The sequence below is a fragment of the Janthinobacterium sp. SUN118 genome (genome assembly GCF_030397695.1).
Lineage (GTDB): Bacteria > Pseudomonadota > Gammaproteobacteria > Burkholderiales > Burkholderiaceae_D > Janthinobacterium.
Window position 1 is genome coordinate 2,010,352 of the sequence record NZ_JAPUBV010000001.1, and the last position, 57,671, is coordinate 2,068,022.

General features: G+C 66.7%; 37 protein-coding genes (2 of these 37 only partly in view). 24 read left to right on the plus strand and 13 right to left on the minus strand.

Going from position 1 to position 57,671, the window contains the following annotated elements; translation table 11 throughout:
- Positions 1-290, plus strand: partial view of an acylase gene (locus tag O0880_RS09195; RefSeq protein ID WP_289886114.1) — the final stretch only. It extends 1,930 nt beyond the left edge of the window; only the last 290 of its 2,220 coding nucleotides appear in the window; its start codon lies beyond the left edge, outside the window; it ends in the stop codon at positions 288-290.
- 117 nt (positions 291-407) lie between these two features.
- On the opposite strand, the gene O0880_RS09200 is transcribed toward O0880_RS09195, so the two are convergent.
- The gene (locus O0880_RS09200; RefSeq protein WP_289886115.1) at positions 408-1,589 is read right to left on the minus strand and encodes a PLP-dependent aspartate aminotransferase family protein; all 1,182 of its coding nucleotides are present in this window, start codon (positions 1,587-1,589) and stop codon (positions 408-410) included.
- Complete coding sequence (locus O0880_RS09205; protein ID WP_289887329.1) at positions 1,586-2,965, minus strand: cystathionine beta-synthase; 1,380 nt, start codon at positions 2,963-2,965, stop codon at positions 1,586-1,588. The genes O0880_RS09200 and O0880_RS09205 overlap by 4 nt, the downstream gene beginning before the upstream one ends.
- A 307-nt stretch (positions 2,966-3,272) precedes the next feature.
- Between O0880_RS09205 and O0880_RS09210 the strand changes: the two genes are divergently transcribed.
- Positions 3,273-3,821 (plus strand): thymidine kinase, encoded by a 549-nt coding sequence (locus O0880_RS09210; RefSeq protein ID WP_071323135.1) that lies wholly within the window; start codon positions 3,273-3,275, stop codon positions 3,819-3,821.
- A 16-nt stretch (positions 3,822-3,837) separates the two neighbouring features.
- Here O0880_RS09210 and O0880_RS09215 read toward each other — a convergent pair whose 3' ends face one another.
- Together O0880_RS09215 and O0880_RS09220 are read right to left on the minus strand one after the other, a co-directional pair.
- On the minus strand, positions 3,838-4,110 hold the full coding sequence (locus tag O0880_RS09215; RefSeq protein WP_071323136.1) for a DUF2007 domain-containing protein: 273 nt from the start codon (positions 4,108-4,110) through the stop codon (positions 3,838-3,840).
- Between the two features lie 57 nt (positions 4,111-4,167).
- On the minus strand, positions 4,168-6,138 hold the full coding sequence (locus tag O0880_RS09220) for a Cache 3/Cache 2 fusion domain-containing protein (protein WP_289886116.1): 1,971 nt from the start codon (positions 6,136-6,138) through the stop codon (positions 4,168-4,170).
- A gap of 549 nt (positions 6,139-6,687) precedes the next feature.
- Here O0880_RS09220 and O0880_RS09225 point away from each other — a divergent pair.
- Positions 6,688-8,967, plus strand: a complete 2,280-nt coding sequence (locus O0880_RS09225) for a carboxy terminal-processing peptidase (protein WP_071323138.1) — start codon at positions 6,688-6,690, stop codon at positions 8,965-8,967.
- 204 nt (positions 8,968-9,171) lie between these two features.
- Here the strand turns inward: O0880_RS09225 and O0880_RS09230 are convergent, their stop codons facing one another.
- Positions 9,172-10,098 carry a LysR family transcriptional regulator gene (locus O0880_RS09230; RefSeq protein ID WP_289886117.1) on the minus strand — a complete coding sequence of 309 codons (927 nt, stop codon included), beginning with the start codon at positions 10,096-10,098 and terminating at the stop codon, positions 9,172-9,174.
- A gap of 106 nt (positions 10,099-10,204) precedes the next feature.
- Between O0880_RS09230 and O0880_RS09235 the strand changes: the two genes are divergently transcribed.
- The gene (locus tag O0880_RS09235; RefSeq protein WP_289886118.1) at positions 10,205-11,422 is read left to right on the plus strand and encodes an MFS transporter; all 1,218 of its coding nucleotides are present in this window, start codon (positions 10,205-10,207) and stop codon (positions 11,420-11,422) included.
- Positions 11,423-11,587: 165 nt separating this feature from the next.
- Here the strand turns inward: O0880_RS09235 and O0880_RS09240 are convergent, their stop codons facing one another.
- Complete coding sequence (locus O0880_RS09240) at positions 11,588-12,271, minus strand: pentapeptide repeat-containing protein (protein WP_289886119.1); 684 nt, start codon at positions 12,269-12,271, stop codon at positions 11,588-11,590.
- A gap of 309 nt (positions 12,272-12,580) precedes the next feature.
- Here O0880_RS09240 and alaC point away from each other — a divergent pair, with 309 nt between their 5' ends.
- Complete coding sequence (gene alaC / locus O0880_RS09245; protein ID WP_289886120.1) at positions 12,581-13,798, plus strand: alanine transaminase; 1,218 nt, start codon at positions 12,581-12,583, stop codon at positions 13,796-13,798.
- 168 nt (positions 13,799-13,966) lie between these two features.
- Here the strand turns inward: alaC and O0880_RS09250 are convergent, their stop codons facing one another.
- Positions 13,967-14,710: an epoxyqueuosine reductase QueH gene (locus O0880_RS09250; protein WP_289886121.1), complete on the minus strand. Its 744-nt coding sequence runs from the start codon at positions 14,708-14,710 to the stop codon at positions 13,967-13,969.
- Positions 14,711-14,834: 124 nt separating this feature from the next.
- Here O0880_RS09250 and metE point away from each other — a divergent pair, with 124 nt between their 5' ends.
- The gene (metE, locus tag O0880_RS09255; RefSeq protein ID WP_289886122.1) at positions 14,835-17,123 is read left to right on the plus strand and encodes a 5-methyltetrahydropteroyltriglutamate--homocysteine S-methyltransferase; all 2,289 of its coding nucleotides are present in this window, start codon (positions 14,835-14,837) and stop codon (positions 17,121-17,123) included.
- A gap of 185 nt (positions 17,124-17,308) precedes the next feature.
- Here metE and O0880_RS09260 read toward each other — a convergent pair whose 3' ends face one another.
- Positions 17,309-17,497, minus strand: a complete 189-nt coding sequence (locus O0880_RS09260) for a hypothetical protein (RefSeq protein ID WP_071323145.1) — start codon at positions 17,495-17,497, stop codon at positions 17,309-17,311.
- A 143-nt stretch (positions 17,498-17,640) separates the two neighbouring features.
- On the opposite strand from O0880_RS09260, the gene O0880_RS09265 reads away from it, so the two are divergent.
- Positions 17,641-18,744 (plus strand): pyruvate dehydrogenase, encoded by a 1,104-nt coding sequence (locus O0880_RS09265; RefSeq protein ID WP_289886123.1) that lies wholly within the window; start codon positions 17,641-17,643, stop codon positions 18,742-18,744.
- On the opposite strand, the gene O0880_RS09270 is transcribed toward O0880_RS09265, so the two are convergent.
- Entirely contained in the window at positions 18,729-19,220 is a 492-nt protein-coding gene (locus O0880_RS09270) for a MarR family transcriptional regulator (RefSeq protein ID WP_071323146.1), read from the minus strand. The two genes, O0880_RS09265 and O0880_RS09270, sit on opposite strands and share 16 nt — an antisense overlap.
- A gap of 135 nt (positions 19,221-19,355) precedes the next feature.
- Between O0880_RS09270 and aceE the strand changes: the two genes are divergently transcribed.
- The 8 genes from aceE to O0880_RS09310 all read left to right on the plus strand — a co-directional run bounded on the left by aceE (position 19,356) and on the right by O0880_RS09310 (position 29,056).
- The gene (aceE, locus tag O0880_RS09275) at positions 19,356-22,022 is read left to right on the plus strand and encodes a pyruvate dehydrogenase (acetyl-transferring), homodimeric type (RefSeq protein WP_289886125.1); all 2,667 of its coding nucleotides are present in this window, start codon (positions 19,356-19,358) and stop codon (positions 22,020-22,022) included.
- Positions 22,023-22,041: 19 nt separating this feature from the next.
- Positions 22,042-22,668 carry a glutathione transferase GstA gene (gene gstA, locus O0880_RS09280; protein ID WP_289886126.1) on the plus strand — a complete coding sequence of 209 codons (627 nt, stop codon included), beginning with the start codon at positions 22,042-22,044 and terminating at the stop codon, positions 22,666-22,668.
- Positions 22,669-22,935: 267 nt separating this feature from the next.
- Positions 22,936-24,525, plus strand: coding sequence for a TrkA C-terminal domain-containing protein (locus O0880_RS09285; RefSeq protein WP_289886127.1), 1,590 nt, complete (start codon positions 22,936-22,938; stop codon positions 24,523-24,525).
- A gap of 198 nt (positions 24,526-24,723) precedes the next feature.
- Positions 24,724-25,536: an APH(3')-I family aminoglycoside O-phosphotransferase gene (locus O0880_RS09290; protein ID WP_289886128.1), complete on the plus strand. Its 813-nt coding sequence runs from the start codon at positions 24,724-24,726 to the stop codon at positions 25,534-25,536.
- Positions 25,537-25,769: 233 nt separating this feature from the next.
- Complete coding sequence (locus O0880_RS09295) at positions 25,770-26,960, plus strand: acyl-CoA dehydrogenase family protein (RefSeq protein WP_289886129.1); 1,191 nt, start codon at positions 25,770-25,772, stop codon at positions 26,958-26,960.
- 17 nt (positions 26,961-26,977) lie between these two features.
- Positions 26,978-28,123 (plus strand): acyl-CoA dehydrogenase family protein, encoded by a 1,146-nt coding sequence (locus tag O0880_RS09300; RefSeq protein WP_289886130.1) that lies wholly within the window; start codon positions 26,978-26,980, stop codon positions 28,121-28,123.
- Positions 28,120-28,608, plus strand: a complete 489-nt coding sequence (locus O0880_RS09305) for a MaoC family dehydratase (RefSeq protein ID WP_289886131.1) — start codon at positions 28,120-28,122, stop codon at positions 28,606-28,608. Before O0880_RS09300 ends, O0880_RS09305 begins: the two co-directional genes overlap by 4 nt.
- Positions 28,601-29,056, plus strand: a complete 456-nt coding sequence (locus O0880_RS09310) for a MaoC family dehydratase (protein ID WP_289886132.1) — start codon at positions 28,601-28,603, stop codon at positions 29,054-29,056. Before O0880_RS09305 ends, O0880_RS09310 begins: the two co-directional genes overlap by 8 nt.
- Here the strand turns inward: O0880_RS09310 and O0880_RS09315 are convergent.
- Genes O0880_RS09315 through O0880_RS09325 form a run of 3 tightly spaced genes read right to left on the minus strand, consistent with a single transcriptional unit; the run spans position 29,047 to position 30,800 of the window.
- Positions 29,047-29,811 carry a 4'-phosphopantetheinyl transferase superfamily protein gene (locus tag O0880_RS09315; protein WP_289886133.1) on the minus strand — a complete coding sequence of 255 codons (765 nt, stop codon included), beginning with the start codon at positions 29,809-29,811 and terminating at the stop codon, positions 29,047-29,049. The genes O0880_RS09310 and O0880_RS09315 overlap by 10 nt on opposite strands.
- Positions 29,812-29,814: 3 nt before the next feature.
- Complete coding sequence (locus O0880_RS09320) at positions 29,815-30,576, minus strand: alpha/beta fold hydrolase (RefSeq protein ID WP_289886134.1); 762 nt, start codon at positions 30,574-30,576, stop codon at positions 29,815-29,817.
- On the minus strand, positions 30,573-30,800 hold the full coding sequence (locus O0880_RS09325; protein ID WP_289886135.1) for an MbtH family NRPS accessory protein: 228 nt from the start codon (positions 30,798-30,800) through the stop codon (positions 30,573-30,575). The genes O0880_RS09320 and O0880_RS09325 overlap by 4 nt, the downstream gene beginning before the upstream one ends.
- Before the next feature lie 421 nt (positions 30,801-31,221).
- Between O0880_RS09325 and O0880_RS09330 the strand changes: the two genes are divergently transcribed.
- Genes O0880_RS09330 through O0880_RS09340 form a run of 3 tightly spaced genes read left to right on the plus strand, consistent with a single transcriptional unit; the run spans position 31,222 to position 43,980 of the window.
- Positions 31,222-32,094 carry a TauD/TfdA family dioxygenase gene (locus O0880_RS09330; RefSeq protein ID WP_289887331.1) on the plus strand — a complete coding sequence of 291 codons (873 nt, stop codon included), beginning with the start codon at positions 31,222-31,224 and terminating at the stop codon, positions 32,092-32,094.
- On the plus strand, positions 32,087-40,960 hold the full coding sequence (locus O0880_RS09335) for a non-ribosomal peptide synthetase (RefSeq protein ID WP_289886136.1): 8,874 nt from the start codon (positions 32,087-32,089) through the stop codon (positions 40,958-40,960). Before O0880_RS09330 ends, O0880_RS09335 begins: the two co-directional genes overlap by 8 nt.
- Positions 40,957-43,980 (plus strand): non-ribosomal peptide synthetase, encoded by a 3,024-nt coding sequence (locus tag O0880_RS09340; protein WP_289886137.1) that lies wholly within the window; start codon positions 40,957-40,959, stop codon positions 43,978-43,980. Before O0880_RS09335 ends, O0880_RS09340 begins: the two co-directional genes overlap by 4 nt.
- 5 nt (positions 43,981-43,985) lie before the next feature.
- Here O0880_RS09340 and fhuF read toward each other — a convergent pair whose 3' ends face one another.
- Positions 43,986-44,756, minus strand: coding sequence for a siderophore-iron reductase FhuF (fhuF, locus tag O0880_RS09345; protein ID WP_289886138.1), 771 nt, complete (start codon positions 44,754-44,756; stop codon positions 43,986-43,988).
- Between the two features lie 189 nt (positions 44,757-44,945).
- Between fhuF and O0880_RS09350 the strand changes: the two genes are divergently transcribed.
- The 6 genes from O0880_RS09350 to O0880_RS09375 form a co-directional block, all read left to right on the plus strand.
- On the plus strand, positions 44,946-46,604 hold the full coding sequence (locus O0880_RS09350) for a cyclic peptide export ABC transporter (RefSeq protein ID WP_289886139.1): 1,659 nt from the start codon (positions 44,946-44,948) through the stop codon (positions 46,602-46,604).
- Between the two features lie 69 nt (positions 46,605-46,673).
- A complete protein-coding gene (locus tag O0880_RS09355) occupies positions 46,674-47,765 on the plus strand; it encodes a GNAT family N-acetyltransferase (protein ID WP_289886140.1) in 1,092 nt (363 codons plus the stop codon).
- Positions 47,766-47,767: 2 nt separating this feature from the next.
- Positions 47,768-49,099, plus strand: a complete 1,332-nt coding sequence (locus O0880_RS09360; protein WP_289886141.1) for a lysine N(6)-hydroxylase/L-ornithine N(5)-oxygenase family protein — start codon at positions 47,768-47,770, stop codon at positions 49,097-49,099.
- A gap of 36 nt (positions 49,100-49,135) precedes the next feature.
- Positions 49,136-51,292: a TonB-dependent siderophore receptor gene (locus O0880_RS09365; RefSeq protein ID WP_289886142.1), complete on the plus strand. Its 2,157-nt coding sequence runs from the start codon at positions 49,136-49,138 to the stop codon at positions 51,290-51,292.
- Between the two features lie 62 nt (positions 51,293-51,354).
- Positions 51,355-54,630, plus strand: a complete 3,276-nt coding sequence (locus tag O0880_RS09370) for an amino acid adenylation domain-containing protein (RefSeq protein WP_289886143.1) — start codon at positions 51,355-51,357, stop codon at positions 54,628-54,630.
- 2 nt (positions 54,631-54,632) lie between these two features.
- Positions 54,633-57,671, plus strand: partial view of a non-ribosomal peptide synthase/polyketide synthase gene (locus O0880_RS09375; protein WP_289886144.1) — the 5' portion only. The gene runs 10,032 nt beyond the window's last position; the window shows 3,039 of its 13,071 coding nt (coding positions 1-3,039); it begins with the start codon at positions 54,633-54,635; its stop codon lies off the right edge, out of view.

The window sequence follows — 57,671 nt, forward strand, 5'->3', positions numbered from 1 at the left end:
TACCCTACGCCTCGGGCAACTGGGGCGCGCTGGCCGCGTATGGCCAGAGCAGCAAGAGCACGACGCGCAGGATTTACGGCGAACGCGGCAACAGCTTCGTGGCGGCCGTGGAATTCGGCCCACGCATCAGGGCGAAAAGCATACTCGCCGGCGGCCAGAGCGGCGACCCGGCATCGCCGCACTTCAGCGACCAGGCGGCCATGTACGCGCGCGGCGAATTCAAGGACGTGCTGTTTTATCCCGAAGACGTGACCCGGCACCTGGAGCGCAGGTACCGGCCGGGGGAGTGACGTTTGCTGTTCATGGCAACAATGTGTCGGATTACGCTTCGCTAATCCGACCTACGGTATCGCCTGGCATGTAGGTCGGATTAGCGGCGGCACGCCGCGTAATCCGACACTGCTCACTTAAATCGCGTCCAGCGCCGTGCGCAGGTCGTGGCGCAGGTCCTCGATGTCCTCGATGCCCGCCGAGAGGCGGATCAAGCCGTCGCCGATGCCCAGCCTGGCCCGCTGCTCGGGCGGAATGCTGGCATGCGTCATCAGGGCGGGGTGCTCGATCAGGCTTTCCACGCCGCCCAGGCTTTCGGCCAGGGCAAACACTTCGCAGCGCTCGAGGAAGCGGCGCGCGCCCGCCAGGTCCGTATCGAGGTCGATCGAGATGATGCCGCCGAAACCATCCATCTGGCGCCGCGCCAGCGCGTGCTGCGGGTGCGACTCCAGCCCCGGATAAAACACGGTGCGCACTTCCTTCTGCTGTTCCAGCCACTGCGCCAGCGCCAGGGCGCTCTGGCAATGGCGCTGCATGCGGATGGCCAGGGTTTTCACGCCGCGCAGGGCGAGGAAGCTGTCGAACGGCCCCGCGATCGCGCCCACGGAATTTTGCAAGAAGCCCAGCTGCTCGCGCCATTCCGCCTGGCGTTCTTCCGCGCCGACGATGGCGATGCCGCCGATGATGTCCGAGTGGCCGTTCAAATACTTGGTAGTCGAGTGCACGACGATGTCGAAGCCGTGTTCCAGCGGGCGCTGCACGAGCGGGCTGGCAAACGTATTGTCGGCCACGGCGATGATGCCCCGTTCGCGGCAGATGTCGGCGATCGCGCGCAGGTCGGCCAGTTTCAGCATCGGGTTGGTCGGCGTTTCGACCCACACCATCTTCGTTTCGGGACGCAGCGCGGCCAGCAGGTTTTCCGGCTTCGTCAAGTCCACGTAGCTAAAGTCATGGCCGGCCGAGCGGCGGCGCACGCGCTCGAACAATCGATAGGTGCCGCCGTACATGTCGTCGCCGGCGACGATATGGCTGCCCGCGTCCAGCAATTCCAGCACGGACGAGATGGCGGCCAGGCCCGAGGCGAATGCGAAGGCGGCGCTGCCGCCTTCGAGGTCGGCGACGCAGCGCTCGAGCGCCCAGCGCGTGGGATTGTGCGAGCGGCCGTAATCGAGGCCCTTGTGCACGCCGGGGCTGTCCTGCACGAAGGTGGAGGTGGCGTAAATGGGCGGCATGATGGCGCCCGTCGACGGGTCGGGCGACTGGCCGGCGTGGATGACGCGCGTGGCGAGATGGCTCTTGCGGGGTGTTTGCTGGCTCAAGATAGTGTCCTGCGTAAGTGGTTGAGAAGGTCGAAGCGGGTGATCAGGCCATAGAATGCGGCATCGTCGGCGACGACGGCCGTCAGGCCCCGGTCCAGGGTGGCGCGCAGGGCGGGCAGGCCGCTAGACGGCGCCAGGGTTTCGATCTGCGTCGTCATGGTGGCGCCCACGAGGCCCGCGAAATGCGCGGCGTCGCCGGAGACGTGCAGCAGCAGGTCCGATTCGTCGATGATGCCCACCAGCTGGCCCGCCTCGATGACGGGCAGCTGCGCCAGGTCGCTCGAGCGCATGCGGTTGAAAGCCGTCAGCAGGGTGTCGCCCGGCGCCACGCTGACGACGTCGCCTTCGTCGTAGCGGCGCCCGATCAGGTCGCGCAAGTCGCCCGAGCGCGCCCGCTGCAGCAGGCCCTGGTCGCGCATCCAGCCGTCGTTGTAGACTTTCGACAGGTAGCGCGTGCCCGTGTCGCAGACAAAGGTGACGACGCGCTTCGGGCTCGTCTGTTCGCGGCAGTACTTGAGGGCGGCGGCCAGCAGGGTGCCGGTGGACGAGCCGCCTAAAATGCCTTCGGCGCGCAGGAGGGCGCGCGCGCTGTCGAAGCTTTCCTGGTCCGTGATCGTATAGGCCTTCGTCACGCTGTCCATGTCGGCGATCGATGGAATGAAGTCTTCGCCGATGCCTTCCACGGCCCACGAGCCGCTCGTGTCGCTGACCTTGCCCGTGTCGATGTATTCGGTGAGGATGGAGCCTTGCGGGTCGGCCAGCACGAATTCCAGCTTCGGCTGCGCCTTGCGGAAGTAGCGCGTCAGGCCCGTCAGGGTGCCGGACGAGCCGACGCCGACGACGATGGCGTCCACGTCATGCCCGCTCTGCTCCCAGATTTCCGGGCCCGTCGTCGTTTCGTGCGCCAGCGGATTGGCCGGATTGTTGAACTGGTCGGCGAAGAAGGCGCCCGGCAGTTCGCGCGCCAGGCGCGCCGCGTAATCCTGGTAGTACTCGGGATGGCCCTTGCCCACGTCCGAGCGCGTGGTATGCACTTCGGCGACCAGCGCCTTCAGATGCAGCACTTTTTCCGTCGACATCTTGTCGGGCACGACTAAAATCACGCGGTAACCCTTGATGCGTCCGACGAGGGCCAGGCCGATGCCCGTATTGCCGGCCGTCGCTTCGACGATGATGCCGCCCGGCTGCAGGCGGCCGTCGGCTTCGGCCGCCTCGATGATGGACAGGCCGATGCGGTCCTTGATGGAGCCGCCGGGATTTTGCGATTCCAGTTTCAGGAACAGCTGGCACAGGCCCGTGTCGAGCCTGGTCACTTCGACCAGCGGGGTATTGCCGATCAGCTTGTATAACGCTGGCGGCTGGGGTGGGGATGGCATTCGATCATTCATGGTGGCTCCTGTCAGCGAAACAGCCGCTCCGGATTGTGTCCCGAGCCGCCTTCCGTGCAAAAGGGCGGAGTGTAGGCGCGGGACGGGGTGCTGCGAACGAATGTTTATCTGCTTGCATATGCGGCTTTCGCATATGGGCAGCGGCTTTCACCATGCGAGTATGCGCCGTTTTTTTGCGCCATGCAGCGCTGACGGCGCATGTATTAAGCTGCCGCAAGCTTGCCATTGCGATTTATAATCACGCCTCGAAAAGATACTAAATAGTATTGAAATTACTCAGACAGGGCAGGCGGCAGTGGCAAAACTTTATTTCCGGTATTCCGCGATGAACGCGGGCAAGTCGACGGCCTTGTTGCAAGTCGCACACAACTATGAAGAGCAGGGCCAGCAGGTGCGCCTGTACACGGCCGCCATCGACAGCCGCTACGGCGTGGGCCGCGTCACGTCACGCCTGGGACCGCAGCGCCAGGTCGATATTTTCCATGCCGACACGAATTTCCTCGACGATATCCCGCAAGTGGCTTGCCTGCTGGTTGACGAAGCGCAATTTCTCAGCACGGCGCAAGTGCAACAACTGCACCAGCTGGCGCAAGTGAAGGGCGTCCCCGTCATCTGCTATGGCTTGCGCACGGATTTCAAGGGCGCACCGTTCCCCGGCTCGGCCTATCTGCTGGCGCTGGCCGACGATATCGAGGAGCTCAAGAATATTTGTACCTGCGGCAAGAAAGCCACGATGAACATCCGCGTGGACGAGCAGGGCCGCCGCATCAAGGAAGGCGAGCAGATCAGTATTGGCGGCAACGAAGCGTACCGCCAGGCGTGCGGGCGCTGTTTCTACGCGTAAGTTTCTACTCGCACACTTACTCGGCCACGGGCAATCCCACGTCGGCGTCGTCCGATAGCGCCAGGTCGCCGCGCTCGAAGGCGGCCAGGATGTCGTTGGCGCGCGCCAGGTCTTTTTCGCGCACCAGCACGCGCGCGCCGCCGATGGCGGGCGCCAGCAGCAGGTTGGCCTGCATGTGCTGGTCATCCGTGAGGATGACGTCGATGCCGGCCGCTTCCAGGCAACCGCGGATGACGTGCGCATCCGTGGGGATCATCAGCCGGGCAATCAAAACATAGTCGTTGTGCATCGCGTCTCCTGGTGCATGGATACTGCATCTTAGCACCAGGCGGCTGCGGGCCGCCGCTTACAGCTTGAACACGCCCACCACCTGCGTCAGGTCCTGCGCCTGTTCCTGCAGCGCTTCCGCGGCCGCGGCCGCTTCTTCCACGAGGGCCGCGTTCTGCTGGGTCACCTGGTCCATCTGGGCGATCGCCTGGTTGACCTGCTCGATGCCGCTGCGCTGTTCTTCGCTCGCCTGCGCGATGTCGGCCATGATGGCGCTGACCTTGCGCACGCTGGCCACCACGGTATCCATGGTGGCGCTGGCCTGATTTACTTGCGTGTGGCCCAGGTCCACCGTGCTGGCGGAGGCCTGGATCAGGTCCTTGATGTCCTTCGCCGCCGCCGCCGAGCGCTGCGCGAGCGTGCGCACTTCCGTGGCCACGACGGCAAAGCCGCGTCCCTGTTCGCCGGCGCGTGCCGCTTCCACGGCCGCGTTCAGGGCCAGGATATTCGTCTGGAAGGCGATGCCGTCGATGACGCCGATGATGTCGGCGATCTTGCCCGATGAGCTGCGGATCGCTTGCATGGTGCTGCTCACCTGCGCCACGGCCGCGCCGCCTTCGGCAGCCAGGCTCGACGATTCGCGCGCCAGGCTGCTCGCCTGTTGCGCGTGCTCCACGTTCTGCTTGACGGTCGAGCTCAGCTCTTCCATCGAGGCGGCCGTTTCTTCCAGCGAACTGGCTTGCTGTTCCGTGCGGCTCGACAGGTCCAGGTTGCCGCTGGCGATCTCGCCCGAGGCCGTGGCGATCTGCCCGGCGCTGCCGCGCACCTTGCCCACCACTTGCGACAGCTTGTCGCTGATGCGGTTCATGGCGCGCAGCAGGCGGCCGATCTCGTCTTCGCTGCGCGTGTGCAGCTGCACCGTCAGGTCGCCGTCGGCGATCTGCGCGGCGGCCGCTTCGGCCTGCGCCAGCGGACGCGAGACGAGCACGCGCACCAGCCAGTACAGCAGCAGGGCGAAGACGAGCAGGGCGATGAAGCCGGCAATGGCCAACTGGTTGCGCAACTGGCGCGCCTCGAGCGTGATTTCGTCCGTGAAGGTGCCGCCGGCGATGATCCACTGCCAATCCTTGAACTGGCGGTAATACAGCTGCTTTTCGCGCGCGCTGGCAGCCGTTTCGCCCGGCGCCGTCCACGTGTAGCGCATGGCGCCATTCTTTTTCGCCAGCATGTCCTGGATGAACGGGCGGCCGTCGCTGGCCTTGAAGTCGAGCGCGCTCTTGCCCTCGCTGTTCGGGTGCAGCACCATATGGCCGTAATTGGCGCCCGGCGCCGTATCGACGATATAGATGTAGCCGGTCTGGCCGATCTTGACCTGGCGAATCTTGTCTTTCAGCATGGCCAAGTTCTTGCTGATGTCGAGGCCGATGAACAGCACGCCCACCACCTTGCCGCCCGCATCGCGCACGGGATCGTACTGGGTGATGTATTGCTTGCCAAACAGGGTAGCCATGCCGATGAAGCGCTGGCCCGCGCGCAGCGGCGCATAGCTGGGGTGGTTATGGTCGAGCTGGGTGCCGATGGCGCGCGTGCCATCCTGTTTCTTCAGCGACGTGCTGATGCGCACGAACTCGTCGCCGTCGGCGGCGAAGATGGTGGCGATGGCGCCGGTCTGCGCCGTATAGCGGTCGACCAGGGCCGTGTCGAGGTTCAGGACCTTGGCGCCATTGCTGAGCGCGGGCGTAGCCTTGCCGGCCACGGCCACCAGGGCGCCCGTGTCGACGGCAAACGGGCCGGGAAACTCGGCCGCGAACAGGCGCGCGAAGCTGGCCGCTTCGTTGACCATGGCTGTATGGAACACTTCGGTGGTGGTCATCACGCTATCGAGTTCGCTGGTGACGGCCGCTTCGGCCCGCTGTTCCAGCACCGTGGACGTGCTGATGCTGATCAATGCCGTCAGGCTGGCCAGGATCAGGCTGACGAGGCAGAACGTGAAGACGGTGATCTTGCCGCCGACGCTCCAATGGCGCGGATGAAGGGAAAATGTTTGCATAAGGATGGTCGTATCAAGTCTTGGGTGGGCTAAGCAGCGCGCACACGCCATGCGCATCGCCGCGGGCAAGCAGGCAATGGGGGAAGGGCAATCTGCGGAAGCTGGTACGGCTGGAAAGGGGCAAGGCTGGGCTGTGGCGATGTCAACAGCCGGTCAAGCAGGGGGTGATGATAGCATGGCGCTTGCGTTTTGTTACTAAGTGTTTCCCGTAAGAATGATTAAATGCGCAGAAAACGTCACCTGGATCAAGAAAGGCAAAGATGGCGTCTTGACTTTTTGGTGATTTGCTGGGTATTTTTTTGCGGTGGCTTGCGTGCCGCTTGCAGGCGGCGGCCTCATCACGGATGTTTCACTTTGTAATTAATGGAACGGGGCCTTTAATCCGCGCTTAAGCTTCCGGGAAGAAACTGATATTCCATGGGAGACTGGTTGTTGGTATCCTGTAGAATAACTCCAGACCAGTCGTGTATTCCCCTTACTGTCTTGCTGGCTGGCGCATGCATATCAGCGCCGCCTGGAATTGATTTAAACTAATTTTCGGAGAAGCCGATGAAGAAGCAAATGATGCTGGTCACCCTGGCGCTTGCCCTGTCAGCCCACGCTGGCGCAGCCCAGACGGACAAGAGCGCCGCTCCTCCGCCCCCCTTGAAGCCGCTGGCACAGCAAACCCAGGCCGCCCTGTGGGCATCGCGCGTCTTGACGCGCGTCCACTACAAGGCCATGCCGCTCGACGACGCCATGTCGGAAAAGATCTTCGACCGCTACTTCAAGTCGCTCGACGCGGAAAAGCTGTTCTTCGTGCAGGCCGACATCGACCGTTTCGCGCCGCTGCGCACCAAGCTCGACGACGCCATCATCAACGAGGACTTGACGGCGCCGTTCGCCATCTACAATCTGTACCAGCAGCGTTTCGACGAGCGCATGGCGTATGCGCGGGAACTGCTGAAAACCAAATTCGACTTCACGGCCGATGAAAGCTACCAGTACGACCGTGAAAAAGCGGCCTGGCCGAAGAACGACGAGGAAGTGCGCGACCTGTGGCGCAAGCGCGTCAAGAACGACTGGCTGCGCCTGAAGCTGGCGGGCAAGGAAGACAAGGCCATCCGCGACACGCTGGACAAGCGCTACGAGAGCTACACCAGCCGCTCGCGCAAGCTCAATAGTGAAGACGTGTTCCAGATCTTCATGAACGCGTATGCGATGTCGATCGAGCCGCATACCAATTACCTGGGCCCGCGTGCCTCGGAAAACTTCGACATCGCCATGCGCTTGTCGCTGGAAGGCATCGGCGCCGTGCTGCAGACGCGCGACGAATACACGGTGGTGCGCGAAGTCGTGCCGGGCAGCCCGGCCGGCCTGTCGGGCAAGCTGAAAGTGGGCGACCGCATCGTCGGCGTGGGGCAGGGCGAAAGCGGCCCCATCACCGAAGTGCTGGGCATGCGCATCGACGACGTCGTGCAGCTGATCCGTGGCGCCAAGGATTCCGTCGTGCGCCTCGACATCCTGCCGGCCGATGCCGGCCCCGACGCCAAGCACGTGGTCTTGCCGCTGGTGCGCAAGAAAATCAGCATGGAAGAGCAGGCGGCGAAGAAATCGATCATCGAAGTGCGCGACAACGGCGTCAAGCGCCGCATCGGCGTCATTGCCCTGCCGACCTTCTACCAGGACTTCGAGGCGCGCCGCCGTGGCGACAAGGACTTCAAGAGCGCCACGCGCGACGTCAACCGCCTGTTGGGCGAGTTGAAAAAGGACAAGGTCGACAACGTCCTGATCGACTTGCGCAACAACGGCGGCGGTTCGCTGAACGAGGCCGTCGAACTGACGGGCCTGTTCATCGACAAGGGCCCCGTCGTGATGCAGCGCAATACCGAAGGCAAGGTCGACGTGGAAAGCGACACCAACGCCGGCCTGGCGTGGGATGGCCCGATGGGCGTGCTGATCAACCGTGGTTCCGCCTCCGCTTCCGAGATTTTCGCCGCCGCCATCCAGGACTACGGCCGTGGCCTCGTCATCGGCGAAGGCAGCTTCGGCAAGGGCACCGTGCAGACCCTGTTCAACCTCGACCGTTTCGGCGGCAGCGAGAAGGCCCGTTTCGGCGAGCTGAAAATGACCATCGCGCAATTTTTCCGCATCAATGGCGGCACCACGCAGTTGCGCGGCGTCACGCCCGACATCAAGCTGCCCGCCATGTCGGACACGGAAAACTTCGGCGAATCGAGCTACGACAATGCCTTGCCGTGGGTGGCCATCAAACCGGCGCAATACATGCCGACGGGCGACCTGAAGGATATCGTGCCGCTGCTGGACAAGAAGCACGAAGCGCGCGTGGCCAAGGACAAGGATTTCCAGTACTTGCAGGATGACATCGCCCTGGTCCTCAAGCAGCGCAAGGAAAACCAGATCTCGCTGAACGAAGCCGTGCGCCGCAAGGAGCGCGATACCCAGGAAGCGCGCGCCAAGGCCCGCGAAAAACGCCTGATCGCGCAAATTTCGAATCCTGCCGACGACCTGGTGGTGATTCCCGATCCGAAGGACGTGCTGAAGGGCGCGAAAGCGGCCAGCAAGACGGCCAAGCAGATCGCCGCCGTGAAGGGCGCCTTGCGCACGGATGATGGCTTGCAGGGCGACGAGCGCGCCCTCAGTGCCGAACTCGACGCCGAGACGGCCGCGAAGAGCGCCAAGGACGTGCTGCTGAACGAATCGGCGCGCATCCTGGCCGATGAAGTGGCGCTGATCAAGGCCGATACGCGCCTGGCTGCGAAAGTCTTGCCATACGGCGCAGGTGCCGATGCCAAGTCGGCGCCGGTGGCGGCCGCCAACGCCAAGTAAGACGGCGCACGCCGCGAAAAGCCGGTTCCTTGCGGAGCCGGCTTTTTTTTCGCCGAAAATGAGCAGTTATATTCCCGGCGTATTTCTATTATTCCAACAATCAATTGGCATGATATGCCGCGATGCAGCATAATTCACTCGTCTCCTCTATTCTCCTCCAAGAAAATAGATTCAGCCCGCTCCCGTAGCGGGCTTTTTTTTGCCTCAGATTCTGCGCGCGGGCAGCCGCACATCCGCATTTTGCGCCAGCAAATCAGTGAGCCAGCCGGCAAACGCCTGCAGCTTGGGCGTGGCCAGGCGGCCTTGCGGCGTCAGCAGCGACATCGGCATCGGCGTTGGCGGGCAAGCGGGCAGTACGGCCACCAACGCGCCGCTGTCGAGGTGCGGGCGCACCTGGTACAGGGCCGCCTGCGCCAGTCCCAGCCCCTGCAAGGCGCAATCGACGCTGGCGTCGGCATCGTTGACGGCGATGGGGCCGGCCATCTGCACGCGCACCACTTCGCCGCCCTGCAGGAAATCCCAGTCGAAGGCGCGCCCCGTGCGGCCCGAGTAATGCATGATGCCCTGGTGCACGGCCAGGTCGGCCAGGGTCTGCGGCGTGCCGTGCTGCGCCAGGTAGGCGGGTGAGGCGCACGTGATGAAGCGCATCAGGCCGACCTGCCTGCCGATGAAGGCGGAATCCTGCAAGGTGCCCACGCGCAAGGCGCAATCGATGCCTTCCTGGGTCAGGTCGACCAGGCGGTCCGTCAGGCTCAGCTGCAATTGCACGTCCGGCCAGGCGGCGTGGAAGTGCGCGAGATGCGGCACGACCAGCCTGCGGCCCACCGTATTGGGCAGGTTGATGCGCAGCAAGCCGCGCGGCTTTTTCGCGTCGGGACCGCGAAACGCCAGTTCCGCCGTGTCGACGGCCTTCAGGATGTCGATGCAGTGGCGAAAGTACTCGGCGCCTTCCGGCGTCAGGGACAAACGGCGTGTGCTTCGCTGGAGCAATTGCGTGCCCAGGTAGGCTTCCAGTTTTTGCAGGGTGGCCGTCAGCGCGGCGCGTGGCAAATTTAATGTTTCGGCCGCCTTGGAAAAGCTGTTGGCCTCGACGATGCGCACAAACGTTTGCATGGCCTTGATCTTGTCCATCGTGATTGTTCATTTAATGTGAAAAGTGTAGGGTGATTATGCCCTAATTATCTTAGTCCCGGCTTTGCCTAAAATAGCCACATCCCTAACGAACCGAGGAAATAATATGCACAAGGCCTCTTCCCACGCTGGCGCAGCCGATATTTCACCAGGCATGGTGCTGCTGCTGGCCATCGCTTCCGGCCTCATCGTCGCCAACCTGTATTACGCGCAAACCCTCGTCGGGCCCATCAGCGCATCGACGGGCCTGTCGGCCAAGGCGGCGGGGCTGATTGTTACCCTGACGCAAGTGGGTTACACGCTGGGCCTGCTGTTTGTCGTGCCGCTGGGCGACTTGCTGGAAAACCGCCGCCTGATCGTCACGGCCTTGCTGGTGACGGCCGTGGCCCTGGCCGTGGCGGCCCTCTCCACGGGTGCCGTCGTGTTCCTGGCCGCCGCGCTGGCCATCGGCCTCGGTTCCGTGGCGGCGCAGGTGATCGTGCCGTTTGCCGCCCACTTGTCGCAGGAAGCGACGCGGGGGCAAACCGTGGGCAAGGTGGTCAGCGGCTTGTTGCTGGGCATCATGCTGGCCCGCCCCGTGGCGTCGCTGGTGGCGGCCCATGCCAGCTGGCACGTGGTGTTTGGCGGTGCCGCCGTGCTCATGCTGGCGCTGGCTGCCGTGCTGCGCCGCGCCTTGCCCGTGCGCCAGCCCGTGTCCAGCATGCGCTATCCGGCCTTGATGGCCTCGCTGTGGCATTTGCTGCTGGGCACACCCGTGCTGCGCCGCCGCGCCGCCTACCATGCGGGCCTGTTTGGCGCCTTCAGCCTGTTCTGGACCGTCACGCCGCTGGTGCTGGCCAGCCCCGCGTTCGGCCTGTCGCAAACGGGCATCGCCATCTTCGCCCTGGTCGGCATGGCGGGCGCCATCGCCTCTCCGATCGCCGGCCGCCTGGCCGATGCCGGCCATACCTTGCCGGCCACGGCCGCCGCGCTGGCGCTGGGCATCGTCGCGTTTGCCTTGCCGATGTTCGCGCCAGAGTCGAAGCACGTGGCGCTGGGCTTGCTGGTCGTCGCCTCCATCGTGCTCGACATGGGCGTGGCGGCGAATCTCGTGCTGGGCCAGCGCGCCATCTTCAGCCTGGGCGCGGAAGTGCGGGGCCGCCTGAACGGCCTGTATTTCGCGCTGTTCTTCGCCGGCGGCGCAGCAGGCTCGGCCATCGGCGCCTGGGTATATGCCAGCTATGGCTGGCCGGCGACCTTGCTGGCTGGCATGGCGTTTCCGGGACTGGCCCTGCTGGTGTGGCTGGGTGAATTTCTGGTGCCGGCCGCACGCCGCACGGCCTGAAGAGCCTGATGGCGCCTCATTATCACTGAGGCGAATTTCCATCATCATGAATATAAAGTGGCGTGATATGCCGCGATGCCGCATCATGCACCTGTCTCCTCTATCTCCTCCAAGGAAATAGATTCAGCCCGCTTCCGTAGCGGGCTTTTTTTTTGCTTGCCTGGATCAGATCACCACCAGATCCAGCGCGCGCATGAAATTGGCCGCCTGCGCATGCGTGATGACGGCGCCTTTCAGCAAGGACGCTTCGCTCAATTTGAAGCCATCGATATCGGCGCCGCGCAAGTCGGCGCCCTGGAACTTCGCCAGCTTGATCGTGGCGTTGCGCAGGCTGCCGCCTTCGAAGACGGCGTCGCGGAAATCGCAGCCGGCCAGGTAGGCATCGGAAAAATCGAGCTGTTTCAATATCGCCTTGCGGAATGAGAAGCCGCGCAAATCGGCGCCCACCAGCAGGCTGTCCTCGAACGTCAGGCCCAGGTGGGCCACTTCCTCGAACGAGGCGCCCGTCAGCTTGCAGCCGCGGTAGGTGGCCGAAGCCAGCTTGGCGCGCCGCCATTTGCTGTTGTTCAAGTCGCAGCCTTCGAAGCTGGCGTCGACGGCGTCGACGGATTCGAAATCGGCACTGCCGGCGCGGCAGCGGCGCCACGTGCTGCGCGCCAGCTTGCTGGCGAACAAGGTTGTCTCTGCAAACGTGCAGCGTTCGAAGGTGCAGCCCTGCAGATCGAGGCGCGACAGGTCTTCGCCATCGAACGCGCAATCGATGAAATGACGCACTGATTGCGCCAGTTGCTGTTCCATGCCGGCGCGGTCCAGGGTCATGCCGGTTGCTGCCGTGTCGTGTGTTGCCATCCGTTTTTATTCCTAATCAAAGCAGGGGAGGGATGGCGCGGCGGGAAAGATGCACGAACCAGACCATCTCCCCGGCTGGTGTAACAGCCAAGGGTCAGCGCCGTGGGTCCGCGTGGGCGGGAGCATGCCGGACGGTGCCGGGCACTTACCGGGTTACCAACCGGTGCGCTCATTTTCGATCAGCGCGTATTGTAGCGCGTCCGAATCGCGCTTGCCAGTGTGCGCAAGCCCGGGTTAGTATCGTTGCAGGCGCAGCCACTGCGCCAACGTCGCTCGGACGGATCCGGGCGCTTACGTACAGAGATAACCATGACCGACAGCCAAGCTCCGCGCAGCTTTTCGCGCATCAATCGCCTTCCCCCCTACGTTTTCAACATCACCGCCGAACTCAAGATGGCCGCGCGCCGCCGTGGCGAGGACATCATCGATATGTCGATGGGCAATCCCGATGGCGCCACCCCGGCCCACATCGTGGATAAGCTGATCGACACGGTGAAACGCCCCGACACGCACGGCTATTCCGCCTCGAAAGGCATCCCCCGTTTGCGCCGCGCCATTGCGCACTGGTACAAGAAACGCTACGACGTCGAGATCGACCCGGACAGCGAGGCCATCGTCACCATCGGCTCGAAAGAGGGGCTGGCCCATTTGATGCTGGCGACACTAGACCGTGGCGACACGGTGCTGGTGCCCAACCCCAGCTACCCGATCCATATCTGGGGCGCCGTCATCGCGGGCGCCGATATCCGCTCCGTGCGCATGGGGCCGGGCGTGGATTTCTTTGCCGAACTGGAACGGGCGATACGCGAAAGCTACCCGAAGCCGAAGATGATGGTGCTGGGCTTCCCGTCGAACCCGACGGCGCAATGCGTGGAACTGGAATTCTTTGAACGTGTCGTCGCGCTGGCGAAACAGCACGATATCCTGGTGGTGCATGACCTCGCGTATGCCGACATCACCTTCGATGGCTGGAAGGCGCCGTCCATCATGCAGGTACCGGGCGCGCGCGACGTGGCCGTGGAATTTTTCACCATGTCTAAAAGCTACAACATGGCGGGCTGGCGCATCGGCTTCATGGTGGGCAACGCGGAACTGGTGGCGGCGCTGGCGCGCATCAAGAGCTACCACGATTACGGCAGTTTTACCCCGGTGCAAGTGGCGGCGATTGCCGCGCTGGAAGGCGACCAAAGCTGCGTGACGGAGATCTGCGCCCAGTACCAGCGTCGCCGCGACGTGCTGGTGAAAGGCTTGCATGAAGCGGGCTGGATGGTGGAAAAGCCGAAGGCGTCGATGTATATCTGGGCGCATATCCCCGAGGCTTACCGCCACCTGGGTTCGCTGGAGTTTGCCAAGCTGTTGTTGCAAAAAGCCAGGGTGAGCGTGTCGCCCGGCATCGGCTTCGGCGAATATGGCGATGAATACGTGCGCTTCGCCCTGATCGAAAACGAGGCCCGCGTGCGGCAAGCGTTGCGCGGCATAAAGAATATGTTGCGTTCTGGCGACGGAAAAACCGGGGCGGCAGCATAAAAGTTTCCGTGTGGAATGATCTGTTGCCCCTAATATCACTGCTGCGTATTTCTGACATCACGAATATAAAGTGGTTTTATATGCTGCAACGCGGCATCATTCAACTGTCTCCTCTATCTCCTCCAAGGAAATAGATTCAGCCCGCTCCCGCAGCGGGCTTTTTTTTGCCTATTTTTCCGTGCCGTCCTTGTCCTCTTTGTCTTCCGTGCCGTCGTTGAGACCGTAGAACTTGACGCCCAGGTGGATGCGCTCGCGGCCCATGGCGACGCGGTGCTCGTTGCTGTCGCGCAGGGAATAGATGCAGCCGCAATACTCTTGCTGGTAGAAGTTCTCGCGCTTGCTGATCTCGATCATGCGGGCCGAGCCGCCACCCTTGCGCCAGTTGTATTCCCAGTACAGCAGATCCGGATAATGGGCGGCCGCGCGCACGCCGCTGCCGTTGATCTGTTTCATGTCTTTCCAGCGCGAAATACCCAGCGAGCTGGTGATGACGGGGAAGCCGTGCTCGTGCGCATACAGGGCCGTGCGCTCGAAGCGCATGTCGAAGCACATGGTGCAGCGGATGCCCCGTTCCGGCTCGTTTTCCATGCCCTTGGCGCGCGCGAACCAGTTGTCGCGGTCGTAATCGGCATCGATGAAGGGGATGCCGAATTTTTCCGCGAAACGGATGTTCTCGTCCTTGCGCAGCTCGTATTCCTTCAGCGGGTGGATGTTCGGGTTGTAAAAGAAGATCGTGAAGTCGATGCCGGACGCCAGCATCGCTTCCATCACCTCGCCCGAGCAGGGCGCGCAGCACGAGTGCAGCAGTACCTTGTTCTTGCCTTCCGGCCAGGCCAGCCTGGCGCGTTTGAAATCATCGTGCAGGGTGGCCAGGTCGGCCGGTGCCAAGGTGGTGTCGCTCAGGTCAGTCATGTCGGGTGTGCCCATGGATGCGTTCACATGAGTATTAATAATGGATGGATGAAATTTTACCATTATTTTTCATGGATGGAAGCTTCTATGATGTCTCCATACTTCACCAGGAGGAACTGCCATCATGACCGTCACGACACACAATCTGGGCTACCCGCGCATTGGCGCCAAACGCGAACTGAAATTCGCTCTGGAAGATTACTGGAAGGGCAACAGCACGCTGGATGCGCTGGAAGGCCATGGCGCCGAGTTGCGCCAGCGCCACTGGCAAGACCAGAACGCGCTGGACCTGGCGCCCGTCGGCGATTTTTCCTTTTATGACCAGGTGCTGGACCTGAGTTTTACCCTGGGCAACCTGCCGCAGCGCGTGCGCGGTCTTGGCGGTGCGGCCCTCGATAACTATTTCCGCGTGGCCCGTGGCCGCTCGGCCAGCGACAGCGATTGCAGCTGCGTGCACGCCGGCGAAATGACGAAATGGTTCGACACCAATTATCACTACATCGTGCCGGAATTCGCGGCCGACACGCAGTTCAAGCTCGACACCAGTCGCCTGTTGCAGCAACTGGCGCAAGCGCGCCAGCTGAGCGTGAAAGCCAAGCCCGTGCTGATCGGCCCCGTCACCTACTTGTGGCTGGGCAAGGCGAAGGACGACTCCGACAAGCTGGCGCTGCTGCAAGGCTTGCTGCCCGTCTACGTGCAACTGTTGCAGGAACTGGCGGCCCAGGGCGTCGAGTGGGTGCAGATCGACGAGCCCATACTCGTCACGGAGCTCGACACTGCCTGGCAGCAGGCGCTCGTCACGGCCTACGGTGCCTTGAGCAAGGTCAACAATGTCAAATTGCTGCTGGCCACGTATTTCGGCAAGCTGCAAGACAACCTGGCGCTGGCGTGCGCGCTGCCCGTGCAAGGCCTGCACCTGGATGCCATCAACGCCCGTGACGAAGTGGGGCAGCTCATCGCGCAATTGCCTGGCACCAGCGTCTTGTCGCTGGGCGTGGTGAATGGCCGCAATATCTGGAAGACGGACTTGACGGCAGTGCTGGACTGGCTGGAACCCGTGCACGGCAGCCTGCAGTCACGCCTGTGGATCGCGCCGTCGTGCTCCTTGCTGCATGTGCCGGTCGACCTGGACAGTGAGCAAAAGCTCGACGCCGATATCCGGTCCTGGCTGGCTTTTGCCCGCCAAAAACTGGACGAAGTGCACACCATCGCTGGCGCCCTGAATCATGGCCGCGCTTCCGTGCAAGCGGCGCTGGACGCCAACCAGGCGGCCGTGCAGGCGCGCCGCCAGTCGCCGCGCGTGCACAATCCGGACGTGAAAGCGGCCGTGGCCCGCATCGACGCCAGCCTGGGCCAGCGCGCCAGCGGCTATGCGGAACGGGCCGCCAAGCAGGCTGCGCTGCTGAAGCTGCCGCTGTATCCGACGACGACCATCGGCTCCTTCCCGCAAACGGCGGAAATCCGCCAGGCGCGCAGCCAGTTCCGCAGCGGCCAGCTGGACGAGGCCAGTTATAAAAAGCTGATGCGGGCGGAAATCGCCCATTGCGTGCAGGAACAGGAAACCCTGGGCCTGGACGTCTTCGTGCACGGCGAAGCGGAACGCAACGACATGGTCGAGTATTTCGGCGAACAGCTCGATGGCTACACCTTCAGCCAGTTCGGCTGGGTGCAATCGTACGGCTCGCGCTGCGTGAAGCCGCCCATCCTGTTCGGCGACATCAGCCGCCCGCGCGCCATGACGGTCGAGTGGAGCACCTACGCCCAGTCGCTGACGGACAAGCCGATGAAAGGCATGCTGACGGGCCCCGTCACCATCCTGAACTGGTCCTTCGTGCGCGACGATCAGCCCCGCTCCGTGTCGTGCCACCAGCTGGCGCTGGCCATGCGCGCCGAAGTGCAGGACCTGGAACAGGCCGGCATCCGCGTGATCCAGATCGACGAGGCGGCGCTGCGCGAAGGCTTGCCATTGCGTAAGTCGCAATGGACCGAGTACCTGCGCTGGGCCGTGGAATCGTTCCGCATCACGGCCAATGGCGTGGCTGACGAGACGCAGATCCACACGCATATGTGTTATTCGGAATTCAACGACATCATCGCGCAGATCGCCGACATGGATGCCGACGTGATCACGATCGAAACTTCGCGCTCCGACATGGAATTGCTGGATGCCTTCGACGACTTCAAGTATCCGAATGAGATCGGCCCTGGCGTCTACGATATCCACTCGCCCAACATCCCGAGCCAGGAACAGATGGTCAAGCTGATGCGCAAGGCGGCCGAGCGCATTCCCGCGCAGCGCCTGTGGGTCAACCCCGATTGCGGGCTGAAGACGCGGGGATGGAAAGAGGTCATCCCTGCGTTGGCGAATATGGTGGCGGCCGCGAAAACCCTGCGCGGCGACAGCGTCGCATAGGCTTGTCAAGGGGCAGGGGAGGTCGGCATGGCTGAGATATAGAACAAGCGTATTTCTGTCATCACAACATACCATTGGATAATGATGCTGCGATGCGGCATCATTCTCTTGTCTCCTCTATCTCCTCCAAGGATGTAGATTCAGCCCGCTCCCGTAGCGGGCTTTTTTTTGCCTGTCTGCATAGACTACAGCACATTCGCCGCCACGGCCGAGCTGTAATTGCGCGCCAGCGCCGTGATGATGGCCGCGATCGCCTGCGGGTTGTCGGCGCCGCCGAAGTGCGCGGCATACAGCTTCTTCGCCGCTTCGATCTGCGCATTCGTCAGTTTCACGGCGTAAGCCATGCGCACGGTTTCAGGATTGTTCAGCGTCATTTTTTTACCTTGAGGACAGGGGGTTTCGTTGGCGTCGCGAGCCTTGCTCGCGCAAAGAATTGCAATTACAATCGTTGCATTTGCAATCGTATAGGCAATGTCTGCCTTGCGCAAGCGATACCGATACCAATACAGGAGCTGCCATGCATACGCCCCCTTCATTTTCCCCTCCGCCACCGCCAGGCGGCGAGACGCGCCGTGCCGCCCAAGCCTGTCTGGCCGCGCTCGCGCCGACGCCAGGCTTGCCGCCAGCACACGCTTCGCCACGCCGCGCGCTGGGCGCCATGGCGGGCCGCCTGAAGCAGGGCGGCGCCATGGTCGCGCGCATGTGCCTGGGGGAGTCGCCATCAGCGGACGGCGACGCCTGGGCACTGGGCGCGTCCGCAGGCGCATGGTCCTTGCGCTACCGCCATGGAGCGATGCAGGAGGAAAAGCCGTTGCTGTACCTGTGCAGTCCCGCCTCGCTCCCGGCATTGCGCGGCGTGCTGGCCGAGTCGGGTGAGCGTGGCATCGTCTGTAACGATGCGGAAACGCAAGCCTCGCACTGGCACAAGGGCGTGCAGCCCGCGCTGCCCGCCTGGCTGGTTGCGCAGCATAATTGCACGCCGTTCGACCCGGCTAACGGCGAGGAAGTGCGCGCCATCCTGCGCGCGGCCCTGGAAACCCTGTATGTGGCACGGCAGCCCGGCTATTTCTACCTGGCCACGCATGATGAGGATGCGGACGATTCGACGGTGGCGGCGCCCTTGTCGGCCGCCGATGCGGCAGCGGCCGGCCTGGGCATGTACCGCGTGTCGCCGCTGGGTGCGGCGCCATGCCGGGTGCGCCTGTGCGGGGCGGGACGGATGCTGGCCGTCGTTGCCGATGCCGCCCGCCTGCTGGAGGAAGACTGGGGCATTGTCGCGCAAGTGTGGAGTTGCCCCAGCTACACGCGCCTGGCGCGCGATGCACAGGCGGCGGAGCAATGGAACTGCCGCCATCTGCGCGCCGTCCCCAGGCTGGCCCATGTGCAGCGCTGCCTCGACGGCAGCGCCGCGCCCGTCATCGCCGTCACCGCTTATGGGCAGCATATCGCGGGCCAGATCGGCGCTTACGTGCGCGGACGCTTCCTCGCCGTCGGCGCCGATGCCGCGATGGAAACGAGCGCGCCCTGGCTGGCCGTCACGGCGCTCAAGGCCCTGGCCGACGACGGCGCGCTGCCCGTGCGGCTCGTCGAGGACGCGCTGCGGCGTTACGCCTTGCTCTGAGCGGCGCTGCGGGCCGCCTCGGCGGCGCGGGCCAGGGCGGCGCTGAAGTCCTGCTGCTCGCCGCTGTCAAATTGCGCCAGGAACAGGTCCGCCACCGTGGCCTGGTAGACGGCCCACATCTTCTTGCGCAAGACCTTGCCATCTTCCGTGATGGAGACGAAGGCGGCGCGCCCGTCGTCCATCGAGCGCGTGCGCGTCACCAGCCGGTCCGTTTCCAGCTTGTCCACCAGGCGCGTCAGGTTATAGCGCTCGATGGCCAGCGCATCGGCCAGCTCATGCATGCGGCGCGAGCCGTCCTGGCCACTTTCCAGGCCCCACAGCACGTCATACCACGCATACACGGGCAAGTCGGCCGCGGCGAGGCGGCGCTCGATTTCGCGGATCATCAATCGGTGCGTGCGCACGAACGAGAACCACAGGTCGGGCGCCTGCGCCGATGTAGTGGCGGGCGCGGTTGCGGACTCAGTTGCAGACATAAGTATTCCTCTCATTCGCTCACAGTTGCAAATGCAATTATAGCGCTATACAATGGCCGGCATAGCGATTGCAAATGCAATGATTGCATCGGCAATTATTCGTGTAGCTGAAATGCCCTTACCCAGGAGACCGCCATGCCCACATCCCTTGCTGTGCCCGATATCGATCCGCAGGAAACCCAAGAATGGCTGGAGGCGATGCAGGCCGTCGTCGCCGTGGAAGGGCGCCCGCGCGCCCATTATTTGCTCGACCAGCTCGTCGATTCCGATGCCGCGCAGCACGGCGGCCTGCATGGCCGCGTCACCACGGCCTATACCAACAGCATCGCTGCCGAACGCCAAGGCGCCTATCCGGGCGACCTGGCCATCGAGCGCCGCCTGAATGCCTACATCCGCTGGAACGCCATGGTAATGGTCTTGCGCGCGGCGAAACACTCGAACGTGGGCGGCCACATCGCCACCTACCAGTCGGCGGCCGTGCTGTACGACGTGGGCTTCGACCACTTCTTCCGTGGCCGCACGGACCAGTTCGCCGGTGACCTGGTCTACATCCAGGGCCACTCCGCGCCCGGCATCTATGGCCGCGCCTACCTGGAAGGCCGCATCACGGAAGCGCAACTGGACAATTACCGCCGCGAAGCGGGCCGCGAGGGCCTGTCCTCGTACCCGCATCCGCGCCTGATGCCCGACTTCTGGCAATTTCCCACCGTCTCCATGGGCCTGGGCCCGCTGACGGCCGCCTACCAGGCCCGCTTCATGCGCTACCTCGAGTACCGTGGCTTGAAGCAGCACCAGGGCCGCAAGGTGTGGGCCTTTCTCGGCGATGGCGAGATGGACCAGCCCGAATCCCTGGCCGCCATTTCGCTGGGCGGACGCGAGCGCCTGGATAACCTGATCTTCGTGGTGAACTGCAACCTGCAGCGCCTCGATGGTCCCGTGCGCGGCAACAGCAAGGTCATCCAGGAGCTGGAAGGCACGTTCCGCGCGAACGGCTGGCATGTCATCAAGGTCATCTGGGGCAGCGGCTGGGATGCCTTGCTGGCGCGCGATACGAGCGGCTTGTTGCGCCAGCGCATGATGGAATGCGTGGATGGCGATTATCAGACCTTCAAGTCGCAGAATGGCGCGTATGTGCGCGAACATTTCTTCGGCAAGTATCCGGCACTGCTGGCGCTGGTGGCGCACCTGTCGGACGACGATATCTGGCAGCTGACGCGGGGCGGACACGACCCCGAGAAAGTCCACGCCGCATATGCCGAGGCCATGCGCACGCCTGGCCGTCCCACCGTGATTCTGGCGAAGACCGTCAAGGGCTTCGGCATGGGCGAGGCGGGCGAGGGGCAGAACATCAACCACCAGCTGAAAAAGATGAGCGCCGACGCCGTGCGCGCGTTCCGTGACCGCTTCGCCTTGCCCGTCAGCGATGCCCAGCTGGAAGAGATGCCGTATCTGAAACCGGCGCCGGACAGCGCGGAAGCGCGCTACTTTGCCGCCCGCCGGGCGCAGCTGGGCGGGCATATCCCGGCCCGCATCGGCAAGGCTGATGCCTTGCCCGTGCCGCCGCTGTCCACGTTCGCCACCCAGCTCAAGGATAGCGGCGAGCGGGGCGCGTCGACCACCATGGCCTTCGTGCGCATCCTCGGCACCCTGCTGAAAGACCCCGCCTTGAGCAAGATCATCGTGCCCATCGTGCCCGACGAATCGCGCACCTTCGGCATGGAAGGCCTGTTCCGCCAGATCGGCATCCATTCCTACCTGGGCCAGCTGTATACGCCGCAGGACGCCGGGCAGCTCAGCTATTACAAGGAAGCCAAGGATGGGCAGATCTTGCAGGAGGGGATCAACGAATCGGGCGCCATTTCGTCCTGGATCGCCGCCGGCACCTCGTACAGCAACCATGGCCTGGCCACCATCCCGTTCTACATTTTTTATTCGATGTTCGGCTTGCAGCGCGTGGGCGACCTGGCCTGGGCGGCGGCCGATGCCCGCACGCGTGGCTTCCTGCTGGGCGCCACGTCGGGACGCACGACGTTGATGGGCGAAGGCCTCCAGCATGACGATGGCCACAGCCATGTGCTGTCGTCCGTGATTCCCAACTGCATCTCCTACGATCCCACCTATGCCTACGAGCTGGCCGTGATCATCCACGACGGCATGCGCCGCATGTTTGCCGAGCAGGAAGACATTTTTTACTACATCACCTTGCTCAACGAAAACTATCCGCACCCGGCCATGCCGGCCGGGGCCGAGGCGGGCATCCTGCGGGGCCTGTACCTGCTGGAGGAAAGCCAGGACGCGGCCGCACCGCGCGTGCAGCTGATGGGCAGCGGCTCCATCCTGCGCGAAGTGCTGGCCGCCGCCGCGCTGCTGCAGCAGGATTTCGGCGTGGCGGCCGATGTGTGGAGCGCCACCAGCCTGACGCAAGTGCGGCGCGACGGCCTGGCCGTGCAGCGCTGGAACATGCTGCACCCGGACAGTGCGCCGCGCGTGCCGTATGTCGCGCAATGCCTGGCCGGCCGGCAAGGCCCCGTCGTGGTGGCCACCGACTACATGAAGATCGTCGGCGACCAGGTGCGCCCGTTTGTCACCGACCGGCATTTCGTCACGCTGGGCACGGATGGCTTTGGCCGCTCCGATACGCGCGAATCGCTGCGCACCTTCTTTGAAGTGGACCGCCATTTCATCGTGCTGGCCGCGCTGACGGCGCTGGCCGATGAGGGGAGGGTGGCGCGCAGCCTGGTGGGCGACGCCATCCGCAAGTACGGCATCGACGTGGAAAAGCTCGATCCCGCATCCGTGTAACCTTTTCAGGAGACTGATCATGAAGCTGTATTACGCAACGGGCACGTGCTCGCTGTCGCCGCACATCGTCGCCATCGAGGCGGGCATCGCGCTGGAACTGGAGCGCGTCGACATCAAGGCCATTCCCCGCATCACGGAAACGGGCGCCGATTATGCGCGCATCAACCCGAACCTGTACGTGCCGGCGCTGGCGCTCGACGATGGCACCATCTTGCTGGAGGGAACGGCCATCGTGCAATACCTGGCCGACCTGGCGCCGGCCAGCGGCCTGGCGCCGCCGCCGGGCACGCTGGCGCGCGTGCAACTGCAGTCGTGGCTGGGCTTTATCGCCACCGAGCTGCACAAGGCCTACAGCCCCTGGCTGTTTCACCCGGAATACGGCACGCAGGCGCAGGACGTGGCCCGCTCGCGCATCGCCGCGCGGCTTGACTATGTGGAGCGGCAACTGGCGGCCGGCGGGCCGTATCTGCTGGGCGAGCACTATTCGATCGCGGATGCCTATCTTTATACCATCCTCGGCTGGTCGGCATATGCCAGGGTGGATCTGTCGGCCTTTTCGCGGGTCGAACACCTCATCGCGCGCGTGGGCGAGCGTCCCGCCGTACGGGAAGCGCAGCGCGTGGAGGCCGGACGGCAAGCGGCGTGAGACGGGGAGCCGCGAGGGCAGGGGCGCAGATATTGATAAATCATATTTCTATCATCACAACATACAATTGGATCAATATGCTGCAATGCGGCATCATGCACCTGTCTCCTCTACTTCCTCACAGGAAATAGATTCAGCCCGCTCCCGCAGCGGGCTTTTTTTTGCCCGTTTTTTACTGCCGCCCACGGCGCACGCTTGCTTGTCATACGGGCATCGTGTTGCTTTTGTGCATGCTAAACTGGGCGCTCCCCAGAATAAGGCTGCCCCATGCTCGAACTCTTCCGCCATACCCTGGAATCGTCGCCGATCCTGGCCCTGTTTCTCGTCATCGGCGCCGGTTATGCGCTGGGGCGCGTCAGCGTGTTCGGTTTTTCGCTGGGCGTGGGCGGCGTGCTGTTTGCCGGCCTGGCGCTGGGCGCCTTTGCTCCCGGCTCCGTGCCGCCGCCGCTGGTCGGTTCCATCGGCTTGCTGCTGTTTCTGTATGGCATAGGCGTACAGTACGGCACGCAGTTCTTCGCCGGCTTGCGCGGCGCGGGCCAGAAACACAACCTGATCGCTTTCGTCGCCGTCATGGGCGGCCTGGCCGTGTCCGTCTGGGGCGGGCAGTGGATCGACATTTCGCTGCGCATGGCCAGCGGCGTGTTTGCCGGCGCCATGACCAGCACGGCGGCCCTGCAGGCGGCGCTGGAAGCATCGCATGGCAATGGCGACGCGGCCGTCGGTTATGCCGTCGCCTATCCGTTCGGCGTCGTCGGTCCCATGCTGGGCCTGTACCTGGCCGGGCGCATATTAAAACCCGTGCTGACGCCGCCGCCCGCGCCCATCATCGTGTCGGAAATCACCATCGACGAAGCGCGCTTGGCGGGCGCCGCCCTGTCCGAACTGGCCGATGGCCCGCTGGCGGGCGTGCAGGTGATCGGCGTGCGCCAGGGGCACCAGAACCGCTTGCCCGATCCGTCCATGGTGATCGGCGTGGGCGATGCGCTGATGGTGTCGGGCACGGTCGAGGGCGTGGAAGCGGCGCGCACGGCGCTGGGCCACCTGGACCCGGGCCGTTTGATGAAGGACCGCAGCGATTTCGATGGCAATGAAGTGTTCGTCTCGGACGCGGAAATCGTCGGCGTGCCGCTGGGCGAGCTGGACCTGGGCAAGGACTTCCCCCTGCAAATCGCGTTCATACGTCGCGGCGACGCCATGATCTTGCCGCACCCGTTCCTGACCTTGGAATTCGGCGACAGGGTGATGGCCATTGCACCGGCGAAACATGCGGCCGACGTGCGCAAGCTGTTCGGCAATTCCATCACGGCCACGGCCGAGTTCAGCTATGTCTCGCTGGGCATGGGCATGGTGCTGGGCGTGCTGCTGGGGCTGGTACCGATACCGTTGCCATGGATAGGCTCGTTCAGCCTGGGCCTGGCCGGCGGGCCGCTGGTGATGGCGCTGATCCTGGGCCGCCTGGGGCGCGTGGGCAAGGTCAGCTGGCGCTTGCCGCTATCGGCCAACCTGGTCATGCGCAACTATGGCTTGACGATCTTCCTCGCCTCCGTCGGCATGGCCTCCGGCTTGCCGTTCGTGCAGCAGGTGGGCGCCGATGGCTTGCCCATGCTGGCGCTGGGGGCCGTGACGGTGCTGGTGGTGGTGGCCCTCGTCGTGATTTTGGGCAAGGTCTTCCTGCGCCTGCCCTTTCCCGAGTTGCTGGGCATCGCGGCCGGCGCCACGGGCAACCCGGCCGTGCTGGTGTTCGCCAACCGCCTGGCCAGGTCGGACCGCCCGAACCTCGGCTACGCCATGATTTTCCCCAGCATGACCATCGTCAAGATCGTCGCCGTGCAAGTGCTGCTGCATTTGTATGGGTGATGGCGGACAGGAGCGGATATTTGAACGGTAATCCGGAATATCGCATCCCTCAACCTGTTTCGCGAGGCGGGCGTCTTGAACCCAAAGAGCCGTCACCGTGGTGCCAGGGGTTCGAAAGACAGTTGAGGGGGCGGAAGCCGCCAAGGACTGAAAACGAAGAGGACGCTGTATGAAGGACGGAATTCCAGGCCAAACCGGATGCATGATATGAATCGCGAGAAAGCATGCGCAGCCGTGCAGATGCCAGCCAGCCTGTCGGCCGAGCTGGCCGGATACGAGTGGGGGCGCGACACGGTAGGCGCATCGGGCGGAGCCGTGTACCGGCTCCACAGCAAGGCGCATCGTCCCGAACTGTTTTTGAAACACGGCAAAGATGCCATTGCCGATGACATCGCCGATGAAATGGTCAGGCTGCGCTGGCTGCGGGGATATGTCCCCGTGCCTGCCGTCGTGCATTTCACCCGCGCGGATGACGAGGCATGGTTGCTCATGACGCCGGTACCCGGGAAAACTGCTTACCAGATACTGGAAGCCTATCCCGAACGCAGAACCGCTGTCGTGGACGCTATCGCGGCTTTCCTGCGACAGATACATGCAATCCCCATTAGCGACTGCCCTTTTACGAGCGAGCATGGATACCGCCTGGTTCGTGCGCGTACGCGCATCGATGCAGGTCTGGTGGACGAAGACGACTTCGATGACGAGCGTGAAGGCTGGACGGCGGAGCAGGTATGGGACGCCATGCAAGCCCTGTTGCCACTCGCGCCCGATCCGGTGGTCACCCACGGCGACTTTTCGCTCGATAATATGCTCATCGACGGGGAGGCGTTTGCCTGCATCGATGTGGGTCGAGCTGGCATTGCCGATCGCTACCAGGACCTCGCCATCGCCTGGAATTGCCTTGCAGAGTTCGGCGCACCGCTTCAGCAGAGATTCCTGGAGCAATATGGCGTCCTCGAGCCTGATCGGCACAAGCTGCACTTCCACTTGATGCTCGACGAGTTATTTTAAGGTCGCCCCATTGGCACCCGCTTTGGGGCGAAAGCCGCCAATGACGGCAGCCGGCCACTGCCGGCCACTTCCAGCGGATTTCAGCCGATTCCCCTTGCCGCGCCGCCCCGTGTAAAAGCACTGGCGCTGCGCCGATTCTGTTGTACAATCCTTGAGAACGGTCGTGCTTTTTTGTGCGCTGAGCTTCCTTGCGTGCAGTCATCACGGCATATCATAAGAACAAGGAGACAGACATGGACTTGCATTACACGGCCGGGGAGACGGCGTTCCGCGACACGGTGCGCGCCTTCCTCGACAGCCATCTGCCGGCAGACCTGCAGCGCAAGGTGCGCCAGCACCTGCGCCTGGCCAAGGATGATTACGTGCGCTGGCACAAGATTGTTGCGCAGCAAGGCTGGGCCGCGCCGGCCTGGCCCGTCGAATACGGCGGCACGGGCTGGACCTCCGTGCAGCGCCATATCTGGGAAGACGAGTGCGCGCGCGCCGCCACGCCGCCCATCCTGCCGTTCGGCGTCAACATGGTGGCGCCCGTCATCATGGCCTTCGCCAACGCCGAGCAAAAAGCCTATTACTTGCCGCGCATCCTGAACTGCGACGACTGGTGGTGCCAGGGGTATTCGGAACCGGGCGCCGGCTCCGACCTGGCCTCCCTGAAAACCACGGCCGAGCGCGATGGCGACCATTACATCGTCAATGGCCAGAAAACCTGGACCACCTTGGGCCAGCATGCGGACATGATCTTTTGCCTGGTGCGCACGGACAGCACGGTGCGCAAGCAGGAAGGCATCAGTTTCCTGTTGATCGACATGAAAACGCCGGGCATCACCGTGCGCCCCATCATCATGCTCGATGAAGAGCATGAAGTGAACGAAGTCTTCTTCGACAATGTGCGCGTGCCCGTCAGCAACCTGGTGGGCCAGGAAAACAAGGGCTGGACCTACGCCAAGTACCTGCTGGGCCACGAGCGCACGGGCATCGCCGCCGTCGGACGTTCGCAGCGCGAATTGACCTTCCTCAAGCAGCTGGCCATGCGGCAGAACAAGCGCGGCGCGCCCTTGCTGCACGACCCCGCGTTCGCCGCCAAGGTGGCGCACCTGGAAATCGAATTGATGGCGCTGGAAATGACGGTCTTGCGCGTCATCAGCGAAGAGGGCAAGGGGCCGGGACCGCAGGCGTCGATGCTGAAGGTGCGCGGCTCGGAATTGCAGCAGCAGCTGACGGAACTGATGGTCGAAGCCATCGGCCCGCAAGCCTTGCCCTTCGACCCCGATTTTCTTGACGGCAGCGCGCCGCACAGCAGCGCAGGCGACGACCTGGCTGCGCCGCTGGCCGCGTATTACTTTAATTACCGCAAGACATCGATCTATGGCGGCTCGAATGAAATCCAGAAAAACATCATCACGCAGATGATCCTGGGCCTGTGAGGCGAGAGGGAGACGACATGGACTTCAATTTTAATCAGGAACAGCAGCAATTCGCCGATGCGCTCAGGCGCTGGGTCGACAAGGATTACCGTTTCGAGACGCGCCAGGCCATCATCCATTCGGCAACGGGCACGTCGGATGCGGCCTGGGCCACCCTGGCCGAGCTGGGCATGACGGCCTTGCCGCTGCCGGCCGGCGCGGGCGGTTTCGACGGCACGGCCGTCGACATGCTGCTGGTGATGCAGGAACTGGGACGCGGCCTCGTGGTCGAACCCTACCTGGCTACCGTGCTGGGGGCGCGTTTCCTCACGTTGGCCGGCGGCCACGATGGCGTGCTCGAGCAGGTTGCCGGCGGCAGCCTGAAACTGGCGTGCGCGCTCGGAGAACAGCAATCGCGCCACGACTTGCACGATATCGCCACCACGGCCACGGCCAGCGGCGACGGCTTCGTGCTGGACGGCGTGAAAACCGTCGTCCTCCACGGTGCGCAGGCGGGCGCCTTGATCGTCTCGGCGCGTAGCGGCGGCAGTCAGGATGATACGGATGGCATTTCCTTATTCCTCGTGCCGGCCGACGCGCCCGGCGTGACCGTGCGCGACTACCGCACCATCGACGGCCAGCGGGCCGCCGCCGTGACCCTCGTGCAAGTGGTGCTCGGGCATGAGGCGCTGATCGGCCAGGCGGGGCAGGGCTGGCCCGTGCTCGACGCGGCGCTCGACTACGGCGCCACCCTGCTGTGCGCGGAAGCCGTGGGCGCCATGGACGCCATCTTTGCCGCCACCCTGGAATACCTGAAGACGCGCCAGCAGTTCGGCGCGCCCATCGGCAAGTTCCAGGCCTTGCAGCACCGCATGGCCGACATGTTCATCCACCTGGAGCAAGCGCGCTCGATGGCCATGCTGGCCGCCGCCAAGGCCGACAGCAACGATGTGGCGGAGCGGCGCCGCACCGTGTCCGCCGCCAAGGCGCGGGTGGGGCTGGCCGCCACCTTTGTCGGCCAGCAAGCCGTGCAATTGCATGGCGGCATGGGCGTCACCGATGAATTGCCCGCCGCCCACCATTTCAAGCGTTTGAGCATGATCGCCCTGACCCTGGGCGACGTGGAGCACCATATCGAGCGCTTTATCGCCCAGCCGGGCTTTTTGCCGACGGAGACCGCATGACCGTATTGACCGAGATCAAATCCAAACATTGGTATTTTGAAGACTTTACGCAGGGCATGGAAATCGACCTGGGCCAGCGCCATGTGACGGAGAAGGAAATCATCGCCTTCGCCACGGATTTCGACCCGCAACCATTCCACATCGACCATGCGGCCGCGGAAAAGACGATATTCAAGGGCGTCATCGCCAGCGGCTGGCACACCTGCGGCATGATGATGCGCCTGGTGGTGGACAACCTGCTCAAGCACTCGTCGAGCATGGGCTCGCCCGGCCTGGACAGCATCCGCTGGCTCAAACCCGTGCGCGCCGGCGATACCCTGCAGCTGACTTACCAGGTCAAGGAAGTGCGTCCGTCAAGCAGCAAGCCGGACCGCGGCATCGTCATCTCCGTGTGGAGCGTGCGCAACCAGCATGGCGACGTCGTCACCACCGTCGAGGGCATGGGCATGTTCGGCCGCCGCCCGGCAGGAGTGGACCATGCGTGATATCGCCGGCATCGCCGGCTTCCAGGCCTTGTCGGGACAGCACGTGGCCGTTTCCGACTGGCTCACCATCACCCAGCAGCGCATCGACACCTTTGCCGACGCCACCGACGACCATCAGTGGATCCACGTCGATGCGGAACGCTGCGCGCGCGAGTCGCCATATGGCGGCACGGTGGCGCACGGTTTCCTGACCCTGTCGCTGCTGCCGGCCATGCTGGCGGGGGCCTTGCGCATGGCGGGCATCCGCATGGCCATCAACTATGGCCTCAATAAAGTGCGTTTTCCCGCCCCCGTGCCGGTCGGCAGCCGGCTGCGCGCGCGGCTCGACATTCTTTCCGTCGATGACTTGCCGGAAGGAGCGCAGGTGAACTGGGCCGTCACGATGGAGCGCGAGGGCGACAGCAAGCCCGTGTGCGTGGCGGAGTTCCTGATGCGCTGCTATCCGTAGCCGAGGCGGCTGGCCGGCAGCGTCGGACACGGGGCATGGCGCAGCGCTTGCCCGCAGGGACTGCCGGCAGCCAGCAGGCAGCGGGGACTGAGCGGCACCTGCGGCTGCTGCGAACAGACGGCGGCGCAAAACGCCGCATCGCCGCGCGGCAAGTCGCGGCAGTAATAGGGCGCGGAGGAGGGCATGCCTTCATGCCGCACCTGCCATAGCCCGGTGTCCACGGGCGCAAAACTGACGAGGCGGAAATCCACGCTCAGTCCCGTGCCGAGCGCCTTCAGATATGCTTCCTTGCGCGTCCACAGGGGATAAAACAGTTGCCTGCGCTGGTCCGGCGCCAGGGCCGCCATGGCCGCGCGTTCGTCGGCGTGGCACAGCAGTTCGAGCAGGGGTTCGATATCGAACGGTGCCCCCGCGCACTGTTCCAGGTCGACGCCGACGGCATGGCGGGCAATGGCGAGCAGCATCGTGTTGCCGCTATGCGACAAGTTGAACTGCAACGCTTGCCCAGCCAGTGCCGGTTTGCCGAAAGCGCCATGCCGGAAGGCGACGGCGGCGGGCGGCACGTCCAGGTAGTCAGACAGTATCTGGCGCAAGGCGCCCTGCGAGCGGCGGTAGCGTGTTTGCAGCGCAAGGCTGCGGAAACGCTGCGCCTTGTCGTTCTCCAGCGGATTCAGGCTGGCGGCAAAGGCATCGAGGTGGCTGTCGTCGAGGTCGACTTGCCACAGCGCGATGTCCTGCCCTTCGAGCATCTGCATCGCTTATGCCGGCACCAGGCTGGCGCGGATGGTCGCCAGCACGGCCTCGGCATGCGTGTCGATGAAAAAGTGCCCGCCGTCATGCCAGGCGCTGTGGCTCATGCCAGCGGTTTCCAGCGCCCACGCCGCCACGCCGTCGGCGCTGACGCGCGCATCGGCGCGCCCCGCCAGTACCGTCAGCGGCATCGTCAGGCGCGGACCCGGGTGATAGTGGTAGGTTTCCACCATGCAGAAATCGGCGCGCAGGGTCGGTAGCAGCAACGCCATCAATTCGTGCTCGTCCAGCAGTGCCTGCGGCGTGCCATCGTAGCTGCGCAGCTCTTCCAGCAGGGCCTCGTCCGGCAAGCGGTGCAGCATGCGCGAGGGCGGACGGCGCTGCGGTGCATTCGCGCCCGACACCAGCAGCCGCAGCGGCGGCGGCATCTCCAGGCGCGCCAGGCCGCGCGCCACTTCAAATGCCAGCAGGGCGCCCATGCTGTGGCCGAACAGGGCGTAGGGCTGGGGCGTGGCGCGCAGTTCGCGGGCCAGCGCCCGCGTCAGTTCGGCTGCCAGCGGCAGCAGCTGGTCCGGCGGCGCTTCCCCCATGCGCCGGCCATGGCCGGGCAGCTCGATGGCGCACACTTCGATGGATGGCTCCAGCCTCGCTTGCCAAGTGCGGAAGGCGGCGGCGCTGGCACCCGCATGGGCGAAGCAATACAGGCGCAGTGCGCGGGCGGCCTGCGGCCTGCCGCGCACCAGCCAGTTGGCATCCGGGCCAGCGCTCACTGTGCCCCGGCTTCCCGCGCGCCGCCATCCATGGCCTGGCGCAAGCTGAGCGGACGCATGTCGATCCAGACCTGTTCGATATGCGCCAGGCATTCCTCCTTGCTGCCGCGCTTGCCGGCTTCGCGCCAGCCGGCCGGGATGGCCTTGTAATCGGGCCAGATCGAGTACTGCTCTTCCTCGTTGACGACAACGTAAAAACGGGTATCAGGTTGATCCCAACTCATGCTGACTCCTTTGAAAGGTAGGGGCGCCCGTGCGCGGTGAAATCATTCTAAATCTAAATGATTATGATTCCTATTTATATTTTATTGTTTTACTGATAAACTTTGAAAAAATCAGTTCAGCTTGAGTTAGTTCGAACATTGTTGGAAAGAATACGCAATATCGGTTTCTTACAGACACTCACAATCCCCGATCGCGACGATTGCAGGCGGATTCCAGGCGCACTCTACAAGAGACATCTCACCAAGGCCTTGCGGACTTGACCGCTCGCCAGGACGTTACGCAATCTCAGACGAAGGAGTTGGCATGCACTCGGCAACAAGCACTGTATTCGATGGTCAGCTGGAGGTGTCTCCGTTATTACCGGGAAGCAGTCTTCCCATGCTCGTCACGCCTGGGCAGGGCGCGCGGTGGCCAGCGGCCATGCCGGCCATGCTGGCCGCCGCGCAAGCGCACCTCGACGTGGCGGGCGGCCTGCTGTTCCGCGGTTTCGGGCTGCATGGCGAGCAGCCTTTCCAGCAATTTGCGCGCGCGTTCGGGCATGAGCTGCTGACCTATGAATTCGGCTCCACGCCCCGCTCCGCGCTGGGCAAGGGCGTATACACCTCGACCGAATACCCGGCGCACCAGGTGATTCCCCTGCACTGCGAACAGTCCTACACGCGCCAGTGGCCGATGAAGATCTGGTTCCACTGCATCGTGGCCAGCGCGCAGGATGGCGAGACGCCGATCGCCGACAGCCGGCAGATCTTTGCGCGCCTCGACCCTGCCCTGCGCCGGCGCTTCGAGCAGAAACGCCTGATGTACGTGCGCAATTATGGCAATGGCCTGGATTTGCCATGGCAGGATGCATTCAACACGGATGACAGGGCCGAGGCGGAGCGCTATTGCCGCTCGCAGGACATCGCCTTCGAGTGGAAGGACGATGGCGAACTGCGCACGCGGCAAGTGTGCCAGGCGGTGGCGCGGCATCCGCGCACGGGACAGGACGTGTGGTTCAACCAAGCGCATTTGTTCCATGTGTCGAACCTGGCGCCGGCCGTGCGCGAATCGCTGCTGATGCTGGTCGACAGCGACTTCGATTTGCCGCGCAATGTGTATTACGGCGACGGCTCGCCGATCGAGGAATCGGCGCTGCAGGAAATTCGCGGCGTCCTCGATGCCTGCACGGTGATGTTTCCGTGGGTCGAGGGCGATGTGCTGATGCTCGACAATATGCTGGCCGCGCATGGCCGTTCCACCTTCAAGGGCGCCCGCAAGATCGTCGTGGCGATGGCGGAGGCCGCACATGAATGATCTCGCCGCCGGCTGGCCAGCCGGATTTCCCGCTGCCGGACAGGCGCTGAGCCACGGCCAGCGCGCCCTGTGGACGTTCTACAAGATGGCGCCGGAGAGCCCGGCCTACAACATGGCGTTCGGCGCCGAGCTGGCCGGCCCCGTCGATGCGGCCCTGCTGCGCCAGGCCTTCCTGCATGCGCAGCAAAGCTATGAAGTGCTCGGCTGCGTGTATGCGGAAGGCGAGGACGGGCCGCGCATGCTGCGTCGCGCGGCGCCAGGCGAAGACTTTGCCGTCGAGACCACGCAGGGCCTGGGCGAGGCGGGGGCGCGGGCCTTCCTGGCCCGCCAGGCCGACCTGCCATTCGTGCTCGAGCACGATGCGCCCGTGCGCGCGCGGCTGCTGGTCGACCACGATGGCGGCCAGCAGACGTTTTACCTGATGGCGTCCATGCACCATATCGCGGCCGATTTCTCGAGCAGCTTCGTGTTCCTGGAAACGCTGTTCGAGGCCTATGAAACCCTGCGCGCGGGCCAGGCGCTGGTGCTGCGCCCCGATGCGCTGTACCGTGCATGGCTCGATGAACACAGCGCCATGCTGGCGGGGCCGCGCGGCCAGCGGCTGGAACAGTTCTGGCGCGAGCGCCTGGCCGGGGAGCCGGGGCCGCTGCAGCTGGCCACCGATTTCCCCCGTGCCGCATCGCCCGCCTTCGACGGCGCCGAAGTCGAATTCGCGATCGGCGCGGAAGAAGCGCAGCAGCTGCGCCAGCTGGCCGCGGACCGGGGCGTGTCGCTGTATGGCTTGCTGATGGCGGCTTTCCTGGCCTTCATGCACCGCTACACGGGACAGCCCGAATTCCTCATCGGCACGCCGGTGGCGGGCCACAGCGGCGCGCGTTACCGGAATTTGCTGGGCTTTACGCTCAATGCGATACCGCTGCGCGCCGATTGCCGCGCCGATCCTGCCTTCCCCGATTTCCTCGCCGCCTGCTGGCTGCAATTGCGCGGTTCCCTGAAACACCAGCAATATCCGCTGGCGCTGATGACCGAGCATTGCGCGCCGCTGCAGGACGGCGCGCGCACGCCGCTGTTCCGCCACATGATGACCCTGGTGCCGCTGGGCGAGCGGCCTGCGCTGGGGCGTCAGGTGGCGCGCGAACTGTTCGCCACCCAGCGCGGCGCGGCCAACGACATGAACTTGCGCTGGCAGGATTCCGGCGCCGGCCTGCTGGGGCAGTGGCGCTATGATACGGGCCTGTTCCGCGCCGCCAGCATCGAGCGCATGGTGATGCATTTCCGCGCACTGCTGCGCGATATCGTGGCGCATCCGCAAGCGCGCCTGAGCCAGTTGCGGCTCGATCCGCGCCACTTGTCGCAGGCGCAGGGGCAGCCCCTGCCTGCCGGCGCCGCGCCCACCGCGCTGCAGATGTTCCTGCGGCAGGTGCGGGAGCATCCGCAGCACACGGCGCTCGATGCGCCTGGCGGACGCCTGAGCTATGCGCAGCTGGACCAGGCCGCGCTGCGCCTGGCCATACGCCTGCAGGCCGCCGGCGTTGGCGCCGGCGACAGGGTCGGCCTGCTGCTGGCGCGCGATACGCCGCTGATCGTCGCCATGCTGGCCGTCTGGCGCGCGGGCGCCGCCTACCTGTGCCTGGACAGCGGCTTGCCGGCGCTGCGCCTGCGCCAGATGCTCGACGACGCCGGCGTCGTGCTGACCGTCGGCAGCGGCGCGGCGCCCACGCTGCTCGAAGGGCGGCGCTGGCTCGACGCCGATGCAGCCGATGCCGAAGCGGGTGCCGGCGCGGGGTGGCGCGCGCCGCCGTGCCACGCCGAACTGCCGGCCTACATCATCTATACTTCCGGTTCGACGGGCGCGCCCAAGGGCGTGTTGCTCAGCCAGGGCAACCTGGCCGCCTACGTGGCAGGAGTGATGCCGCGCCTGGCATTGCCGCCGCAGGCCAGCATGAGCGCACTGTCGTCGCTGACGGCCGACCTGGGTTATACGGCATGGTTCGGCGCGCTGCTCAGCGGGCGCACTCTGCGCCTGATCGACGACGCGCACAGCGCCGATCCGGAAGTGCTGGCCGAATTGCTGGAAGCGCAGCCGCTCGATTGCCTGAAGATCGTGCCTTCGCACCTGAAGGCGTTGCTGTCGGCCAGCCGCCCGCAGCGGCTGCTGCCCCGGCATTGCCTGGTGCTGGGCGGCGAGGGGCTGGACCCGGCGCTGGTGCGCCGCGTGGGCGAGCTGCGTCCCGGCTGCCGCGTGGTCAACCACTACGGCCCCACCGAAACGACGGTCGGTTGCCTGGCGCAGGATGCGGCCACGGCGCCAACGGGCCTGTCCGCCTACGTGCCGGTCGGCGCGCCGCTGGCCGGGCGCGCCGCCTATGTGCTCGACGCGCGCGGCGAGCTGCTGCCGCTGGGCGCCATCGGCGAGCTGTATCTGGGCGGCGCCGGCGTGGCGCAAGGCTACCTGCGGCGCGCCGGCCTGAGCGCCGAACGCTTCATTCCCGACCCGTTCGGCCCGGCGCCCGGCGCGCGCCTGTACCGCAGCGGCGACCGCGTGCGCATGCTCGACGGCGGCGTGCTGGAGTTCTTCGGCCGCGGCGACGACCAGGTCAAGATCCGCGGCTTCCGCGTCGAACTCGGTGAAGTCGAGGCGTGGCTGAAGGCCCGCGCGGAACTGGCCGATGCGGCGGTGGTGGCGCGGCCGCTGCCGGGCGGCGACGGCTTGCGCCTGCTGGCCAGCGTGGTGGCGCGCGATGGCGCCGCCGCGCAGGCGGGCCTGATCGACACGCTGCGCACGGCGATGGCGCAAGCCTTGCCGGAAGCGATGGTGCCGGCCCTGTGGCAGGTGCTGGCGCGCCTGCCGCTGCTGGCGAACGGCAAGGTCGACCGCAAAGGCTTGCCGGAACCCGCCCCGGCCGCACCGGTGCCGGCAAGCGCGCCTGCCGCGCCGCGCAGCGCCCACGAGAACGTGCTGGCCGAAGTGTGGGCCGAAGTCCTCGGCGGCACGGCCGACGGTGTATCGCTGCACGATAATTTCTTCGCCTGCGGCGGCGATTCCATCCTCGGCCTGCAAATGATCGCCAGGGCGCGCAAGCGGGGCCTGAAGCTGACGCCGAAGAACCTGTTCGACCATCCCAGCATCGCGCAGCTGGTCACCTGCATCGCCGCGCCTGCGCCTGCGCCGTCCGCAACGGTTGCCGTGCAGGCGGGGCATGCCGCGCCGTTTGCGCTGGCGGGCCTCGATGCGGCGCAGCTGGCGGCCCTGCAGGCGGCGCGTCCGGGCTTGCAGGATGCCTATCCGCTGTCGCTGCTGCAAACGGGCCTGCTGTTCCACAGCCGCCTCGACGCGGAGGAGGGCGGCAGCGGCGTGTATTGCAACCAGCTGGTGCTGGAAGTGAACGGACCGTTCGCGCCGGACGCCATGCGCGCGGCATGGCAGCAGGCGATCGACGCGCATGCCATCCTGCGCACGGGTTTTGCGTGGCAGGGGCTGGAGCAGCCGCTGCAGTGCGTACAGGCTGGCGCCGCGCTCGACCTGCTGCAGCTGGACTGGCAGGCGCTCGACGCCGAGGGGCAGGAGCAGGCGTTGCAGGCATTCTGCAGCGCCGACCGCAAGCGCGGCCACGTGCTGGAACAGGCGCCACTGATGCGCGTGGCGCTGGTCCGCCTGGCCGCGCAGCGCTGGCTGCTGGTCTGGAGTCGCCATCATCTGATCGTCGATGGCTGGTGCTCGGTGATGCTGCTCGAGGAAGTGCTGGAACGCTACCGCGCCAGCCAGGCTGGCGACATCGCCGTGCTGCCGCAACGGCCGGCCTACCGCGACTACATCGAATGGCTGGGACGGCGCGGCGGCGAGGCGGCGGGCAGCGCTTTCTGGCGCGCCCGCATGGCCGGCGTGGAGGGCGCCACGCCCTTGCCGGCGCTGCTGCCGGCGTCCAGGGCCAATGGCGTGCACCAGACCCTGGCGCTGCGCTTCGACGCCGTGCAGGCGGAACAGCTGCGGCAGCTGGCGCGCAGCTGCCAGGTGACCCTGAACACCGTGATGCAGGCCGCGTGGGCCATGCTGCTGGCGCGCTACAGCGGACAGCAGGACGTGATTTTCGGCGTCACCTCAGCCGGCCGTCCGGCAGACCTGCCGGGTGCGCAGGACATGCTCGGCGTCTTCATCAACACCTTGCCGCTGCGCCTGCATCCGCGCGGCGCGCTGGGGCTCGGCGAATTCCTGCGCGCCGTGCAGCAGGAGAACGTCGAGATCCGCGAATACGAACAAAGCCCGCTGGTCGAGATCCAGAAGCAGGCGGGCCATGGCGGCGCGCTGTTCGATACCCTGATGGTCTTCCAGAACCTGCCGATGGCGCAGGGGCGGCGCTGGAGCTGCGCCACGCCGCAAGGCCCGCTGCAGCTGCACCAGCGCGACAACCATGAGCAAAGCAGCTATGGCCTGACCATCGAGGTGATGCCAGACCAGCATATCGACGTGCTGTTCAGCGCCGATGCGGGGCGCCTGCCCGAAGCGCGGCTCAAGGCGCTGATGCAGCACTACCGGCAGCTGGTGGCCGCGCTGGCGCAGGCGGCGGGCAACGAGGTGCTGGCCGCGCTGCCCATGCTGTCCGCCGCGCAGGCGCACGACGTGCTGCGTCAGGGCCGCAACGAAGGCGGGCCGTGGAACGACCTGCCCGTGCACGCGCAGTTCGAGCTGCAGGCCGTGCTGCATCCGGATGCGCTGGCGCTGCTGCACGAGGACGAGGCGCTCAGCTACCGCGCCCTGAATCTGCGCGCCAACCGCCTCGCGCATGCGCTGCTGGCGCAGGGCGCGGGGCCGGAAGTACGCGTCGGCATCGCCGTCGAGCGCTCGGTCGACATGCTGGCCGGCCTGCTGGCCATCCTCAAGACGGGCGCCGCCTACGTGCCGCTCGACCCCGGCTATCCGGCCGAACGCCTGGCCTACATGATCGCCGACAGCGGCATGGCGCTGCTGCTGACGCAGGCGTCGGTGCTGCCGCGCCTGACCTTGCCGGCGGGCTTGCCGGTGCAGCTGGTGGAGCGGCCGTCGGCGCTGGAGCACGACCCCGGCCAGGCGCCGTTGCCGCAGCAGCTGGCCTACGTGATCTACACCTCCGGCTCGACGGGCAAGCCGAAGGGCGTGGGCATCGCGCACCAGGCCCTGAGCCGGCATGCGCAGGTGTCGGTCGGCTTCTTCGGCCTGACGGCGCAGGACCGCGTGCTGCAGTTCTCGACCCTGAACTTCGACGGCTTCGTCGAACAGGCCTGGCCGACCCTGTGCATCGGTGCGGCGCTGGTCTTGCGCGGCCCGGATTTATGGGACAGCGAGACGTTTTACCAGGCGCTGCACCGCTACCGCATCAGCGTGGCCGACCTGACGACGGCGTACTGGTCGCTGCTGGCGCAGGATTTTGCGCTGCAAGGCCCGCGCGACTACGGCGCGCTGCGCCAGGTGCACGCGGGCGGCGAGGCGATGCCGCCGGAAGCGCTGCAGGCGTGGCGCCAGGCGGGCATGCGGCACATTCGCCTGCTCAACACCTATGGTCCGACGGAGGCGACGGTGACGGCGGCCACGCTCGATTGCGCGCCCTACCTCGATGGCGCGGCGCCGGCGCAGATGCCGATCGGCCTGCCGCTGGCGGGACGCGCGCTGCAGGTGCTCGACGCGGATATGTCTCTGGTGCCGCCGGGTGCTGCCGGTGAGCTGTGCATCGGCGGCGCCCTGCTGGCGCGCGGCTACCTGGGCCGCGCGGCGCTGACGGCCGAGCGTTTCGTGCCGGACCCGCATGGCGCGCCCGGCGCGCGCCTGTACCGCACGGGCGACCTGGTGCGCTGGCGCGCCGGACAGCTCGATTACCTGGGACGCATCGACCACCAGATCAAGATCCGCGGCTTCCGCGTGGAGCTGGGCGAGATCGAGGCGCAATTGCTGGCGCAGCCGGGCGTGCGCGAAGCGGTGGTGGTGGCGCAGGATGGTCCCGCTGGCGCGCGCCTGGTGGCGTATGTGAGTCCGGCCCAGGTGGAGGTGGGCGTTTTGCGCGCGGCCTTGGCGGCGGCGCTGCCCGACTACATGCTGCCGGCGGCCATCGTGGCGCTGGCGCGCCTGCCATTGAGCCCGGCGGGCAAGGTGGAGCGCAGCGCGCTGCCGGCGCCGCAGCTGGAAAGCGAAGCATACGCGGCGCCGCAGGGCGAGCTGGAACAGGCGCTGGCGGCCATCTGGAGCGCGCTGCTGGGCGTGCCGCGCGTGGGGAGCGACGACAACTTCTTTGCGCTGGGCGGGCATTCGCTGCTGGCCACGCGGCTCGTGTCGCGCCTGCGCGGCGCGCTGCAATGCGAGCTGCCGCTGCGCGCCGTGTTTGCCGCGCCCACGCTGGCGGCGCTGGCGGCGGCCATCGCCAGCCACCGCGGGGAGGCGCGGCAGGCGGAGACCCTGCCTGCGCTGCTGCCTGTGCCGCGCAGCGGCGCGCCGATGGCGCTGTCGCTGGCGCAGCAGCGTTTGTGGCTGGTCGAGCGCCTGGCCGCGACGGCGTCGGCCACCTACAACATGGGCGCCACGGTGCGCCTGGCCGGGCCGCTGCAGGTGCCGGCCTTGCAGGCGGCGCTGAACTGGCTGGTGGCGCGCCATGAAAACCTGCGCAGCCGCTACCCGGAGCAGGACGGCGATCCGTATGTGGAGATTGCCGCGCAGCTTACGCTGGACTTGCCTGTCACCGATCTGCGCCACTTGCCGCCGACGGAGCGCGAGCAGGCGGCCGCCGAAGCGATCCGCGCCGACACGCGCCAGCCTTTCGACCTGGTGCACGGACCCGTGCTGCGCGCCAGCCTGCTGCGCATGGACGACGAGCTGTCCCTGCTGCTGTTCGCCATGCATCACATGGTGGCCGATGGCTGGTCGGTCGGCATCCTGGCCGACGAACTGGCACGCGGCTATGCCGCGCATTGTCTGGGCGAGGTGCCGCGGCTGCCCGCGCTGCCGTTGCAGTACGCCGATTACGCGGCCTGGCAGCGCGCCGTGCTCGCTGGCCTGGCGGGCCGCAGGCAGGCGGCGTTCTGGCGCGATGCGCTGGCCGGCGCGCCGGTGCTGCTGCCCCTGCCGCTGGACTTCCCGCGCGCGCCGGTGGCCACGCACGCGGGCGCCGAGCTGCGCTTCGTCCTGCCCGCCGCGCTGGTGGCCAGGGTCGAGGCGCTGGCCCGGCAGCGGCAAGCCACCTCCTTCATGGTCTTGCTGGCCAGCTTCCAGTGGCTGCTGCACCGCCTGACCCTGGCCGACGACATCGTCATCGGCACGGACGTGGCGGGACGGCGCCACAGCGATCTGGAAGGCTTGATCGGCTTCTTCGTCAACGTGCTGCCGCTGCGTTCGCGCATCGCGGCCGGCGACGATTTCGATGCGCTGCTGGCGCAAGCCCGGCGCACCACGCTCGATGCCTTCGAACACCAGGACCTGCCATTCGACCGCATCGTCGAGGCGGCTGGCACGCCGCGCGACCGGCGCTGGAATCCGCTGGTGCAGCTGCTGTTCGTGCTGCAGAACACGCCGGCGGGGCAGCTGGCCATGCCCGGCATCGAGGCGACCATCCTGCCGCCGCTTGAGCGCGCGTCGAAGTTCGACATGGCGCTGTTCCTGGAGCCGCGCGCCGACGGCGCGCTGACCGCGGAATGGGTGTATGCCAGCGCGCTGTTCCGGCCGGACAGCGTGGCGCGCCTGGCCGACGCCTGGCTGGACCTGCTCGACCGGGCGCTCGCCGCGCCCGCCACCCCTTTGATCCACTTCAGCGTACCCGTACACAAGGACATCATGGATAGCACACCCGTAACGCCATTCGCGGCCGGCAAGCTCGACGGCCTGAAAAAGAAGCTGCCGCTGGCCGGCGCCAGGCCGGCGCCGCGCGCCGCCATCCGCCAGGGGCCGCTGCAGGCTGGCCGCGATTTTCCGCAGCTGATCGAGCCGGCCAGCGACGACCTCGACCCCGTCGCCTGGGCGCGCGGCCAGCGCGATTTCATCGACGCCACCTTGCGCCAGCACGGCGGCATCGTCTTCCGTGGCTTCGGCTTGCGCACGGCGCAGGAATTCGAGTCGTTCGCCGAAGCCATCGACGCCCAGCTGTACGGCGAATATGCGGACTTGCCGAAAAAGGAGGGCGGCAAGAAGACCTACCGCTCGACGCCGTATCCGGAACAGCAGATGATCCTGTTCCACAACGAGAGCGCCCACCTCGACCGCTGGCCGCGCAAGCAGTGGTTCTTCTGCGAGCTGCCGTCGCCCGTGGGCGGCGCCACGCCCATCGTCGATTGCCGCGAAATGCTGCGCCGCCTGCCGGCCGAGGTGGCCGAGGCATTCGAGCGCAAGCAGCTGATGTACGTGCGCACGTTTACCGACAAGTTCGACGTGTCGTGGCGCGATTTTTACCGTACCGACGACCGCGCCGAAGTCGAGGCGCGCTGCGCTGCCGCCGGCATCGAATGCCGCTGGCTGGAAAACGACACGCTGCAGACGCGTACCATCTGCCCGGCCGTGATCAGCCACCCGATGACGGGCGAACGCAGTTTCTTCAACCAGGTGCAGCTGCACCATATCTATTTCCTCGAACCCGAAGTGCGCGAGGACTTGCTGGCGATGGTCGGCATCGAGCGCATGCCGCGGCACGTGTATTACGGCGATGGCACGCCGATCGAGGACGACGTGATGCGCCTGGTCGGCGAATTGTACGAGGCGTGCGCCGTGCGCTTCGCATGGCAGCAGGGCGACGTCGTCATGCTCGACAATATGCTGGCGGCGCATGCGCGCGATCCGTTCCAGGGCCCGCGCAAGATCGTCGTGGCGATGAGCGAACTGCTGGGCCGCGCGCAGCTGGCGCAAGGCGGTGCGGCATGAGCGCGCCGGACGCCTTCGCGCTGAGCGCCGAGCAGCGCACCGTGCCGCCCGATGCGGGCATGCTGCAGCTGACGGTGAATATCGCCGGCCAGCCCGACATGGCGCGCCTGCGAGTGGCGGTGGGCATGCTGGCGGCGCGCCACACGCAGCTGCGCGCCCGCTTTGGCGCCGTCGACGGCTACCGCGGCCTGCGCCAGTGGATCGCGCCGCCGGCGGAGGCTGGCGAGACGCTGTCGATCCACGAGGCGCCGCAAGGCTGCCAGCTGGTGCTGCGCCTGCCGGCCCTGGTGGCGGACCGGCGCAGCATGGAAATCCTGTACCGCGACCTGGTGCGCCTGTATGACGGCGCGGCGCTGGACGAGCCGTTGCAGTACGCCGAATTCGTGGAATGGCGGCGTGACATCGAGCAAAACGAGGAGGCCCAGGCCGGGCGCGCTTACTGGGCCGGCGCGGGCCGGCAGCCGGCGCTGCGGCTCGCCTACCGCGACGGCGCGGCGGCGGGAACGGGGCGCGCCGCGCAATCGCGCGAGCTGTCCGCGCCGGTGTCGGCCAGCCTGGACCGGCTGGCCGAGGCCTTCGGCGTGCCGCTGGTGGCGCTGCTGCAGGCGGCGTGGTGGGCGCTGCTGGCGCGCATCCAGGGACACGGGACGTTCAGCGCCGGCTGGCAGCATGACTGCCGCCGCGACTATGCGGTGATGGACGACGCCGTCGGCGTCTTTGAAAAGATCCTGCCGCTCGATATCGGCCTGTCGCTCGACGAGCCGTTCGGCGACTGGCTGTCGCGCTGCGCCGCCATGCTGGAGCAGCACGTGGAGGCGCAGGAATTCGCGCCCGTGGCGGCGCCGCATGGCGATGCGCATTTCAGCGCGGGCTTCGCCTTGGGCGAGCTGCCGGCCGGCGCGCAGGCCGGCGGCGCCTCATTTGCCTGCGGCCCGCTGCCGGCCAGCGCGGACATCTTCGAACTGGCGCTGATGGTCGAGCTGGACCAGGCCGGCGCGGCGCGGCGCCTGAGCGTGCGCCACGCACCGTGCTACGGCGCGGCGGCGGCCAGCCGGCTGCTGGAACAGCTGGCCACCTTGCTGGCGGGACTGGAGGTATGCGCCGCGCAAGCCATTTCCGCCTTGCCGCTGGTGGGCGTTGACGAACGGGAGGCGCTGCTGGCCCTGAACGGCCCGGCCGTGCGCTATGGCGCGCGCACCCTGTCCGAACGGATCGGCGATTGGGCGCGCCTGACGCCCGGCGCGCCGGCGCTGCAGGCGCGCGACATGCAGCTCGACTATGCGCAGCTGGACGAACGCGTCAACCGCCTGGCGCACTGGCTGCGCGCGCAGGGCGTGGGCAGCGAAAGCATCGTGGCGCTGGCCCTGCCGCGCAGCGGCGAACTGGTGGTGGCGCTGCTGGCCGTGATGCGCGCCGGCGGCGCCTACCTGCCGCTGGAGCCGGAGTGGCCTGCCGCGCGCACGGAGGCGATCCTCGGCGACGCCAGTCCGGTGCTGCTGCTGACGCCGGGGGAGGAGGGCCGGCGCGGCGGCGTGCGCTGCGTGTCCCTGGCCGCCATCGCGCCGCAGCTGCAAGCCTGGCCGGCGACGGCGCCGGAGCAGCAGCCCGACGCGACGCAGGCGGCGTACGTGCTGTACACCTCCGGCTCGACCGGCGCGCCGAAGGGGGTGGTGGTGGAGCACCGGCACCTGCTCAATTACGCGCTGGCGGCCAGCGAGCAGCTGGGCCTGGATGGCGCGCGGCGCTTTGCCCTCAGTTCCGCGCTGGCGGCGGACCTGGGCAACACGGCGCTGTTTGGCGCGCTGCTGCATGGCGCTTGCCTGGTGGTGGCCGATGCGCAGGACATGCAGGCGCCGGCCGCGTTTGCGCGCTTCATCCGCGACGGCCGCATCGATTGCCTGAAGATCGTGCCGTCGCACCTGGATGCGCTGCTCGACGAGCACGATGCGGCGCTGCCGGCCACCATCGTGCTGGGCGGCGAGGCCGCGCCGCGCCGCCTGCTGCAGCGCATTCATGCGCTGGCGCCGGCCAGCCGCGTCTTCAACCACTACGGCCCCACCGAGACCACCGTCGGCGTCATGACGCACGCGCCGGACCTCGCCGCGCCGTTGCCGGCCGTGCTGCCGCTGACGCGGGTGCTGGCCAATTGCCGCGTGCTGGTGCTCGACAGCCATGGCGCGCTGGCCGTCACCGGCTCGCTGGGGGAGCTGCATGTGGGCGGCGCGCAGCTGTGCCGCAGCTACCTGAACCGGTCCGGCGCGCTGTTCGTGGCCGATCCCCTGCTGGCGGGCGAAAAACTCTATCGTACCGGCGACCTGGCGCGCTACCTGCCCGATGGCGGCCTGGAGCTGGCGGGGCGCGCCGACCATCAGGTCAAGCTGCGCGGCTTTCGCGTCGAGCCGGGCGAAGTCGAGGCGGCGCTGCTGGCCCTGCCCGGCGTGCGCCAGGCCGTGGTCGCCCCGCGTGGCGAGGATGGCGGGCGCCATCTGGTGGCATGGGTGGTGGCGCACGAGGGACAGCAGGGGCAGGAGGAGGCCTGGCATGCGGCCCTGCGCGCCTGCCTGCCCGAGGTGATGCTGCCGGCGGCCATCGTGGTGCTGCCGCAGTTGCCGCGCCTGGGCAACGGCAAGGTCGACCTGCGCGCGCTGCCCGCGCCGCGCCCGCGGCAGGCGCCGGAGGGGCCGCGCACCGGGCCCGTTTCCGCCCTCGAGTGGCTGCTGGCGTACCTGATGGGCGAGGTGCTGGAGCAGGATGCGCCGGACGCGGATGAGGATTTCTTTGCGCTGGGCGGGCATTCGCTGCTGGTGATCAAGCTGGTGGGCCGCATCCGCAAGGCGCTGCAGCTGGAGTTCGCCCCTGGCCTGGTGTTCGACCACGCCACGCCGGCGGCGCTGGCGCGCGCCTTGTCGGCGCTCGAGGGCGAGGCGGGCCGCCTGGAGCAGGTGGCGGGGCTGCGGCGCCAGCTGGCCGGCATGACGCCGGAGGCGCGGGCGGCGCTGCGCCAGGGCGCGCCGGCCTAGCGTATCTAGCTGAGGTTGCGCTGCGCCGCCTGGCGCTGCCTGCAGTCGAGCGGACAGTCGGCGCAGAAATCGAGCCGCAGCCGGTAGCGCAGGCAGCACAGCTGGCGCTGGCGCACGTTGGCCACCAGGCGCGTGGGCTGGTGCATGGGGTTGGCCAGCCGGTCCGGCCACTGCGCGCTGGCGCACAGGAAGGCCAGGTCGGCGGCGATGCGCGGCTGCGATCCCATCAGCATCTGGCATTGCAGCAGCGTTTCCTCGGCGATCACGGCGGCATTGTTCCACAGCAGGCGCGGCGCCAAACGGCATTGCCTGGCCAGCGCGTCCACCACCGGCGCCAGGTGACCGCGCACCAGCGGCTGCAGGCGCGCGGCGCTGTCCAGATCGGGCGATGCCGCGCCGGCGTCTTCCAGCAGGAAGCGCAGCGGCGCGCCATCGGCAGCGGCCAGGAAACGCACGCGCCCGGGGGCGAGCGGGAAGCGCCAGCCGCAGGCGGCCGATGCCGCCAGCACGGGTACGAGCAGGGCGTTGAAATACAGCTTGGACCAGGTCGACGCCAGCGCCTTCGGATGGGCGCCGGGAAAGCGCAGGGCAAACCGGGCCAGCGCCGCCGGCAGCTGCGGGCCGTCGAGGAAGGCCTCGAGCGCGATGCCAGCGGGAGCGGTGGGCTCGGCCACGGCCAGCGCCGCGCCATACGCGGCCAGCTCGCCGTGGAACAGCTGGGGCAGGGGGCCGATCAGGCAATGGTGCGGGGCGTGCAGGGGCAGGGACATGGTCATCGATTCTTCGTGGCTCGACACGTATAAATAAATACATGCTTTGGTTGCGGTAATAACAATTCTCATCTATTATCATTCAAATGTAAATGTGAAGCATTCTCATTTGCATTCTTATTCTCATTAACACCAAATGTAACTGATTCGGCACTACTTCTCTCACCGATGTCCTTCTGATTTGAGGCTGTTTGCATGAACGTTTTCCTGTCCCTGATCCGGCGCTTCCGCGTCTTGCTGCTGCTTACTTCCGTGGCCAGCGTGTGCAGCGCGCTGGCTGGCATCGGCCTGATCAGTGCGATCAACCAGCGCATCGCCGCACCGGCAACGCCGGGTGCGCACTGGGCCCTCGTCTTTGGCGCCTTGCTGCTGGTGCTGTTCGTCTGCGGTTTCGCCTCCCAGGCCCTGCTGACGGCGCTCGGCCACCGGGTGGTGTACGAAATGCGCCTGGTCATGCTCAAGCGCGTGCTCGACACGGGCATCGAGCGCCTCGAGCAGATAGGCGCGGCGGCCCTGTATGCGGCGCTGACCAAGGACGTGGCGGCCATCGGCATGGCCTTCAACCGCCTGCCCTTCGTGCTGTACAACGGCGTGCTGGTGCTGGGCGGCTTTGTTTATCTGGCCTGGCTGTCGTGGCAGCTCTTCCTGCTGACCATTGTCGCCGTGGGCGGCGGCGCCCTCTTTGCGCAAGTCATGATGCTGCGCATGCGCGCGTTGATGAAGCAGGTGCGCGAAACGGATGACGCGATCTTTGCCGGCTACGAGGGCGCCATCGAAGGGCGCTGCGAGCTGGCCTTGAACGCCACGCGCAAGCAGCTGTTCTTCGAGCAGGATTTCACGCCGGCCGCCGAACGGGCGCGCCGGCTGGAAGTGCGCGCCGACCGCTACTGGATTTTCAGCCTGAACTGGGGCGCCGTGCTGATCCTCGGCCTGGCCGGGCTGATGTTCGTCGCCGGCGATTATTTCGCCGTGCCGGCGCAGGCCGTGGTGGCCTTCGTGCTGGTGCTGATGTTCCTGCGCATGCCATTGAACGACCTGGTCGAAGGCTTGCCGATGCTGTTGTCGGGTAGCGTGGCGCTGGAAAAGATCGACAGCCTGGCGCTCGAGGCGCATCGCGCCGGCTTCGACGTGCAGCCTGCCGCCGCGCCGGTGGCGCCGGGCCTGCCGCTGCTGCTGCTGCAGGACGTGCAATACCAGTATCCGCATGCCAGCGATGAATACGGCTTCCGTTTGGGACCGGTCAACCTGCAGCTGACGTCAGGCGAAATCCTCTTCATCGTCGGCGGCAACGGCAGCGGCAAATCGACGCTGGCGCGCATCCTGACGGGGCTGTACCAGCCGTCGGCAGGGCGCATCGAGCTGCTGGGCAAGGAGGCCGGCGCCGGCAACAGCGCCTGGTACCGCAGCCATTTTTCCACCGTGTTCTCGAATTTCCACCTGTTCCAGGGACTGGTCGGGCCGCTCGGCACGTTCGACCCGGCGCTGGCGCAGGCCTTTTTGCAGCGCTTGCGCCTGGAGCGCAAGGTCGCGCTGCACGACGGCCGCCTGTCCACCGTGCGCCTGTCGCAGGGACAGCGCAAGCGCCTGGCGCTGCTGATGGCGCATGTGGAGCAGCGCCCCATCCTGCTGCTCGACGAGTGGGCGGCCGACCAGGACCCGCCATTCCGCGACTTCTTTTACCGCGAGCTGCTGCCGGAACTGCGCCGCGGCGGCAAGACCGTGATCGCCATCAGCCATGACGACCGCTATTTCGGCGTGGCCGACCGCGTGCTGCGCTGCGACGGCGGCGTGCTGCAGCCGCTGGCCGTGGTGCGCGGCGTGCGCGACAGCGCGGCGGACCTGAGCGCGGCCTGACGCGGCCCTGCCGCTTGCCTGTCACCTGTTACCTGCAACCCATCAGCGATTCAGAACGAGGATATCAACATGGCCGAGAACGTACAGCATCACCCGAGGGAATTTGTCACGCAGCGTGCCGGGGCGGCGGCCCTGTACACCGCCGTCGATGGCGCGCAATTGATCGTCACGCTGGACGGCGTGGCCGTGCAGCGCTGGCAGATGGCCGGCGCCGCGTCCGGACTGCAGCTCACCTTGCAGTCCGGCGGCGAGGGCGCGCTGGCGCGCGACGCGGCATTGGCCGCCTGCGAAACGGCGTTCGCGCTGTATCCGGGCGAAGCCGGCCTGCAGCTGGCGGGCGCGCCGGCGGCGCTGGCCGCGCCATTGCTGCAGGGCGCGGCGCTGGACGCGGGCGCCGGCATGCTGCAGCTGCCGGCCCAGCGCTTCTGGCAAGAGTCCGGCCTCTGGCTGACGCGGCCAGGCAGCGGCGCCTATCCCTTGCAATATGTCATGAGCAATGGCCAGCGCCACCCGCTGCGCGCGCCCAAGCCGTCCGGCCAGGTGTATGCGCGCCACATACCCTGGCTGAACCAGGTGCTGTCGCTGCGCACCGTCGACATCGACGGCGACCTGGCCACCTTCCACCGCTGGATGAACGATCCGCGCGTGGCGCATTTCTGGCAGGAGGAAGGCGACCTGGCCAAGCACCGCGCCTACCTCGAGCAATTGCAGGCGGACCCGCACATGCTGCCGCTGATCGGCTGCGCCGACGGCAGGCCGTTCGGCTATTTCGAAGTCTACTGGGCCAGGGAAAACCGCATCGGCCCGTATTGCGAGGCGGCGGACTTCGACCGTGGCTGGCATGTGCTGATCGGCGAGGAAGACGTGCGCGGCCGCCCCTGGGTGACGGCCTGGCTGCCGTCGCTGATGCACTACATCTTCCTCGACGACGTGCGCACCCAGCGCATCGTCGGCGAACCGCGCGCCGACCACCACCAGCAGATCAATAACCTGGACCGCAACGGCTTTGCCAAGATCAAGGAATTCGATTTCCCGCACAAGCGCGCCATGCTGGTGACCCTGCTGCGCGAGCGCTTCTTCGGCGAACGGCGCCTGGTGCCGCCCGGCGTGGCGGAGCACGAGCTGTCCTATTTCAACCACCTTGCCACGCGAAGCGAGTGACCATGCAAGCCAATTACCTCGTGCATGACCTGATCGGCATCGGCTTCGGCCCGTCCAACCTGGCATTGGCCATCGCCTTGCGCGAGGCGGCCCCCGCCGACGGCGCGCTCGACGCCTGTTTCATCGAGCAGAAGCCCGACTTCGTCTGGCATGGCGACATGCTGCTCGACGACAGCCGCATGCAGATCTCGTTCCTGAAGGACCTGGTTACCCTGCGCAATCCGGCCAGCCCCTACACCTTCATCAATTACCTGCAGCAGCACGGGCGCCTGCAGGACTTCATCAACCTGAAGACGTTTTATCCGAGTCGCCACGAATTCAACGACTACCTGCGCTGGGCGGCGGGGCGTTTCGCGGCCGATTGCCATTATGGCGAAGAAGTGGTGGCGGTCGAACCGGTGCTGCGCGATGGCGTGCTCGATCATCTGTGCGTGCGCTCGCGCCAGCATGGCGGCGCCGAGCGCCTGCGCCATGCGCGCAACGTGGTGCTCAGCGTGGGCGGCGCGCCGCACATCCCGCCGCTGTTCGCCGCCTGGCGCGACGACGCGCGCGTATTTCATTCCTCGCGCTACCTGGCGGGGCTGGCCGCCTTGCCCGCGCCGCGCCGCGTGGCCGTGGTCGGCGCGGGACAGAGCGCGGCCGAGATCTTTCTTGACCTGATCGCGCGCGGCCCCGGCATGCAGGTCGACCTGATCGCGCGCAATGCCGTGCTGCGCCCGGCCGACGACAGCGCCTTCGTCAACCAGATCTTCAATCCCGAATATACGGATTATGTGTACCAGCGCAGTTCCGACGCGCGGCGCAGCCTGATCGATGACCTCAGCAACACCAATTACGCGGTGGTCGACACGGGCCTCATCGAGCGCATCTACGACTTGCTGTACCAGCAGAAGGTGCGCGGCAGCGAACGCCACCGCGTGCTGTTCGAGCATGAAGTGGCCAGCCTGCGCGGCGGCGACGACGGCGCCCTGCTGGCGGAGCTGCGCCATGGCGATGGCGGCCCGTCCGGCGCCTGCCGGTATGACGCCGTGGTGCTGGCCACCGGCTACCAGCGCCAGACGCACCGGCGTTTGCTGGCGCCGCTGGCCCAGTGGTTCGACGTCGGCGACGTGGCGCGCGACTATCGGCTGCGCGGACCGCAGGACTGCGCGGCGGGCATCTTCCTGCAAGGCTGCTGCGAAGACACGCATGGCCTGAGCGACACCCTGCTGTCGGTGCTGGCGATCCGCTCGCAGGAGATCGCCGACGCCATGCTGGAGCAGCGCCGCCAGTGGGGCCATCCCGGCGCCGATTCCCGCTCCCGCTCCCGCAGGGAAAGCGCGCACGCATGTTGAAATCCGATTTTTCATGAACGATTCGAGGAGATGTTGATGTCCGCAGTAAAGAAAAGAGGCGCCCGGCGCATGGCGCTGTTGTCCGCATTCTCGGCCTTCTCGGCCGCTGGCGCCGCCTGGGCGCAGCAGGACGAGGTGACCCTGAAGGAAGTGGTGGTCAGCGGCAGCGCGGACGAATCAAGCGGCAATCCGCGCGTGCGCGTCGGCTCCAAGCTGCCGCTGGCGATGCGCGAAATTGCGCAATCGGTCAGCGTGGTCACGCGCGACCAGATCGAGCAGCAGAACCTGCTCACCCTGTCCGACGCGCTGCGCCATGCGCCAGGCGTGACGGTGGAAAACAAGGATGCCAACCGCGCCATCTTTTATGCGCGCGGCTATGAAATCAATTCGGTGCAGCTCGACGGCGTGCCCACCACCTACGATTTCCGCGTCAGCGCTTCATCCGACCTGGCCCTGTTCGAGCGCGTCGAAGTGCTCAAGGGGCCGGCCGCGCTGTATGCGGGCACCAGCGGCACCGGCGGCAGCATCAACCTGGTGCGCAAGCGCCCGACCAGCGAACTGCGCGCCACGGCCGAACTGAGCCTCGGTTCGTGGAACAAGCGCCGCGCCGAATTCGACGTGGGTGCGGCGCTGAACGCCGAGGGCACCTTGCGCGGCCGCGTGGTCGGCGTACTGCAGGACAAGGACTTTTTCTATGACTATGCGCATGAGCGCAGCCACACGCTGTACGGCGTGGCCGACTATGCGTTCAGCCCGGCCACGCGCCTGACCGTGGGCGCCAGCACGCAATACGTGCGCGCCGCCGAACAGCCGTGGAATTATCCCGCCATGCTCGACCTGTCGAGCGGCAAGCCGGTGCTGTCGCTGCCCGACGTACCGCGCAAGACGAATATCGGCGCCAATTTCAACCTGGACCAGTACCGCACCACCAACGCCTTCGCTGAACTCGAGCACAAGATGGCCAATGACTGGAGCGGGCGCCTGTCCGCCAACTGGCAGGAAAGCGGCCTCGATCGCATTCAGGCCTATCCGTGGAACCCGATCGACCCGGCGGACAAGCTGGTGCAGCTGTATGTGGGCGGCGGCAAGGACCGCCAGCGCCAGTATGGCGTCGACCTGAACGCCGGCGGACCGTTCGCGCTGTTCGGCCGCCGTCACCAGCTGCTGGTGGGCGCCAACTACAACAGCATGCGTTTCGCCTCGCCTTACTACCGTGGCGAATTCGACGAGAAGGTCGATATCTTCCAGCCGCGCCATGACTTTCCCCGTCCGGATTTCCTGCCGCTGGGGGAAGGGCAGAACCTGCGCTCGGAGCAGTACGGCGTCTACACGAATGCGCGTTTCAGTCTCACCGATCCGCTGACCCTGGTGCTGGGCGCGCGCGCGTCGTGGTGGAAGGGCCGCACGCAGGATTACACGCCGGACAGCTCGGTGGAAAGCCGCAACGAGGCGACAGGCAAGATCTCGCCGCAGCTGGGCCTGATCTATGACCTGAGCCGCGACTACTCGCTGTATGCCAGCTATGTCGACGTGTTCCAGCCGCAGGCCTTCGCCGGGCGCGATGGCAGGCCGCTCAATCCCCTGAAGGGCAAGCAGTACGAGCTGGGCGTCAAGGGCGAGAGCGCCGACCGCGCGCTGAGCGGCTCGCTGGCGCTGTTCCGCGTCAGCGAAAGCGGCCGCGCCCAGTCCGTGCTGGTGCCCGGCGGCGTCGATTACTACATCGCCCGTGGCAAGACGCGCAACCAGGGGTTGGAAGCCCAGGTCAACGGACGCCTGCAGCCGGGATGGGATGTCTATGGCGGCTATACCTATATCAATTCGCATGAGCTGGAAAGCCTGGACGGCCTCGATTCCAGCGCCTTTTCAGCCATCGCGCCGCGCCACATGCTGCGCTTTGGCAGCAATTACGCGTTTGCCGGCGACTGGCGCCGCTTCAGCGTCGGCGGCGGCGTGACGGCCGTCAGCCGCTTCTACAACAGCTTCGCGGTGCTGGGCGGCGCCCAGCTGGCGCAGGGCGGCTATGCCACCGTCGATGCGCATGCCGCCTGGGCCATCAACGCGCGCGCCACCCTGGCGCTCAATGTCAGCAACCTGTTTGACCGCCATTACTACCAGCGCATCAATACGCCGCAAAACGGCAACGTGATCGGCGAGCCGCGCGCCCTGGCGGTGACCTTGCGCCTGAAGCTGTAAGCCCAGACGGCCGCCGCCCGGTCCAGGCCGGGCGGCTTATCCCATCGTACACCGACGCCTCCATGACCACCAACCAAGACCAATTGCTTGCCCTGCTGCTCGACGATGAAACCGATGGCGTCGATGCGATCCTGCCACGCGCCGTCGACGGCGATGGCGCCGCACCGCTGTCGTTCCAGCAACAGCGCCTGTGGTTTTTGCAGCGCTACGAATCGCGCTCGACCGCATACAACCTGTGCCGCGCGTTTCGCCTGCAAGGCCCGTGCGACGGCGCGGCCCTGCAGGCGGCGCTGCGCGCGCTGGTGCAGCGCCATGCCGTGCTGCGCACGCGTTTCGAGGAGCGCGACGGCTTGCCGCTGCAGATCGTCGAGGAGCACGTCAGCCTGGCGCTGGCGCGCGAGACGGCGCCCGCGACGGATGCCGCTGCCGTCGAATGGCTTGCCGCGCGCCTGCGGCGCGAAGCCGATACGCCGTTCGACCTGGGCGCCGCGCCGCTGCTGCGCGCGACCCTGATCGACTGCGGCCGCGAACACGCCGTACTGATGCTGAGCATGCACCACATCGTCTCGGATGCCTGGTCCAATCCGGTGCTGATCCGCGACCTGGCGCAGGCCTACCGCGCCGCGCAGGCGGGCACGCCCGGCCTGCCGGCGCTGCCGCTGCAGTATGCCGACTATGCGGCCTGGCAGCGCGCCATGCTGCAGGGCGCGCACCTGGATGCGGAGCTGGCTTACTGGACGGCCTACCTGGGGCAGGACGTGCCGGCGCTGAATTTGCCGGTGCTGGCCGACGGCCCCGCGCCCGCGCAGGCATCCGGCAGCCACGCGTTTGCGCTGCCGCCGGCGCTGGCCGGCGCGGCGCTGGCGTTTTGCCGTGCCGAACAGTGCACGCCGTTCGTGATCCTGATGGCGGCCTGGCAGCTCGTGCTGGCAGGCTTGAGCGGCCAGCGCGACTTCGCCGTCGGCGTGCCGAACGCGGGCCGCAATCGCCACGAAGTGCATGAACTGATCGGCTTTTTCGTCAACACCCAGGTCTATCGCGCGCGCCTGGCGCCCGGCCTGACGCCGCGCACGCTGTGCCGCCGCCTGCGCGGCGAGGCGCTGGCCGCGCTGAACCACGCCGAGCTGCCATTCGAGCTGCTGCTCGATGCGATGCGCATCGAACGCGACCTGTCGCGCAATCCGCTGTTCCAGGTCCTGTTCAACCTGCGCCACGAAGGCGCGGCCGCTTCCGCCGTGCCCGTGCTCGACGGCTTGTGCGTCAGCCTGCTGTCGGAAGCGCAGGTCGAGGCCAAGTTCGACCTGTCGCTCGATGTCGCCATCGGCGCCGATGGCGTGACGGCCAGCCTGGAGTACCGCACCGCCCTGTTTGACGGCGCCGGCATCACGGCGCTGGCCAGCTATTTCGTCAACGTGCTGGCCGCGATGCTGGAGCGGCCGGACGCCGTGCTCGATGGCAGGGGCCTGCTGTCCGCCGCGCAGGGCGCGGCCCTGCTGCGCCAGGGCCGCAACGAGGGCGGGCCTTGGAACGACCTGCCCGTGCACGCCCAGTTCGAGCTGCAGGCCGTGCTGCATCCGGATGCGCTGGCGCTGCTGCACGAGGACGAGGCGCTCAGCTACCGCGCCCTGAATCTGCGCGCCAACCGCCTCGCGCATGCGCTGCTGGCGCAGGGCGCGGGGCCGGAAGTACGCGTCGGCATCGCCGTCGAACGCTCGGTCGACATGCTGGCCGGCCTGCTGGCCATCCTCAAGACGGGCGCCGCCTACGTGCCGCTCGACCCCGGCTATCCGGCCGAACGCCTGGCCTACATGATCGCCGACAGCGGCATGGCGCTGCTGCTGACGCAGGCGTCGGTGCTGCCGCAGCTGGCGCTGCCGGCGAACTTGCCGGTGCAGCTGGTGGAGCGGCCGTCGGCGCTGGAGCACGATCCCGGCCTGGTGCCGCTGCCGCAGCAGCTGGCCTACGTGATTTATACCTCCGGCTCGACGGGCAAGCCGAAGGGCGTGGGCATCGCGCACCAGGCCCTGAGCCGGCATGCGCAGGTGTCCGTCGGCTTCTTCGGCCTGACGGCGCAGGACCGCGTGCTGCAGTTTTCGACCCTGAACTTCGACGGCTTCGTCGAACAGGCCTGGCCGACCCTGTGCATCGGTGCGGCGCTGGTCTTGCGCGGCCCGGAATTATGGGACAGCGAGACCTTTTACCAGGCGCTGCACCGCTACCGCATCAGCGTGGCGGACCTGACGACGGCGTACTGGTCGCTGCTGGCGCAGGATTTCGCGCTGCAAGGCCCGCGCGACTACGGCGCGCTGCGCCAGGTGCACGCGGGCGGCGAGGCGATGCCGCCGGAAGCGCTGCAGGCGTGGCGCCAGGCGGGCATGCGCCACATCCGCCTGCTCAATACCTATGGTCCGACGGAGGCGACGGTGACGGCGGCCACGCTCGATTGCGCGCCCTACCTCGATGGCGCGGCGCCGGCGCAGATGCCGATCGGCCTGCCGCTGGCGGGACGCGCGCTGCAGGTGCTCGACGCGGATATGGCGCTGGTGCCGCCGGGTGCTGCCGGCGAGCTGTGCATCGGCGGCGCCTTGCTGGCGCGCGGCTACCTGGGCCGCGCGGCGCTGACGGCCGAGCGTTTCGTGCCGGACCCGCATGGCGCGCCCGGCGCGCGCCTGTACCGCACGGGCGACCTGGTGCGCTGGCGCGCCGGACAGCTCGATTACCTGGGACGCATCGACCACCAGATCAAGATCAGGGGCTTCCGCGTGGAGCTGGGCGAGATCGAGGCGCAGCTGCTGGCGCAGCCGGGCGTGCGCGAAGCGGTGGTGGTGGCGCAGGATGGTCCCGCTGGCGCGCGCCTGGTGGCGTATGTGAGTCCGCAACAGATATCGGTGGAGGCCTTGCGCGCGGCCTTGGCGGCGGCGCTGCCCGACTACATGCTGCCGGCGGCCATCGTGGCGCTGGCGCGCCTGCCGCTGAGCCCGGCGGGCAAGGTGGAGCGCAGCGCGCTGCCGGCGCCGCAGCTGGAAAGCGAAGCGTACGCGGCGCCGCAGGGCGAGCTGGAACAGGCGCTGGCGGCCATCTGGAGCGCCTTGCTGGGCGTGCCGCGCGTGGGGCGCGACGACAACTTCTTTGCGCTGGGCGGGCATTCGCTGCTGGCCGTGCAGCTGGTGTCGCGCCTGAACCTGGCGCTGGCCGTGTCGCTGCCGCTGCGCGCCGTGTTTGAAACCAAATCCTTGTCCCTGTTGGCCGCCGAAGTCGCCACCTTGCAGCAACAAGCTTCACAACAATCGAAGATGGATGATCTCGCGTCATTCCTCGATATCTTGGAGTCGACCTGATCATGCAAACCGATATCGCACTGCAGTTGGCCGAACGTTTCAGCGCCCTGACGCCGGAACAGCGGCGCGCCTTCCACAAGAAAATGAGCGAGCAGGGCATCACGCAGGCGCAGCTGCCCATCCCGCCGCGCCGCCAGGCGCTCACGCGCGCGCCCCTGTCTTTCGCCCAGCAGCGCCAGTGGTTCCTGTGGCAGCTCGATCCGGCCAGCAGCGCCTACCATATCGCGGGCGGCCTGCGCCTGCACGGCCGCCTGCAGGCAGCCGCCGTGCAGAGCGCTTTCGACGCGCTGATCGCGCGCCATGAATCGCTGCGCACGTATTTCGTGGCCGACGCGGATGGCCTGGCCGAGCAGTGCATCGCGCCGCCGATGGCGCTGCGGCTGGCGCACGCGGACTTGCGCGGCGTCGACGATGGCGAGGTGCGGCTGGCGCGCATCGCCGACGATTTCAACCAGGCCCCGTTCGACCTGGCCAGCGCGCCACTGCTGCGCGCGATGCTGGTGCGGCTGGCCGACGAGGAGCACGTGCTGCTGGTGGTCATGCACCACATCGTCTCGGATGGCTGGTCGATCCAGCTGGTGATCGAGGAATTCGGCGCGCTGTACCAGGCGGCGCAGGATGGCGGCGCCGCGGCGCTGGCGCCGTTGCCGATCCAGTATGCCGACCATGCCGCGTGGCAGCGCCACTGGCTCGATGCGGGCGAGCGCGATGTGCAGCTGGCCTACTGGACGGCGCGCCTGGGCGACGAGCACCCGGTGCTGCAGCCGCCGGCCGACCATCCCCGCCAGGCGCAGCCCGACTACCATGCCGCGCGCTTCGATTTCGCGCTGCCGCCCGAGCTGGGCGCACAGCTGCATCGCAGTGCGCAGCGCCACGGCGCCACCGTGTTCATGCTGCTGCTGGCCGCCTTCAAGGCGCTGCTGTACCGGCATACGGGCCAGCAGGCGCTGCGCATCGGCGTGCCGATGGCCAACCGCAACCGGGTCGAGACCGAGGGCGTGATCGGCTTTTTCGTCAATACCCTGATCATCGATACGCGTCTCGATGGACGCACGACCCTGGAGCAATTGCTGCTGCAGGTGCGCGATGCCGCGCTGGGCGCGCAGGCGCACCAGGACTTGCCGTTCGACGTGCTGGTCGATGCCTTGCAGCCGGAACGCAGCCTGAGCCACCCGCCCTTGTTTCAGGTGCTGTTCAATCACCAGCACCTGCAGCCGCGCGGCGAGGTCCGACTGGCGGGGCTGTCGGCGGCACCGTACGAATTGGGCCGCCAGGCGGCCAAGTTCGAGCTCACGCTCGACACCCAGGAACGGGCCGATGGCAACCTGTCGGCCAGTTTTGCCTACGCCGTGGAACTGTTCGAGCAGGCCAGCATCGCGCGCCTGTCGCGCCACTACCTGGCGCTGCTGCGGGCGCTGGTCGACACGCCGCAGTGCGCGCTCGGCGATGTGCCGCTGCAGGAGGCGGCCGAACGGGCGGCGCTGCTGGCCTGGAGCCGCTGCGACCAGCCGTACGCGCCGCCCGAGGCGGTGCACCTGCTGATCGAGCGCCAGGCGGCGGCCACGCCGCAGGCGGACGCACTGCTGTTTGGCGACGAGGTACTCAGCTATGCGGCCTTGAACGGGCGCGCCAACGCCCTCGCGCATCGGCTGATCGCCCTCGGCGTGGGACCGGAAGTGCGTGTCGGCCTGGCGCTGCTGCGCTCCGTCGAGATGGTGGTGGGCTTGCTGGCCGTGATGAAGGCGGGCGGCGCCTATGTGCCGATCGACCCGGAGTACCCGGCCGAACGCATTGCCTACATGCTCGACGATAGCGCGGTCAGCCTGCTGCTGACGCATGCGCCGGTTCTGGACGCCTTGCCGGCGCACCTGCCGCCCTTGCTGATGCTGGACCAGCAGGCGGCGTACGCGGACGGCGGCCAGGATAATCCGCGCGTGGCGCTGCATGGGGAAAACCTCGCCTATGTGATCTACACGTCGGGCTCCACCGGCCGCCCGAAGGGTGCGGCCAACCGCCATGACGCGCTGTACAACCGCCTGGTCTGGATGCAGCAGGCGTATGCGCTGGGCGCGGGCGACACGGTGCTGCAGAAAACGCCGTTCAGCTTTGACGTCTCGGTATGGGAATTTTTCTGGCCGCTGATGTACGGCGCGCGGCTGGCCGTGGCCGGGCCGGGCGAGCACCGCGACCCCGCGCTGCTGGCGGCGCAGATCGAACGGCATGGCGTCACCACCGTGCATTTCGTGCCGTCGATGCTGCAGGCGTTTGTCGCCGACCTGGCGCCGGGCGCCTGCGCCAGCCTGCGCACGGTCATCTGCAGCGGCGAGGCGCTGCCGGCCGATTTGCAGGACCGCACCCTGGCCGCCTTGCCGCAGGCGCAGCTGCATAACCTGTACGGTCCCACCGAGGCGGCCATCGACGTCACGTGGTGGCATTGCCGCGCGGGCGACGCCGTGGTGCCCATCGGACGTCCGATCGCCAACCTGCGCAGCTATGTGCTGGACGACAGCCTGAACCTGGCGCCGGCCGGCGTGGCGGGCGAATTGTATCTGGGCGGCGTGGGCCTGGCGCGCGGCTACCTGCACCGTCCCGGCCTGAGCGCCGAGCGTTTCGTGCCCGACCCGTTCGACGGGGGCGGCGCGCGCCTGTACCGGACCGGCGACCTGGTGCGCTGGCGCGCCGACGGCGCGCTGGAATACCTGGGCCGCATCGATCACCAGATCAAGATACGCGGCTTGCGCGTGGAGCTGGGCGAGATCGAGGCGCAATTGCTGCAGCAGCCCGGCGTGACCGAGGCGGTGGTGGTGGCGCAGGCGTCCGGCCAGGGCCTGCGCCTGGTGGCCTATGTCACGCCCGCAACGCTGGACACGGCGGCGCTGCGCGCGGCGCTGGCCGTGCGCGTACCCGACTACATGGTGCCGTCGGCGCTCGTCGCGCTGCCGCGCCTGCCCCTGAATGGCAACGGCAAGCTCGATCGCAAGGCGCTGCCGGCCGCGCAGTTTGGCGCCGGCGCGGAGCATGCGCCGGCCGAGGGCGAGGTG

Excerpts from the sequence above, each read along its gene's own strand:
- O0880_RS09205 (WP_289887329.1), bottom strand. The coding sequence starts at position 2,965 with ATGCCATCCCCACCCCAGCCGCCAGCGTTATACAAGCTGATCGGCAAT.
- O0880_RS09215 (WP_071323136.1), bottom strand. The coding sequence starts at position 4,110 with ATGCACAACGACTATGTTTTGATTGCCCGGCTGATGATCCCCACGGAT.
- O0880_RS09220 (WP_289886116.1), bottom strand. The coding sequence starts at position 6,138 with ATGCAAACATTTTCCCTTCATCCGCGCCATTGGAGCGTCGGCGGCAAG.
- O0880_RS09225 (WP_071323138.1), top strand. The coding sequence starts at position 6,688 with ATGAAGAAGCAAATGATGCTGGTCACCCTGGCGCTTGCCCTGTCAGCC.
- O0880_RS09230 (WP_289886117.1), bottom strand. The coding sequence starts at position 10,098 with ATGGACAAGATCAAGGCCATGCAAACGTTTGTGCGCATCGTCGAGGCC.
- O0880_RS09235 (WP_289886118.1), top strand. The coding sequence starts at position 10,205 with ATGCACAAGGCCTCTTCCCACGCTGGCGCAGCCGATATTTCACCAGGC.
- O0880_RS09240 (WP_289886119.1), bottom strand. The coding sequence starts at position 12,271 with ATGGCAACACACGACACGGCAGCAACCGGCATGACCCTGGACCGCGCC.
- alaC (WP_289886120.1), top strand. The coding sequence starts at position 12,581 with ATGACCGACAGCCAAGCTCCGCGCAGCTTTTCGCGCATCAATCGCCTT.
- O0880_RS09250 (WP_289886121.1), bottom strand. The coding sequence starts at position 14,710 with ATGACTGACCTGAGCGACACCACCTTGGCACCGGCCGACCTGGCCACC.
- metE (WP_289886122.1), top strand. The coding sequence starts at position 14,835 with ATGACCGTCACGACACACAATCTGGGCTACCCGCGCATTGGCGCCAAA.
- O0880_RS09260 (WP_071323145.1), bottom strand. The coding sequence starts at position 17,497 with ATGACGCTGAACAATCCTGAAACCGTGCGCATGGCTTACGCCGTGAAA.
- O0880_RS09265 (WP_289886123.1), top strand. The coding sequence starts at position 17,641 with ATGCATACGCCCCCTTCATTTTCCCCTCCGCCACCGCCAGGCGGCGAG.
- O0880_RS09270 (WP_071323146.1), bottom strand. The coding sequence starts at position 19,220 with ATGTCTGCAACTGAGTCCGCAACCGCGCCCGCCACTACATCGGCGCAG.
- aceE (WP_289886125.1), top strand. The coding sequence starts at position 19,356 with ATGCCCACATCCCTTGCTGTGCCCGATATCGATCCGCAGGAAACCCAA.
- gstA (WP_289886126.1), top strand. The coding sequence starts at position 22,042 with ATGAAGCTGTATTACGCAACGGGCACGTGCTCGCTGTCGCCGCACATC.
- O0880_RS09285 (WP_289886127.1), top strand. The coding sequence starts at position 22,936 with ATGCTCGAACTCTTCCGCCATACCCTGGAATCGTCGCCGATCCTGGCC.
- O0880_RS09290 (WP_289886128.1), top strand. The coding sequence starts at position 24,724 with ATGCATGATATGAATCGCGAGAAAGCATGCGCAGCCGTGCAGATGCCA.
- O0880_RS09295 (WP_289886129.1), top strand. The coding sequence starts at position 25,770 with ATGGACTTGCATTACACGGCCGGGGAGACGGCGTTCCGCGACACGGTG.
- O0880_RS09300 (WP_289886130.1), top strand. The coding sequence starts at position 26,978 with ATGGACTTCAATTTTAATCAGGAACAGCAGCAATTCGCCGATGCGCTC.
- O0880_RS09305 (WP_289886131.1), top strand. The coding sequence starts at position 28,120 with ATGACCGTATTGACCGAGATCAAATCCAAACATTGGTATTTTGAAGAC.
- O0880_RS09310 (WP_289886132.1), top strand. The coding sequence starts at position 28,601 with ATGCGTGATATCGCCGGCATCGCCGGCTTCCAGGCCTTGTCGGGACAG.
- O0880_RS09315 (WP_289886133.1), bottom strand. The coding sequence starts at position 29,811 with ATGCAGATGCTCGAAGGGCAGGACATCGCGCTGTGGCAAGTCGACCTC.
- O0880_RS09325 (WP_289886135.1), bottom strand. The coding sequence starts at position 30,800 with ATGAGTTGGGATCAACCTGATACCCGTTTTTACGTTGTCGTCAACGAG.
- O0880_RS09330 (WP_289887331.1), top strand. The coding sequence starts at position 31,222 with ATGCCGGCCATGCTGGCCGCCGCGCAAGCGCACCTCGACGTGGCGGGC.
- O0880_RS09335 (WP_289886136.1), top strand. The coding sequence starts at position 32,087 with ATGAATGATCTCGCCGCCGGCTGGCCAGCCGGATTTCCCGCTGCCGGA.
- O0880_RS09340 (WP_289886137.1), top strand. The coding sequence starts at position 40,957 with ATGAGCGCGCCGGACGCCTTCGCGCTGAGCGCCGAGCAGCGCACCGTG.
- fhuF (WP_289886138.1), bottom strand. The coding sequence starts at position 44,756 with ATGACCATGTCCCTGCCCCTGCACGCCCCGCACCATTGCCTGATCGGC.
- O0880_RS09350 (WP_289886139.1), top strand. The coding sequence starts at position 44,946 with ATGAACGTTTTCCTGTCCCTGATCCGGCGCTTCCGCGTCTTGCTGCTG.
- O0880_RS09355 (WP_289886140.1), top strand. The coding sequence starts at position 46,674 with ATGGCCGAGAACGTACAGCATCACCCGAGGGAATTTGTCACGCAGCGT.
- O0880_RS09360 (WP_289886141.1), top strand. The coding sequence starts at position 47,768 with ATGCAAGCCAATTACCTCGTGCATGACCTGATCGGCATCGGCTTCGGC.
- O0880_RS09365 (WP_289886142.1), top strand. The coding sequence starts at position 49,136 with ATGTCCGCAGTAAAGAAAAGAGGCGCCCGGCGCATGGCGCTGTTGTCC.
- O0880_RS09370 (WP_289886143.1), top strand. The coding sequence starts at position 51,355 with ATGACCACCAACCAAGACCAATTGCTTGCCCTGCTGCTCGACGATGAA.